54 protein-coding genes and 1 pseudogene (2 of these 55 running past the window's edge) are annotated in these 55,240 nt (G+C 71.3%); 26 read left to right on the top strand and 29 right to left on the bottom strand.

All coding sequences use genetic code 11. The features are described from left to right. The 3 genes in view from ACFQ0P_RS08695 to ACFQ0P_RS08685 are tightly spaced (at most 1 nt apart) and all read right to left on the bottom strand, a layout consistent with a single transcriptional unit that may run on beyond the window. Positions 1-560: the 5' portion of a carbohydrate ABC transporter permease gene (locus tag ACFQ0P_RS08695; protein ID WP_204978326.1), read on the bottom strand. The gene continues 331 nt to the left of window position 1, outside the view; only the first 560 of its 891 coding nucleotides appear in the window; it begins with the start codon at positions 558-560; its stop codon lies beyond the left edge, outside the window. Position 561: 1 nt separating this feature from the next. Next, on the bottom strand, positions 562-1,557 hold the full coding sequence (locus tag ACFQ0P_RS08690) for a carbohydrate ABC transporter permease (protein ID WP_204978324.1): 996 nt from the start codon (positions 1,555-1,557) through the stop codon (positions 562-564). 1 nt (position 1,558) lies between these two features. Further along, complete coding sequence (locus tag ACFQ0P_RS08685) at positions 1,559-2,866, bottom strand: ABC transporter substrate-binding protein (RefSeq protein ID WP_204978321.1); 1,308 nt, start codon at positions 2,864-2,866, stop codon at positions 1,559-1,561. Between the two features lie 131 nt (positions 2,867-2,997). Here ACFQ0P_RS08685 and ACFQ0P_RS08680 point away from each other — a divergent pair, with 131 nt between their 5' ends. The 4 genes and pseudogenes from ACFQ0P_RS08680 to ACFQ0P_RS08665 all read left to right on the top strand — a co-directional run. Further along, positions 2,998-4,167: an ROK family protein gene (locus ACFQ0P_RS08680; protein WP_204978319.1), complete on the top strand. Its 1,170-nt coding sequence runs from the start codon at positions 2,998-3,000 to the stop codon at positions 4,165-4,167. 417 nt (positions 4,168-4,584) lie between these two features. Beyond that, complete coding sequence (locus tag ACFQ0P_RS08675; protein WP_204978315.1) at positions 4,585-5,988, top strand: aspartate aminotransferase family protein; 1,404 nt, start codon at positions 4,585-4,587, stop codon at positions 5,986-5,988. A gap of 58 nt (positions 5,989-6,046) precedes the next feature. Beyond that, complete coding sequence (locus ACFQ0P_RS08670; RefSeq protein WP_204978313.1) at positions 6,047-6,682, top strand: NADPH-dependent F420 reductase; 636 nt, start codon at positions 6,047-6,049, stop codon at positions 6,680-6,682. 59 nt (positions 6,683-6,741) lie between these two features. Beyond that, positions 6,742-7,053: pseudogene (locus ACFQ0P_RS08665) on the top strand (DUF7882 family protein); the annotation flags it as partial. A 128-nt stretch (positions 7,054-7,181) separates the two neighbouring features. Here ACFQ0P_RS08665 and ACFQ0P_RS08660 read toward each other — a convergent pair. Further along, positions 7,182-7,493 carry a DUF7882 family protein gene (locus tag ACFQ0P_RS08660; RefSeq protein ID WP_204978311.1) on the bottom strand — a complete coding sequence of 104 codons (312 nt, stop codon included), beginning with the start codon at positions 7,491-7,493 and terminating at the stop codon, positions 7,182-7,184. A gap of 21 nt (positions 7,494-7,514) precedes the next feature. Next, positions 7,515-8,078 carry a TetR family transcriptional regulator gene (locus ACFQ0P_RS08655; RefSeq protein WP_204978309.1) on the bottom strand — a complete coding sequence of 188 codons (564 nt, stop codon included), beginning with the start codon at positions 8,076-8,078 and terminating at the stop codon, positions 7,515-7,517. A 48-nt stretch (positions 8,079-8,126) separates the two neighbouring features. On the opposite strand from ACFQ0P_RS08655, the gene ACFQ0P_RS08650 reads away from it, so the two are divergent. Continuing rightward, a complete protein-coding gene (locus ACFQ0P_RS08650; protein WP_204978307.1) occupies positions 8,127-9,185 on the top strand; it encodes an SDR family NAD(P)-dependent oxidoreductase in 1,059 nt (352 codons plus the stop codon). 19 nt (positions 9,186-9,204) lie between these two features. On the opposite strand, the gene ACFQ0P_RS08645 is transcribed toward ACFQ0P_RS08650, so the two are convergent. From ACFQ0P_RS08645 to ACFQ0P_RS08630, 4 genes are all read right to left on the bottom strand, one after another. Further along, positions 9,205-11,199, bottom strand: coding sequence for an oxidoreductase (locus ACFQ0P_RS08645; RefSeq protein WP_204978305.1), 1,995 nt, complete (start codon positions 11,197-11,199; stop codon positions 9,205-9,207). 135 nt (positions 11,200-11,334) lie between these two features. Then, entirely contained in the window at positions 11,335-12,495 is a 1,161-nt protein-coding gene (locus ACFQ0P_RS08640; protein ID WP_204978303.1) for a cystathionine gamma-synthase, read from the bottom strand. Continuing rightward, positions 12,492-13,487: a pyridoxal-phosphate dependent enzyme gene (locus ACFQ0P_RS08635; protein WP_204978301.1), complete on the bottom strand. Its 996-nt coding sequence runs from the start codon at positions 13,485-13,487 to the stop codon at positions 12,492-12,494. Before ACFQ0P_RS08635 ends, ACFQ0P_RS08640 begins: the two co-directional genes overlap by 4 nt. A 213-nt stretch (positions 13,488-13,700) precedes the next feature. Further along, entirely contained in the window at positions 13,701-14,381 is a 681-nt protein-coding gene (locus tag ACFQ0P_RS08630) for an ion transporter (RefSeq protein WP_204978298.1), read from the bottom strand. 96 nt (positions 14,382-14,477) lie between these two features. On the opposite strand from ACFQ0P_RS08630, the gene ACFQ0P_RS08625 reads away from it, so the two are divergent. Together ACFQ0P_RS08625 and ACFQ0P_RS08620 are read left to right on the top strand one after the other, a co-directional pair. Continuing rightward, complete coding sequence (locus ACFQ0P_RS08625) at positions 14,478-14,759, top strand: DUF6412 domain-containing protein (RefSeq protein ID WP_204978296.1); 282 nt, start codon at positions 14,478-14,480, stop codon at positions 14,757-14,759. Between the two features lie 95 nt (positions 14,760-14,854). Then, positions 14,855-15,604, top strand: a complete 750-nt coding sequence (locus ACFQ0P_RS08620; protein ID WP_204978294.1) for a YidC/Oxa1 family membrane protein insertase — start codon at positions 14,855-14,857, stop codon at positions 15,602-15,604. Between the two features lie 64 nt (positions 15,605-15,668). Here the strand turns inward: ACFQ0P_RS08620 and ACFQ0P_RS08615 are convergent, their stop codons facing one another. Beyond that, a complete protein-coding gene (locus ACFQ0P_RS08615) occupies positions 15,669-16,211 on the bottom strand; it encodes a potassium channel family protein (RefSeq protein WP_204978292.1) in 543 nt (180 codons plus the stop codon). 141 nt (positions 16,212-16,352) lie between these two features. Between ACFQ0P_RS08615 and ACFQ0P_RS08610 the strand changes: the two genes are divergently transcribed. Genes ACFQ0P_RS08610 through panB form a run of 3 tightly spaced genes read left to right on the top strand, consistent with a single transcriptional unit; the run spans position 16,353 to position 18,861 of the window. Next, positions 16,353-17,105, top strand: a complete 753-nt coding sequence (locus ACFQ0P_RS08610) for a DUF2520 domain-containing protein (protein WP_204978290.1) — start codon at positions 16,353-16,355, stop codon at positions 17,103-17,105. Beyond that, positions 17,102-17,953, top strand: a complete 852-nt coding sequence (gene panC, locus ACFQ0P_RS08605; RefSeq protein WP_204978288.1) for a pantoate--beta-alanine ligase — start codon at positions 17,102-17,104, stop codon at positions 17,951-17,953. The genes ACFQ0P_RS08610 and panC overlap by 4 nt, the downstream gene beginning before the upstream one ends. Continuing rightward, positions 17,950-18,861: a 3-methyl-2-oxobutanoate hydroxymethyltransferase gene (panB, locus tag ACFQ0P_RS08600; RefSeq protein WP_204978285.1), complete on the top strand. Its 912-nt coding sequence runs from the start codon at positions 17,950-17,952 to the stop codon at positions 18,859-18,861. The genes panC and panB overlap by 4 nt, the downstream gene beginning before the upstream one ends. A gap of 22 nt (positions 18,862-18,883) precedes the next feature. Here panB and ACFQ0P_RS08595 read toward each other — a convergent pair whose 3' ends face one another. Beyond that, a complete protein-coding gene (locus ACFQ0P_RS08595; protein ID WP_204978283.1) occupies positions 18,884-19,423 on the bottom strand; it encodes a YaeQ family protein in 540 nt (179 codons plus the stop codon). A 220-nt stretch (positions 19,424-19,643) separates the two neighbouring features. On the opposite strand from ACFQ0P_RS08595, the gene ACFQ0P_RS08590 reads away from it, so the two are divergent. Next, positions 19,644-20,765, top strand: coding sequence for a glycerate kinase (locus ACFQ0P_RS08590; RefSeq protein WP_204978281.1), 1,122 nt, complete (start codon positions 19,644-19,646; stop codon positions 20,763-20,765). A 69-nt stretch (positions 20,766-20,834) separates the two neighbouring features. On the opposite strand, the gene ACFQ0P_RS08585 is transcribed toward ACFQ0P_RS08590, so the two are convergent. Beyond that, complete coding sequence (locus ACFQ0P_RS08585) at positions 20,835-21,113, bottom strand: GlsB/YeaQ/YmgE family stress response membrane protein (RefSeq protein ID WP_204978279.1); 279 nt, start codon at positions 21,111-21,113, stop codon at positions 20,835-20,837. A 176-nt stretch (positions 21,114-21,289) separates the two neighbouring features. Between ACFQ0P_RS08585 and ACFQ0P_RS08580 the strand changes: the two genes are divergently transcribed. Further along, complete coding sequence (locus tag ACFQ0P_RS08580) at positions 21,290-22,444, top strand: MalY/PatB family protein (RefSeq protein ID WP_204978278.1); 1,155 nt, start codon at positions 21,290-21,292, stop codon at positions 22,442-22,444. Here the strand turns inward: ACFQ0P_RS08580 and ACFQ0P_RS08575 are convergent. The 3 genes from ACFQ0P_RS08575 to ACFQ0P_RS08565 form a co-directional block, all read right to left on the bottom strand. Further along, entirely contained in the window at positions 22,436-22,561 is a 126-nt protein-coding gene (locus ACFQ0P_RS08575; RefSeq protein WP_378771908.1) for a hypothetical protein, read from the bottom strand. The genes ACFQ0P_RS08580 and ACFQ0P_RS08575 overlap by 9 nt on opposite strands. 116 nt (positions 22,562-22,677) lie before the next feature. After that, a complete protein-coding gene (locus ACFQ0P_RS08570) occupies positions 22,678-23,205 on the bottom strand; it encodes a MarR family winged helix-turn-helix transcriptional regulator (protein WP_204978277.1) in 528 nt (175 codons plus the stop codon). Positions 23,206-23,290: 85 nt separating this feature from the next. Next, the gene (locus tag ACFQ0P_RS08565) at positions 23,291-24,709 is read right to left on the bottom strand and encodes a pyridoxal phosphate-dependent decarboxylase family protein (RefSeq protein ID WP_378771906.1); all 1,419 of its coding nucleotides are present in this window, start codon (positions 24,707-24,709) and stop codon (positions 23,291-23,293) included. An 81-nt stretch (positions 24,710-24,790) separates the two neighbouring features. Between ACFQ0P_RS08565 and ACFQ0P_RS08560 the strand changes: the two genes are divergently transcribed. After that, entirely contained in the window at positions 24,791-26,101 is a 1,311-nt protein-coding gene (locus tag ACFQ0P_RS08560) for a cyanophycinase (protein WP_204978276.1), read from the top strand. A gap of 73 nt (positions 26,102-26,174) precedes the next feature. On the opposite strand, the gene ACFQ0P_RS08555 is transcribed toward ACFQ0P_RS08560, so the two are convergent. The 8 genes from ACFQ0P_RS08555 to ACFQ0P_RS08520 form a co-directional block, all read right to left on the bottom strand. Further along, the gene (locus tag ACFQ0P_RS08555; RefSeq protein WP_204978275.1) at positions 26,175-27,032 is read right to left on the bottom strand and encodes a MurR/RpiR family transcriptional regulator; all 858 of its coding nucleotides are present in this window, start codon (positions 27,030-27,032) and stop codon (positions 26,175-26,177) included. 32 nt (positions 27,033-27,064) lie between these two features. Continuing rightward, positions 27,065-28,258 carry a M20 family metallopeptidase gene (locus ACFQ0P_RS08550; protein WP_204978274.1) on the bottom strand — a complete coding sequence of 398 codons (1,194 nt, stop codon included), beginning with the start codon at positions 28,256-28,258 and terminating at the stop codon, positions 27,065-27,067. Next, positions 28,258-29,067, bottom strand: coding sequence for an amino acid ABC transporter ATP-binding protein (locus tag ACFQ0P_RS08545; protein ID WP_204981319.1), 810 nt, complete (start codon positions 29,065-29,067; stop codon positions 28,258-28,260). Before ACFQ0P_RS08545 ends, ACFQ0P_RS08550 begins: the two co-directional genes overlap by 1 nt. Positions 29,068-29,072: 5 nt before the next feature. After that, positions 29,073-30,011 (bottom strand): amino acid ABC transporter permease, encoded by a 939-nt coding sequence (locus tag ACFQ0P_RS08540; protein WP_204978273.1) that lies wholly within the window; start codon positions 30,009-30,011, stop codon positions 29,073-29,075. Positions 30,012-30,103: 92 nt separating this feature from the next. Continuing rightward, positions 30,104-31,075: an ABC transporter substrate-binding protein gene (locus ACFQ0P_RS08535; RefSeq protein WP_204978272.1), complete on the bottom strand. Its 972-nt coding sequence runs from the start codon at positions 31,073-31,075 to the stop codon at positions 30,104-30,106. A 111-nt stretch (positions 31,076-31,186) separates the two neighbouring features. Beyond that, positions 31,187-31,807 carry a TetR/AcrR family transcriptional regulator gene (locus ACFQ0P_RS08530; RefSeq protein ID WP_204978271.1) on the bottom strand — a complete coding sequence of 207 codons (621 nt, stop codon included), beginning with the start codon at positions 31,805-31,807 and terminating at the stop codon, positions 31,187-31,189. Between the two features lie 16 nt (positions 31,808-31,823). Further along, positions 31,824-33,122: an ABC transporter permease gene (locus tag ACFQ0P_RS08525; protein WP_204978270.1), complete on the bottom strand. Its 1,299-nt coding sequence runs from the start codon at positions 33,120-33,122 to the stop codon at positions 31,824-31,826. Beyond that, positions 33,119-33,865 carry an ABC transporter ATP-binding protein gene (locus tag ACFQ0P_RS08520; protein WP_204978269.1) on the bottom strand — a complete coding sequence of 249 codons (747 nt, stop codon included), beginning with the start codon at positions 33,863-33,865 and terminating at the stop codon, positions 33,119-33,121. The genes ACFQ0P_RS08525 and ACFQ0P_RS08520 overlap by 4 nt, the downstream gene beginning before the upstream one ends. 255 nt (positions 33,866-34,120) lie before the next feature. On the opposite strand from ACFQ0P_RS08520, the gene ACFQ0P_RS08515 reads away from it, so the two are divergent. Both ACFQ0P_RS08515 and ACFQ0P_RS08510 read left to right on the top strand, forming a co-directional pair. After that, positions 34,121-35,131 carry a TerC family protein gene (locus ACFQ0P_RS08515; RefSeq protein WP_204978268.1) on the top strand — a complete coding sequence of 337 codons (1,011 nt, stop codon included), beginning with the start codon at positions 34,121-34,123 and terminating at the stop codon, positions 35,129-35,131. Beyond that, the gene (locus ACFQ0P_RS08510; RefSeq protein WP_204978267.1) at positions 35,128-36,417 is read left to right on the top strand and encodes a hemolysin family protein; all 1,290 of its coding nucleotides are present in this window, start codon (positions 35,128-35,130) and stop codon (positions 36,415-36,417) included. Before ACFQ0P_RS08515 ends, ACFQ0P_RS08510 begins: the two co-directional genes overlap by 4 nt. A gap of 81 nt (positions 36,418-36,498) precedes the next feature. Here ACFQ0P_RS08510 and ACFQ0P_RS08505 read toward each other — a convergent pair whose 3' ends face one another. From ACFQ0P_RS08505 to ACFQ0P_RS08490, 4 genes are all read right to left on the bottom strand, one after another. Continuing rightward, entirely contained in the window at positions 36,499-37,767 is a 1,269-nt protein-coding gene (locus ACFQ0P_RS08505; RefSeq protein WP_204978264.1) for an RNA polymerase sigma factor, read from the bottom strand. Then, positions 37,764-38,120, bottom strand: a complete 357-nt coding sequence (locus ACFQ0P_RS08500; protein WP_204978262.1) for a YciI family protein — start codon at positions 38,118-38,120, stop codon at positions 37,764-37,766. The genes ACFQ0P_RS08505 and ACFQ0P_RS08500 overlap by 4 nt, the downstream gene beginning before the upstream one ends. 24 nt (positions 38,121-38,144) lie before the next feature. Further along, the gene (locus ACFQ0P_RS08495; protein WP_204978260.1) at positions 38,145-38,597 is read right to left on the bottom strand and encodes an SRPBCC domain-containing protein; all 453 of its coding nucleotides are present in this window, start codon (positions 38,595-38,597) and stop codon (positions 38,145-38,147) included. Between the two features lie 94 nt (positions 38,598-38,691). Beyond that, on the bottom strand, positions 38,692-39,186 hold the full coding sequence (locus ACFQ0P_RS08490; protein WP_204981318.1) for a hypothetical protein: 495 nt from the start codon (positions 39,184-39,186) through the stop codon (positions 38,692-38,694). Positions 39,187-39,446: 260 nt separating this feature from the next. Here ACFQ0P_RS08490 and ACFQ0P_RS08485 point away from each other — a divergent pair, with 260 nt between their 5' ends. From ACFQ0P_RS08485 to ACFQ0P_RS08470, 4 genes are read left to right on the top strand one after another with little or no spacing between them, the layout of a single operon-like run. Then, positions 39,447-41,156: an MFS transporter gene (locus tag ACFQ0P_RS08485; protein ID WP_204978258.1), complete on the top strand. Its 1,710-nt coding sequence runs from the start codon at positions 39,447-39,449 to the stop codon at positions 41,154-41,156. Beyond that, on the top strand, positions 41,153-42,682 hold the full coding sequence (locus tag ACFQ0P_RS08480) for a leucyl aminopeptidase (protein WP_204978256.1): 1,530 nt from the start codon (positions 41,153-41,155) through the stop codon (positions 42,680-42,682). Before ACFQ0P_RS08485 ends, ACFQ0P_RS08480 begins: the two co-directional genes overlap by 4 nt. Next, entirely contained in the window at positions 42,679-43,209 is a 531-nt protein-coding gene (locus ACFQ0P_RS08475) for a hypothetical protein (RefSeq protein ID WP_204978254.1), read from the top strand. Before ACFQ0P_RS08480 ends, ACFQ0P_RS08475 begins: the two co-directional genes overlap by 4 nt. A gap of 13 nt (positions 43,210-43,222) precedes the next feature. Beyond that, complete coding sequence (locus tag ACFQ0P_RS08470) at positions 43,223-44,785, top strand: SLC13 family permease (RefSeq protein ID WP_204978252.1); 1,563 nt, start codon at positions 43,223-43,225, stop codon at positions 44,783-44,785. A gap of 27 nt (positions 44,786-44,812) precedes the next feature. Here ACFQ0P_RS08470 and ACFQ0P_RS08465 read toward each other — a convergent pair whose 3' ends face one another. Next, positions 44,813-45,457 (bottom strand): LON peptidase substrate-binding domain-containing protein, encoded by a 645-nt coding sequence (locus ACFQ0P_RS08465; protein WP_204978250.1) that lies wholly within the window; start codon positions 45,455-45,457, stop codon positions 44,813-44,815. Between the two features lie 138 nt (positions 45,458-45,595). On the opposite strand from ACFQ0P_RS08465, the gene ACFQ0P_RS08460 reads away from it, so the two are divergent. From ACFQ0P_RS08460 to ACFQ0P_RS08430, 7 genes are all read left to right on the top strand, one after another. After that, positions 45,596-45,721, top strand: coding sequence for a hypothetical protein (locus ACFQ0P_RS08460; protein ID WP_378771895.1), 126 nt, complete (start codon positions 45,596-45,598; stop codon positions 45,719-45,721). After that, positions 45,718-47,037: a lysine N(6)-hydroxylase/L-ornithine N(5)-oxygenase family protein gene (locus ACFQ0P_RS08455; RefSeq protein WP_204978248.1), complete on the top strand. Its 1,320-nt coding sequence runs from the start codon at positions 45,718-45,720 to the stop codon at positions 47,035-47,037. Before ACFQ0P_RS08460 ends, ACFQ0P_RS08455 begins: the two co-directional genes overlap by 4 nt. Then, positions 47,034-47,621 (top strand): GNAT family N-acetyltransferase, encoded by a 588-nt coding sequence (locus ACFQ0P_RS08450; protein WP_204978247.1) that lies wholly within the window; start codon positions 47,034-47,036, stop codon positions 47,619-47,621. Before ACFQ0P_RS08455 ends, ACFQ0P_RS08450 begins: the two co-directional genes overlap by 4 nt. Beyond that, positions 47,618-49,405 (top strand): IucA/IucC family protein, encoded by a 1,788-nt coding sequence (locus tag ACFQ0P_RS08445; RefSeq protein WP_204978246.1) that lies wholly within the window; start codon positions 47,618-47,620, stop codon positions 49,403-49,405. Before ACFQ0P_RS08450 ends, ACFQ0P_RS08445 begins: the two co-directional genes overlap by 4 nt. Positions 49,406-49,408: 3 nt before the next feature. After that, positions 49,409-51,511 (top strand): penicillin acylase family protein, encoded by a 2,103-nt coding sequence (locus tag ACFQ0P_RS08440; protein ID WP_204978245.1) that lies wholly within the window; start codon positions 49,409-49,411, stop codon positions 51,509-51,511. Then, the gene (locus ACFQ0P_RS08435; RefSeq protein ID WP_204978244.1) at positions 51,508-52,131 is read left to right on the top strand and encodes a GNAT family N-acetyltransferase; all 624 of its coding nucleotides are present in this window, start codon (positions 51,508-51,510) and stop codon (positions 52,129-52,131) included. The genes ACFQ0P_RS08440 and ACFQ0P_RS08435 overlap by 4 nt, the downstream gene beginning before the upstream one ends. A gap of 246 nt (positions 52,132-52,377) precedes the next feature. Beyond that, the gene (locus tag ACFQ0P_RS08430) at positions 52,378-54,720 is read left to right on the top strand and encodes an arylsulfatase (protein WP_204978243.1); all 2,343 of its coding nucleotides are present in this window, start codon (positions 52,378-52,380) and stop codon (positions 54,718-54,720) included. A 24-nt stretch (positions 54,721-54,744) separates the two neighbouring features. Here ACFQ0P_RS08430 and ACFQ0P_RS08425 read toward each other — a convergent pair whose 3' ends face one another. Further along, positions 54,745-55,240: the 3' portion of an alpha/beta hydrolase gene (locus ACFQ0P_RS08425; RefSeq protein ID WP_204978242.1), read on the bottom strand. 419 nt of this gene lie beyond the right edge of the window; 496 of the gene's 915 nt are visible here — the last part of the coding sequence; its start codon lies beyond the right edge, outside the window — the gene reads right to left on this strand; it ends in the stop codon at positions 54,745-54,747.

Raw genomic sequence — 55,240 nt, 5'->3', positions numbered from 1 at the left:
TCCTCGAGCTCGGGAGGGATCGCCCGCAGGAACGGCACGAGGATGATGATCGTCGTCGGCAGTGCGAAGGCGATGCCCGGGATGATCACGCCGAGGTATGTGCCGTGCAGGCCCATCGTGCGCAGCATGAGCGTGAGCGGGAGCGCGGCGACCGTCAGCGGGAACATCAGGCCCGCCGCGAACAGCGTGTAGAGGCCCTCCCGACCGCGGAAGCTGTACCGGGCGATGACGAACGCGGCCATGATCCCCGCGATGACCACCCCCGCCGTCGTGGCGACCGCGAGGACGGTGCTGGCGAAGACGTTGCCCCAGAACCGCGGCGCGGAGAGCACGGCCAGCCAGTTCTGCATCGTCCACGGGTCCGGCCATCCGGCCGGGTTCGCGTTGAGGTCGGCGGTCGTGCGGAACCCGCCGATGAAGACGTACAGCACGGGCCCGACCGCGACCGCGGCGACGACGAGCGCGATGAGGTAGACGAACGGCTGGCCCCAGTCGAAGCGGCGGCCCGCGGGCTCGGCCTCGCGCGGTGCGCCGGTGACGATCGTTGTGGTGGCGGTCATGTCAGCGGACTCCACTGGTGAGGGCGCCGCGCAGGTCGCGGCGCAGCGCGAGGCGCTGATACACGAGGGCGACCACGAGCGAGATGAAGAAGAGGATGACCGCGATCGCGCTGCCGTAGCCGGGCTGGCCGGCGAACTGACCCTGCTGGACCATGTAGGTCGCCATGGTCTCGGTGGCCATGCCGCGCACCGTCGGTGCGACCGTCACCCACACCATGTCGAACACCTGCAGGGAGCCGATGATCGACAGGAAGGCCCAGATGCGGATCGTCGGCGCCAGCAGCGGGATCGTGATGTACCGCTGGATCTGCCACCACGAGGCTCCGTCGAGCTGCGCCGCCTCGGCGAGCTCGTCGGGCACGCCCTGGAGGCCCGCGAGGAAGAGGAGGATCGCGAACCCGATGTACTTCCAGGTCAGGATGAAGAAGATCGTCCACAGCGCGATAGACGGATCGGCGAGCCAGTTGCGCGTGAGCGCCCCGAGACCCACGGCCTCCAGCGTCGCGTTGACCGCGCCGTTCGGCTGCAGGAGGAGCTTCCACGACAGGCCCGCGATCACCTCTGCGAGCACGTAGGGCACGAAGATGAGCAGCCGCAGCGCACCGCGGCCACGAAGAGCGCGGTTGAGCAGGAGCGCGACGCCGATCGCGATCGGGCCCTGCACCAGGAGCGACATCACGAGGATGAAGAAGTTGTTGCCGATCGCGCGGAGGAACTCCGGCGTCGTCAGCGCGCGGACGTAGTTGTCGAAGCCGACGAAGCGCTCGGGATCGGCCAGGTCGTCCCACTGGAAGGCGGGCGGCAGGTTGTAGAAGCTGTAGACCGCCGCCAGGATCACCGGGACGATCACGAAGCCGAGGAAGAGGACGAGCGCCGGGGCCACCAGGAGGAGGATCTCGAGGCGCTTGCGTCCCTCACGCCGCTGCGGGCGGCGCGGTGCGGGGGTGGGGCCCGGGCCCGCGGAGACCGCGGACCCGGGCGAGAGAAGAGCGGTCATGTCAGAGCGTCGCCGCGGCGTCTTCCATCCGCGTGACGACGTCCTCCGGCGTTCCGGCACCTCCGAAGAGGTTGACGATGCCCTCGTTCATGGCGTTGCCGACCGTCGTGCCGTAGGCGGTGTCGAGCCACAGCTGCACGAACGACGACGCCGCGAGGCCCTCGGCGACCATCAGGAGGTTCGGGTCCTCCAGCGCGGACTGCGCCTCCGCGACCGTCGGGATGCCCGAGCCGCTCGCGGCGAACTTCGCCTGGACCTCCGGGCTCATGATGTAGGCGAGGAGGTCGGCGCACTCCGGCGGTGCTTCCGCGGAGCATCCGAATCCGTCGCCACCGCCCAGCGCCGCGGTCGGGTCACCCTCGGATCCTTCGATCGCGGGGAAGGGGAACCAGCCGAGGAACTCGGGGATCTCCTCGTCGGGCGTCAGGCCGCCGATGACCCCGGCGTTCCAGTGGCCCATGAGCTCCATCGCCGCCTGGCCGTTGGCGACCAGGCCCGCCGAGCTTCCGGCGCCGGTCTGCGCCGGGGTGCCGAGGAAGCCCTCCTGGAACGGCTCGATCCCGATGAAGTCCTGCAGCTGCTCGCCGGCCTCGACGAAGCACGGGTCGGAGAAGTCGTACTCCGCCTCGGCGGCCTGCAGGGCCTCGGGCGAGCACGAGTGCAGCGCGAACTGGTACCACCAGTGCGCGGCAGGCCACTTGTCGCCGGCGCCGACCGCGATCGGGGTGATGCCGGCGTCGCGCAGGTCGCCGACGACGTCGATCAGCTCGTCGAGCGTGGTCGGGACCTCGACGCCCGCCTGCTCGAAGAGCTCGGTGTTGTACCAGAAGCCCTCGATGCCGAACGTGAAGGGGATGCCGTAGGTCGTGCCCTCGACCTGCCACGGGTTCACCGTCGCACCCACGGACTCGACGGTGTCGGGGATCACGTCGTCGAGCGGCATGAGATAGCCGTTCTCGACCTGGTCGCGCAGCTCGCCGCCCGGCCACACCTGGAAGAGGTCGGGCGGGTCGCCCGCCGCCAGGGCGTTGGGGATGAGGGTGCGCTGCAGCTCCTCGTTCTGGTAGCCGGTCTGCTCGACCGTGACTCCGGGGTTTGCGGCCTCGAACTCGGCGGCGACCTCTTCCCATACCGCGGGCAGAGGGCCGGAGGTGGCGTTGTGCCACCACGTGATCGTCACGTTCTCGCCGTCGCCGTCACCGCCGTCGCCTCCGTCGGTGGACGAGCCGGCGCAGCCCGAGAGCGCTCCGACCGCGATCACGGTCCCCGCGAGCCCCGCGGCGAACCGTGTCCTGCTGCGTGTGTTCATCTTCGAACCTCTCGAAAGTTTCGACACCAACGTCGAAAGTGATGTGGACGATGCCAGGTTACGTTGCGGTTGATTTGGCGTCAATAGCAACAAATTGAGACCGCGCGATCCCGCCGCCCTACAGTGAGGGGGTGACCGATCCCTCGCCCGGCGAAGGAGTGCGCCAGCGGAACCTCGCCCGTCTCCTGCGTCTCGTCCACCTCGACGGACCCCTCTCGCGCGCGTCGCTGACCGAGGCGACCGGACTGAACCGCTCGACGATCGCCGACCTCGTCGCCGAGCTCGGCCGCGTCGGTCTCGTCGAGGAACGCGCGCCCGATCCCTCGCGCCGCGTCGGCCGGCCGTCGCCCGTCGTCGCGGTCTCCCCCCATGTCGTCGCGATCGCCGTGAACCCCGAGGTCGACGCGCTGACCCTCGCGGCGGTGGGCCTCGACCGGCGCATCGTCCTGCGCGAGCGGATCGACCTCGATCACCTCCTCACCCCCGAGGAGACCGCGAATCTCGTCGCCGGCCGCATCGCGCAGTGGCGCGCCGGACCGCTCGCCGACGCCCGCATCCTCGCCGTCGGGCTCGCCGTGCCGGGTCTCGTCCGCGCCGCCGACGGCCTGGTCCGCAACGCCCCGCACCTGCTCTGGAACGACGCACCGGTGCGCGACCTCGTCGCCGCGGCGACCGGACTCCCCACCGTCGTCGGCAATGACGCGACCCTCGGCGCCCACGCCGAGCACCTCTACGGCGCCGCGCGCGGGATCGATCACGTCGTATACCTCAACGGCGGGGCGAGCGGCATCGGCGGCGGGCTCATCGTCCACGGGATGCCGGTGGCCGGCGCGGGCGGATACGCGGGGGAGTTCGGGCAGAACCGCCCCGGCATCGCCGCCGCCGCCGACCGGCGCGCCGACGGCGGCGTGCTCGAGGACGAAGTGAGCCGCACCCTGCTCCTGGAGGCCGTGGGTCTCGCCGCCGCCGACGAGCCGACCCTCGCCGAAGCCCTCGCCGCGTCGGACGACCCCGCAGTGGCCGCCGAGGTCGCCCGGCAGCGCGGCATCCTCTCCACCGCCCTTGCCAACGCCGTGAACGTGCTCAACCCCTCGGTGGTGGTCCTCGGCGGGTTCCTCGCGACGCTCGCGGCGATGGACCTCGATGCCCTTGCGGACGCGGTGGCGGCGCAGGCGATGCCGGCGAACATGGAGGGACTCGACATCCGCGTCGCCTCTCTCGCCGAGGACCGCCTGCTCATCGGCGCGGCCGAGGCGGCCTTCGAACCGCTGCTGGCCGACCCCGCCCGCGCGGCGGGGTGAGCGCTACACCGATCCCCGCCGGCGGTCAACGGGGGTGAAGCGCGCCGCGGTGCGCCGCAGGCTGGCCGCAGGAGGTCCATCCATGAGCGATCCGAATCCTTTCCCTTCCACCCCGTCCGAGCCGGGGCCGCCGTCGCCGGCCGAGCCGCTCGCACCCACTCCGGAGGAGCCGACGTTCCCGGCCCCGGTCGAGCCCGGTTTCCCCGAGCCTCCGGCGCCCTCCCCCGACCCCCAGGCACCCGCACCGTCGTCGCCGACGCCGGACGCCTGACCGCGGCGTACTGCGTGGCAGGCCCGCCGCGGGTCAGCCACCGGCGGACGGTCCGCCGTGCGCGGCGGCGGGAACCGGACGAACCGTCATGGCCGCGGTGCGGGGGCGCGGGTATCGTCGGGGAAAAGCCCGACGGAAGGCCCACAATGTCGACCACGACCGAACGCCACGCCCGCACCGAGGCCGAGCTGCAGAAGATGGCCAAGGACCACCTCTGGATGCACTTCGCACGCCAGTCGGTCATGACCGACGGACCCGGAGTCCCGATCATCGTCAAGGGCGAGGGTCACCACATCTGGGACTCCCAGGGCAAGAAGTACATCGACGGTCTCGCGGGGCTGTTCGTCGTCGCTGCCGGACACGGGCGGAGGCGGCTCGCGGAGGTCGCCGCGAAGCAGGCCGAACAGCTCGCCTTCTTCCCGATCTGGTCGTACGCGCACCCTGCGGCCATCGAGCTCGCCGACCGCATCGCGTCCTACGCGCCCGGCGACCTCAACAAGGTCTTCTTCTCGACCGGCGGCGGCGAGGCCGTCGAGACGGCGTTCAAGCTGGCGAAGTACTACTGGAAGCTGCAGGGGAAGCCGACCAAGCACAAGGTCATCTCGCGGTCGGTCGCTTACCACGGCACGCCGTCCGGGGCCCTCGCGATCACCGGCATCCCGGCGATGAAGGAGATGTTCGAGCCCCTCACGCCCGGCGGGTTCCGGGTGCCGAACACGAACTTCTACCGCGCCTCCGACATGGGCGCACCCGCGGACGACCTCGAGGCCTTCGGCGTGTGGGCGGCCGACCGCATCGAGGAGATGATCCAGTTCGAGGGTCCCGACACGGTCGCGGCGGTCTTCCTCGAGCCGGTGCAGAACTCGGGTGGATGCTTCCCCCCGCCGCCCGGGTACTTCCAGCGGGTTCGCCAGATCTGCGACAAGTACGACGTGCTCCTCGTCAGCGACGAGGTGATCTGCGCCTTCGGCCGGATCGGGCACATGTTCGCGTGCGACGCGTACGGCTACCAGCCCGACATGATCACGTTCGCGAAGGCCGTCACCAGCGGCTACTCGCCCTTGGGCGGCACGGTCGTGAGCGACCGCATCTACGAGCCGTTCGCGCACGGCGACCGGGCCTTCTACCACGGCTACACCTTCGGCGGGCACCCCGTGTCGAGCGCCGTCGCGCTGGAGAACCTCGACATCTTCGAGGAGGAGGGGCTCCCCGAGCGGGTGCGGGAGTACTCGCCGCTGTTCCGCTCGACGCTCGAGCAGCTCACCGACCTGCCGATCGTCGGGGACGTGCGCGGCGACGGCTACTTCTTCGGTATCGAGCTCGTCAAGGACAAGGCGACCAAGGAGACCTTCGACGACGACGAGTCCGAGCGCCTGCTGCGCGGATTCCTGTCGAAGGCGCTGTTCGACGCGGGACTGTACTGTCGCGCCGACGACCGCGGCGACCCCGTGATCCAGCTCGCGCCGCCGCTGACGATCGGGCCCGCCGAGTTCACCGAGATCGAGCAGATCCTCCGCTCCGTGCTGACGGAGGCATGGACCCGGCTCTGAGACGCCTCGTGACGCCCGGCGGGAATGCCCGCCGGGCGTCACCGCGTTGTCCTCGGGCATGACAACAGTCGGAATCATCGGAGCAGGACACATCGGATCGACCCTGGCGCGCGGCCTTGCCGACCGCGGCTACGACGTCGTGATCAGCAACTCGCGCGGACCCGAGACGCTCGCGGACCTCGTTGCGGACCTCGGCCCGAAGGTCACCGCCGCGACGGTGGCGGATGCCGCGGCATCCGGCGACGTCGTCATCGTCACGGTGCCGCTCAAGGCCTACCAGGACGTCCCCGTCGAGCCGCTCGCAGGCAAGATCGTGCTCGACACGAACAACTACTACTGGGAGCGCGACGGCCGCATCGCTGCGCTCGACGAGAAGCGCACGACGACCACCGGGATGCTCCAGGAGCACCTGCCCACCTCGAAGGTCGCCAAGGCGTTCAACCACATCACGGCCGCCGACATCCTCACCACCGGCTCGCCCGCCGGCACGCCCGGCCGCCGCGCCCTCGCGACGGCGAGCGACCACCCCGAGGCATCCGCGTTCGTCGCCGGGATCTACGACGAGCTCGGGTTCGACACCGTCGACATCGGCCCGGTCGCCGAGAGCTGGCGCGTGGAGCGCGACCAGCCGGCGTACGGCACGCGTCAGACGAAGGACGAGCTCGAGCAGAACCTCGCGCGCGCGACGCGCTGACCGAGGGACCCCTCGGAGATGACGCGCCTCACCGGGACCGGGGGCATAGACTCGGCCCCGTGGGGACCATCTACTACGGGGGCTCGGCGACACCCATCCACATCGAGGACCGCGCGCTGGCACACCTGAAGGTCGTCATCGCGACGAAGCTGCGCCGCGACGAGAGCTTCACGCTGTCCTGGCGGCACCCGGATGACGAACCGCGCGGCCGCACGACGATCTGGCTCCACCCGTCGATTCCGCTGCGATTCGTGTTCGACGACCCCGAGCCGGTCGAACTCAGTCGCGCATGGATCGAGGATCTGGCGAACTCGGCGAACTCGTCCGGCGGGATCACTCTGGTCGCCGAGCAGGTCGACACCGAGCCGGAGGTCGGCTCAGCGGACGGCGCAGACGTCGCACTCGGGTCGGTCGAGGTGGAGAGCCTCGAGGTCGACCGGCTGACGATCGCCGGTGAGGACGTCACCCCCGGGGACGTTCCGGCGCGCTGAGGCGCGGCCTACTCCTGCTCGGGCTCCTCGGCGGGCTCGGGGAGGATCGTCAGACCGGTGGGCCCGCTCGCGGCCTGCATCATCTCCTCGACCCACAGCCGGTTGATACGCGGACCTCTGCTGCCGAAGAAGTGGAACTGCAGCGGCACCGAGGGGTGGATCCAGAAGCTGCGGCGCCCGGTGCCGTCGCCGACCTCGACATCGAACATGAAGGGCTCGGAGCGACGGAGCTTGTTCATTACCACGATCCGCAGGTGTGCGAGCGTCCGATCGTCGATCTCGACGGAGTTCGACGCGGTGTCGTAGATGAACCTGCCCATGCGAGGAGCATACGGCGCGGGTCAGCGCGGCGCGAAGGCGGCGCGGAACAGAGCGCGCGCGCGATCGGCCACGGCGGGGCGGGCGGGCGGATCCGCGCGGGCGATCTCGGTCGCGAGCATGCCGACCGCCATGAGGACGTCGGCGGCCTCGATGTGCGCGCCGAGGCGGCCCGCGGCGTGTTCGCGCTGCACGAGGCGCGTGACCACGGCGCCGAACCGCTCGCCCAGCGGCAGTACGCGGGGGTCGTGGATGTCGGCCGTGATCAGTTCGATGAACGCCGTCGAGACGACGGCCTGCTCGACGACGCGATCCAGCAGATCGTCGATCGTCCGCCCCGGCGGGGCGGTGTACTCCTCGAGGTCGCCGACGTTCTCCTCGAAGACCGCGACGGCGAGCGCCGTGCGGTCGGGGAAGTGCCGGTAGAGACTGCCCTGACCGACCCGCGCACGCTTGGCGACGGCGCTGAACGGCGCCCGGAGTCCCTCTTCGGCATAGACCTCGCGCGCGGCGGCGATGAGTGCCCGGCGATTGTCTGCGGCGGCGGCCGGACCCCGGTTCGCACGGGGGGTCGCGGGGCTCGGCACGGGTGTAGCCTATTACCGGACACTGATGTCCGGTAGGAAGGATATGACATGGGCAACCCGAAGCCGCTCACCGGAGATTCCTCGATCGCGGACTGGCTGGCCGATCCCGTCGGCAACGCGATCCTCACCGACATGCTCGCGCAGGGCGGGCAGACGCCGGACGTCTTCAAGCCCGTCCGACGACTCGCCATCAAGCGTCTCGTCAAGATGAGCCGCGGCGCGTTCACCCAGGAGATGCTCGACGACCTCGTCCGCCGGGTCGCCGCCGGCGAGGTTCCCGCCGGTGCGCAGGCCGCGGCATCCCCCGAGGCGACGCCCACGGCCGAGGAGACGGTCGCCCTGCGCGAATGGACCGAGCGCATCGACCAGGGCCGATTCTCAGGACGCACGGTGATCGTCACCGGCGCCGGGTCCGGCATCGGTCGCGCCACGGCCTCTCGCATCGCCCGGGAGGGCGGGCGCATCATCGCCGTGGACGTGAGCGCGGAGCGCCTGGACGAGTTCGTCGCCGAGCACGCGGGCGCCGACGTGGTGCCGCTCGTCGCCGACATCACCGACGACGAGAGCGTGGCCCGCATCGTCGAGGCGGCGGGCGACACGATCGACGGCCTCGCGAACATCGCCGGCATCATGGACGACATGACACCCGTCGGGGACGTGACGGATGTCGTGTGGCAGCGCGTCTTCCGCGTGAACGTCGAAGGCACCATGCGCCTCATGCGCGCGGTCGTCCCCGTCATGCTCGCCCAGGGCGGCGGAGCGATCGTCAACACGGCGTCGGAGGCGGCACTGCGCGGCTCGGCGGCCGGTGTCGCCTACACGGCGTCGAAGCACGCGGTCGTCGGGCTGACGAAGTCGAGCGCCTTCATGTACGGGCCGAGCGGCATCCGCGTGAACGCCGTCGCACCCGGACCCACGATCACGAACATCGAGGCGAGCTTCGGTTCGCCGCTGGGCGCCGACCGCATCCAGACCGCCATGGCCGTGATGCCCGACCCCGTCGAGGCCGATGCGCTCGCGGCATCCATCACCTTCCTGCTGTCGGACGACGGCGTCAACGTCAACGGCGTCGTGCTCGCCAGCGACGGGGGCTGGTCGGCCGCCTGAGCCCGCGCGGCGCCGGGCTTCAGCCGCGCAGGACGGCGAGCCCGGCGACGTCGTACGCGAGCTCGACGGCCTCGAAGATCGCGGAGTCGATCGAGCGGGGCGCGAACGCGTCGCCGATCGCGACGACACGGGGCGCGACACCCCTCAGCCCCGGCAGCCCGACCGAGGCGCGCGGCTCGATCGCCACGACGGCGTCGAGTCCTTCGAGGACGGCCTGCTCGCCGGTGAGGGCGTCCGCGAGCGACAGCTCACCGGGCCGAACCTCGTCGACCCGGTGGGCGGTGCGGCGCCGGAAGCCGTCGTGGGCGCGGAGTCGCTCGACTAGGAGCGGGCGGTCGTAGCCGGCGCCGACGTGCGGGAAGACGGTCTCGAACGGCGTCACGAGTTCGAGCTCATCGACGTGTGCGAGCAGGGTGAGCACGACCCCCGAGGCGTAGGCGGTGCCGTCCGCGTCGACCACGGCGACGCGGCGGCCGAGGCGCGCCGGGTCGGCGAGCGCCGCGAACGCATCGACGGTGCCGGTATCCGGGAACCCGTCCCGGTAGGCGCCGCCGAGGGCGAGCGAGGTCGTCGAGGGCGCGACGGCACCGGTCGCCACGACGATGCCGTCGGCCCCGGTGTCGCGCAGGACGGCGGCCGTGGCATCCGTCCCCACCCGCACGTCGACCCCCGAGGCGCCGAGGTCGCGCACGAGGTCGTCGACGAGCAGCCCTACGCTCTCCCGGCCCGGGACGGCGCGGGCCAGCCGGAGCTGCCCGCCGAGCTCGGGGCCGCGCTCGAACAGCGTGACGAGGTGGCCGTCCGTGGCGAGCTCGACGGCCGCCCTCATGCCCGCGGGCCCGCCGCCCACGACGACCCAGCGCTGCGGCGCCGACGCCCGCGGTCGGTCCCCGCGCTCCCGCTCGCGCCCGGCGAGCGGGTTGACGGTGCACGACATCGGAAGTCCGCGGCTGCCGCGGCCGAGGCATCCCTGATTCAGGCGGATGCAGTGACGGATGCCGGGCTCGCCCGCGACCGGAGCCCCGACGAGCTTGCGTCCGAGGTCGGGGTCGGCGATCTGGGCGCGCGTGAGGGCGACCATGTCGGCGATCCCGGACGCGACGACCTCCTCGGCCTCCTCGACCGAGCGCGCGGCACCGACCCCGAAGACGGCGACATCGGGGTTGGCAGCCTTGACCGCGGCGACGTCGTCTCGCAGCCACGCGTACGGCATGGGCGAGGACGGGAACACGTAGTGGACGTTGTGGTAGCCGCCGGCGGCGAGATCGAGGAAGTCGATCCGCGCCTCCGCCCGCAGCCGGGCGATGACCTCGCGCATCGCGGCGCCGTCGAGGCCGTCGGGATGGAACTCGTTCGCGACGATGCGGATGCCGACGGGGTAGTCGTCGCCGACGCGCTCGCGGACCGCCGTCAGCACCTCCCGCGGGAAGCGCGTGCGACCCTCGAGGTCGCCGCCGTAGGCGTCGGTGCGCGCGTTGTAGAGCGGTGAGAGGAACTGGTGCAGCAGGTAGCCGTGCGCCATGTGGATCTCGACCCCGTCGAATCCGCCGTCGCGCGCGTGCGCCGCGGAGATCGCCCAGCCCTCGACGGCCGACCGGATGTCGTCCGCGTCCATCTCGCGCGTCGCGTGGGAGGTCGACGGCGAGAGTATGCGCGAAGGGGCATACACCGCTCCGGGTCCGCCCGGGCGGTCGGGTTGAGCCTGTGCGCCGTGGTGGTTGAGCTGCACGAAGACGCGGGCACCGGCATCGCGGATCGCGTCCGTCATGCGCCTGCTCGCGGGGACCGACTCGGGACGGAAGGCGTCCTGGAACCCCCGGATCGAGCCGGACGGGTGCACGAAGTGGTTGCCCGCGACGAAGAGCCCGCAGCCGCCGTGAGCACGCCGCACGTAGTAGGCGGTCTCGCGATCGGACTCGACGCGGTCGGAGTACTGCTTGGAGTGCGCCGTCTGCAGGAGGCGGTTCGGCACGGTCACCGAACCGATCTGAAGCGGCGTCGAGAGCAGACTCATGTCCCGAGCCTACGTCGCGACGTCGGTACGCAGCGGTCTGCGTCAAACGGCGGGGAGATTTCGCACTCCGCGGCCGCTCGCGACGGCCTGTCAGCCGGAATCTCCCCGCCGTTTGACGGACACCGGTGTCCGGGGTCAGAGCGAGGCGAGGGCGCGATCGAGGTCGGCCAGGAGGTCGTCGACGGACTCGATGCCGACCGAGAGCCGCACCAGCTCCTCCGGCACCGCCAGCGCCGTGCCGCGCACCGAGGCGTGCGTCATCTCGTCGGGGTAGTTCATCAGCGACTCCACGCCGCCGAGCGATTCGGCGAGCTGGAACAGGCGTGTCCCCTCCGCGAAGCGACGCGCGGATGCCGCGTCCGCCAGCTCCGCCGAGACGATCCCGCCGAATGCCCGCATCTGCCGCGACGCGAGCTCATGCCCCGGGTGGTCGACGAGTCCCGGATAGTGCACGCGCGCCACCTTCGGGTGACCGGCCAGGAACTCCGCCACCGCCTGCGCGTTCTCGCTGTGCCGCTGCATCCGCAGTGCCAGCGTCTTGATGCCCCGGGTCGTGAGCCACGCATCCAGCGGACCCGAGACGGCGCCCACAGCGAACTGGTGGAACTTCGCCCGCTCGTAGAGGGCGTCGTCGTCGAGCACGAGGGCGCCGCCCACGACGTCCGAGTGCCCGCCGAGGTACTTCGTCGTCGAGTGGACCACGACGTCGGCGCCGAGCGCGAGCGGCTGCTGCAGCGCGGGGGAAGCGAACGTGTTGTCGACGACGACGAGCGCCCCGGCGTCATGACCGAGGCGCGCGAGCCCCGCGACGTCGGTGATGTGCAGCAGGGGGTTGCTCGGGGTCTCGACCCATACGATCCGCGCGGGCCTGTCCTTCAGCGCCGCCTCGACGGCGCCGAGGTCGCGCATGTCGACCACCCGCACGCCGATCCCCCACGGCCCGAGCACGCGGGAGATCAGACGGTAGGTCCCGCCGTAGACGTCGTCGCCGAGGAGCACCTCGTCGCCGGGCTTCAGGACCGAGCGCAGGAGCGCGTCCTCGGCGGCGAGTCCCGACGCGAACGACAGGCCGTGCGCGCCGCCCTCGAGCGCGGCGAGCTGGGTCTCGAGCGCGGTGCGCGTCGGGTTGCCGCTCCGGCCGTACTCGTACCCCTCTCGGAGCCCGCCGATGCCGTCCTGGGCATACGTCGTGGAGAAGTGCACCGGCGGGATGACCGCTCCGGTCGTCGGGTCGAAGGCCTGCCCGGCATGCACGGCCCGGGTCTCGAATCCTCGGAGGTCGGCGGGGTCGCTCATGCGTCGTGTCCTTCGGTTCGGATGTCGCGGGTGCCGGAGACGTCGAAGCCGTGCTCGCGCATCCAGTCGTCGTCGTAGATCTTGCTGAGATAGCCGCGACCGTGGTCGGGCAGGAGTACCACGACGACGGCGTCGGCGGGCAGGCCGCGCGCCACGCGCAGCGCACCGACGACGGCCATGCCGCTGGACCCGCCGACGAAGAGTCCCTCCTCGCGGGCGAGGCGCCGCGTCATCGCGAATGACTCCGCGTCGCTCACGCGCTCGTACGCGTGCACGACGGTCGGGTCGTACGTCTCCGGCCAGAAGTCCTCGCCGACGCCCTCGACGAGGTACCCATGGACCGGGCCGCCCGAGTAGAGGGACCCCTCGGGGTCGACGCCGATGATCCGGACGGCCTCGTCCGAGGCATCCCGCAGATACCGGCCCGTGCCGGTGATCGTGCCGCCGGTGCCGATGCCGGCCACGAAGTGCGTCACCCGGCCGTCGGTGTCGCGCCAGATCTCGGGGCCGGTGGTCTCGTAGTGGCCGCGCGGACCGTTCTGGTTGGCGAACTGGTTCGGCTTGAACGCGCCCGGGATCTCGCGGGCGAGCCGGTCCGAGACACCGTAGTACGAGCGGGGATCGTCGGGCGGGACGTTCGTCGGTGTCATCACGACCTCGGCGCCGTACGCCTTGAGCACGTCGACCTTCTCGCCGGCGAACTTGTCGGGCACGACGAAGATCATGCGGTAGCCGCGCTGCAGCGCGACGAGCGCGAGACCGACGCCGGTGTTGCCGCTGGTCGGCTCGACGATCGTGCCGCCGGGCTTCAGCATCCCGTCGCGCTCCGCGGCGTCGATGATGTTGCGGGCGATGCGGTCCTTGGCGGAGCTGCCGGGATTGAAATACTCGACCTTCGCCAGCACTGTGGCGGCGATGCCCTCGGTGACGCGGGTGAGCTGGACGAGCGGGGTGTCGCCGACGAGGTCGGCAACGCTTCTGGCGTAACGCACGGATGTGTCCTCGGTGTGGCCGCGCGGATGGCGCGGAGGGAGCTGTCGGGGTCGCGGAGGCGTGCCGGGGGCACTCAGCGACAACAGCGACAGGTCAGCACGCGGTCGAGTCTAGCCCGAGGCCCGCCGCAGCGTCACCGCCCGGCGGTGCGGCGGGTGTGCGCCGGGCCGCGCGGTGCCGGGGACCGTGCACGATTGCGCTCGCCCTCGGGCCTATCCGGCCTCCGCCGTGGCGGCCTCGGCCTTGCGCGGCGCGAGGAAGAGGTTGGCGAGGTAGCCGGTGAAGGTACCGAAGATGCCGACACCCGTGATGATCACGGCGCTGCCCGCCAGCCGTCCGGCATCCGTGACGGGGTACTGGTCGCCGTAGCCCACGGTCGAGATCGTGACGATGACGTACCAGAGCGCGTCCGACGCCGACGTGATGTTCGCCCCCGGCGCGTACTGCTCGATCCGCAGGATCAGGAGGCTCCCGAACTCGAGGACCAGGATCCCCATGAGCAGCAGCACGAGAAGCGCACTGCCCGCGCGGTCGCGGACGATCGTGGCCCACACCGTCTTGATGCCGACCTGTCGCAGCAGCCGGGTCACGCGCACGAGACGGAACACGCGCAGCACCTTCACCTGAGGGAACGGCAGACTGGCGAGCAGATCGGCCCACCCGAAGTGCCGGAAGAAGTAGGCGCTCTTGGACGGCGCCGTGAAGATGCGGTAGAGGAAGTCCCCCAGGAAGATCGCGCTGAACAGCGCGTTCATCACGGTCAGGATCTGCTGCAGACCGGGATCTCGCACGAAGGCGTAGACGAGGACGAGGTTGAGGATCGAGATGACCGACAGCAGGCCGATGAAGATCTCGTATCCGGTGTTCTTGAGTTCGGTGCGAGGAGCGGACATGCCTGGATTGTGGCACTCGGTCCATCGCCGTCGCGGGGTGATCTTCGCGGCCCGCGGTGTTAGCGTGAGCACGAAATCGATCGAGGGGCGGTGGACATGAGCGACACGTTCAGCGTCGTGCTGCGCCTCCTCCTCGAAACCATGGCGGGCGCGGCGTTCCGCGAGCCGAGCGCCCTGGTGGTCGCGGCGGCGGTGTTCGCCGCAGTCGCAGTCCTCGCCCTCTCGCTCGCGGGGAGTGGTGCGTCGGCGCCGGCGACCGGAACGTCACCGCACCCGATGCGCGGCATCGACGTCTCGACGCTGCTCACGCAGAGCGATCCGGATGCCGCGGGCCACGCGCGTCCGCGAGCACCGGGTGCGGCTGCCCCGGCCGCCTGACCCGACTCCGCCTCCGCCCGTCCGCGGGCCTCATCCGGCGTACCCGGCGTCTGGTGGCCGCACGCAGCCACCAGACACCCGACCGATCGGACCCCATGGACATTTCCGCCTTCCCTCCTCTCACGGCGATCCTCGACGCCGCTTCCACCGGACTCCGCCTGCTGGCGGAGCTTCTCGAACCTGTCGCGGGGGATGTCTCGGCAGCGGCATCCGTCGTTCTCGTGACCCTGCTCGTCCGCGCCGCACTGATCCCGGCGGGAGTCGCACAGGCCAAGGCGGAGCAGAGCCGCAGCCGTCTCGCTCCGCTCCTGCGCGATCTGCAGCGCCGGCACGCCCGCGATCGCGAACGGCTCCAGCGCGAGACGATGAAGCTCTACGCCGACGCGGGGGTGTCGCCCTTCGCGGGCTGTCTCCCTCTGCTCGCCCAGGCGCCCGTGCTCGGCGTGGTCTACACGCTGTTCGCGGTCGCGTCTATCGCGGGTCATCCGAACGCGCTGCTGGCGCAGCAACTCCTCGGCGTGCCGCTGGGCACCGGCCTCGTCGGGGCGGTCGCCGCGGGCGCAGTCACCGTCCCGATGCTCGCTGTGTTCGCAGCGCTGATCGCCGTCATCGTCGCCGCCGCCGAAGCCACGCGGCGCACCTTCCGGACTCCGGTCGGGGACCGGGGGGATGCCGCTCCCCTCGCGGCGGCGACCGGACGGCTGGCGGGGGTGCTGCAGTTCTCGACCGCGGTCGTGGCCCTCTTCGTCCCCCTGGCCGCCGCGATCTACCTCGCGACCACGGTCGTATGGACCCTGTGCCAGCGCCTCCTCCTGCGCCGTCGCTACCCTCTCGCGACCGGGTGACCCCCGCCACCTCTTGCCGAGCGGGCAGACGGCGCAAGCGCCGGGGCGGCGGGGGGCGGGCGCGTCAGTCCTCGACGGCCTTCTCGCCGCGGCCGTGCTTGACCGCCATCGTGAGGAGGCGCACGCCGGCGCCCAGCAGGATGAGGTTGACGACCATCTGGATGGTCACCATCACCCGCGCGTGCTGGCTCACCGCGGTGATGTCGCCGAACCCGACGGTGGCGAAGACGGTCACGGTGAAGTAGAGGGCGTCCATCCGGGTGAGCGACTGCGTGAAGTTGCCCGTCTCGTCGTACCCCATGAGGAAGTACGCGGTCGCGAAGACCAGCAGGTAGAGCGGCGCGATCACCGCGAGGGCCTCGATCGCGCGGAGGCCGGGCTCGTCCGACCGGATGATCGCGATCACCTGCCAGAACGAGACCCCCACGAGGAGCGCGATCGCGACGAGGATCGCGGCGCTCGCCGGCAGCGCGTCGAGCCAGGTGAGCGGGATCACGAAATACAGCGTGACGAGCACGACCGCGGCGATGAGGGCGCGCAGGAGTCCCCACGCCACCACCCGGCGTCGCTGCGCGCGGGTGAGACGCTCGATCGGGGGCTCCGACATCCACTCTCCTTCCCTTCACCCCACGTTGGCTCGCGGAGGCCGCCGAGGGCATCACCCACGTCGGATGACCCGCGCATTTCTCGCCGGTCCTGCGCGGTGGGATACTCGTCGGGTGCCGCAGACCACCCGCGGACCACGATCATGAGCACCCCGGATTCCCGTCGCAGCGTCGCGCGCCTCGCCGTCGTCGGACCCGGCCGTGTCGGTCGGGCCGCCGCCCTCGCCTTCTCCGCCGCCGGTTACGACGTCACAGGCCCTCTCGGCCGCGGCGACACCGCCGACCGGGCAGACGTGATCCTGCTGTGCGTCCCCGATCGCGAGATCGCGGCGGCGGTCGCCGCGCTCCGCACCCGCGGAGCACTCATCGGGCACACCTCCGGCGCGACCCCCCTCCACGGTTCGGGAGCGGACTTCGCGCTGCATCCCCTCCGTTCGTTCGCGGGCAGCGAGAGGGCGGATGCCTTCGCCGGCGTGGGCTGCGCCGTCGCCGGCTCCTCGGCGGAGGCGCTGCGCGTGGCCGAGGAGCTCGCGGTCGCCGTCGGCGGCCGGCCGTTCGAGGTGCACGACGACCAGCGCGCCGGGTATCACGCGGCCGCCTCCATCGCGTCGAACTTCCTCGTGACGCTCGAGGCCGCCGCCGAGCGGGTGGCCGCGGCATCCGGTCTGGAACCCGGATTCCGCGAGCACCTCGCTCCTCTCGTGCGGGGCACGGTCGAGAACTGGGCCGCTCACGGACCCCGCGCCGCCCTCACCGGCCCCATCGCCCGCGGCGACGACGAGACCGTCGCTCGCCAGCGCGCGGCCGTCGCCGCCGGTGCCCCCGAGCTGCTCCCCCTGTTCGACGAGCTCTCCGCGCGCACCCGCGACCTCGCCCTCGAAGGGCCCCGCGCATGAGAGTCGCCCGCACCGTGGCCGAGGTCCGCGCCGCCGTCCGTGCAGCGCGCGACGACGGAGCGTCGATCGGCCTCGTGCCCACGATGGGCGCGCTGCACGACGGCCACCTGTCGCTCATCCGGGCCGCGCGCGCGGCGAACGACTTCGTGGTGATGTCGCTCTTCGTCAATCCGACGCAGTTCGCGCCGAGCGAGGACCTCGCCGCCTACCCGCGGGACGAGGAGCGCGATGCGCACCTCGCCGCCGAGGCGGGCGTCGACCTTCTCTTCGCACCGGGGGTCGCCGAGGTGTACCCGCCGGGATTCGCCACGACCATCCACATCGCGGGTCTCACCGACGTGCTCGACGGCGCGGCCCGCGGGGCGGGGCACTTCGACGGCGTCGCCACCGTCGTGACCAAGCTGTTCCACATCGTCGCGCCCGACGACGCCTACTTCGGGCAGAAGGACGCGCAGCAGGTGCTCGTCATCCACCGTCTCGTCCGCGATCTCGACATGCCGGTGCGCATCGTCGCGTGCCCGACGGTGCGCGAGCCCGATGGCCTGGCGATGAGCTCGCGCAACGTCTACCTCGATCCGGCCTCGCGCGAACGCGCGACCGCCCTGAACCGTGCGCTGGAGGCGGCGGCGCAGACCGTGGCGCAAGGACGGGTGGATGCCGCCTCCGTGCTGGCCGCGGCATCCACCGTCCTCTCGGCCGCCGGGATCGAGCCCGAGTACCTCGAGCTGCGCTCCCCCGACGACCTCCGCGAGGTCGACCGCGTCGAGACGACCGCGCTGCTGGCGGTCGCGGCCCGGGTCGGACCTGCGAGACTGATCGACAACCGCATCCTGGAGGCTGCACCATGAGCACCCGACCGCTGACGCCCGCCGCCCCCGCGTCCCGGCCGCGCGTGACCTTCGGGGCTCTCGCGGCCATGAAGGCGGCCGGCGAGCCGATCGTGATGGTCACCGCCTACGACTATCCCAGCGCGCAGGTCGCCGAAGCCGCGGGCGTCGACGTCGTGCTGGTCGGCGATTCCGCCGCGATGACGGTGCTCGGTCACGAGAGCACCGTGCCGGTGACCGTCGACGAGATGCTCATGCTGACCGCCGCCGTCCAGCGCGGCCTCGCGACGCCGCTGCTCGTGGCCGATCTGCCGTTCGGGTCGTACGAGGCCTCCGACGAGCAGGCGGTCGCGACGGCGCAGCGGTTCGTGAAGACCACCGGCTGCGACGCGGTCAAGATCGAGCGCGGTGGCTCGTCCGTCGACCGCGCCCGCGCGATCGTGGCCGCCGGCATCCCCGTCATGGGCCACGTCGGCCTCACGCCGCAGACCGCGGCCACCATCGGCGGCTACCGCGCACAGGGCCGGACCGCCGAGGAGGCGGTGGCGCTGTGCGAGAGCGCGATCGCGCTGCAGGATGCCGGATGCTTCGCGATCGTGTTCGAGGCGATCCCGTCGGCGGTGACCGAGGCGATCATGCCGCGCATGGAGGTCCCCGTGATCGGCATCGGCGCCGGACCGGCCGCCGACGGGCAGGTGCTCGTCTTCCACGACCTGCTCGGAATCTACGACGGGCACGCGGCCCGGTTCGTCAAGCGCTACGCCGACGTGCGCTCGGCGATGGTGGCCGGTGTCACCGCGTACGCCGACGAGGTGCGCACCCGCGCCTACCCGCAACCCGAGCACGGCTACGGGATGCCGGCCGAGGAGGCCGCGCGCCTGCGGGCGATCCTCGACGGCAGCGCCCCGCCCCGCGCCCGGCGCGCCTGAGGGCGTCGGCGCGAACCCGGCGTCAGTCGATGCGGTGCTCGTGCAGCGATGTGGTGAGCATGGTGCCGTTGAGGTCGAGGTAGAGCTCGCGCTCGGTCACCGAGAGCGTCGCGGTGTTGCGGCGGTCGATCACGTCGACGGCTGCCGCGATGAACCCTTCGTCGAACGAGTACACCCGCAGCGACTCGGCGTCGTGGATGCGCTTGCCCGCCCACGGCGCCATGACCTTGGCGGGGTCGCGGTGCGTGTAGACGACGGTCCGGTCGGCGAGTCTGCTTCCGTAGTGCAGCCGCTCGGCATCCGGAGCCCCGACCTCAATCCAGGCGGTGATCCGGCCCGTGAGGTCGCGCACGAGCACGGCGGGCTCGTCGGTGGCCGGGATCCCCTCGCTGAACGCGATGCCCTCCTCGTACTCGAGGCAGTAGGCCAGCACGCGCGTGAGCATGAACGCGTCGGTCTCGGACGGATGCCGGGCCACCCGCAGCACGAGCTCCTCGTACACGCCGCGATCGACGTCTGCCAGCTGCACCGTGAAGGTGTGGATCGTCGCCCCGAGCGCCATCCCTCCAGCGTAGGTGTGCCCGGGAGGCACGTTCACCGCATGCGGCGCGCGCGCCTCCCGGACAGCGAGGCGCATCCCCCCGGATATCACCTCGCTTTTCCCAAGGCGTCGGCATCCGGTAGCCGACCCCCCACCCAGACAGGATCGATCCGAACGGCGACTATGACGCGGCGAGCCAGAACTCGCGAGCGCGCGACGGCGCGGACCTAGACTCGCCGACATGCCGCCCGTCGTCCTCGCTCCGGACTCCTTCAAGGGCTCCCTTCACGCCGCGGGGGCAGCCGCCGCGCTGCGTGACGGCTGGGCGTCGGTCGACCCCGGCCGCGATCTCGTCCTGCTGCCCATGGCCGACGGCGGCGAGGGGACCCTCGACGCGTTCGCGGCGGCGGTGCCCGGGGCCCGGCGCGTGCCGGTGCGGGTCACGGGCCCCGACGGCGCAGAGGTCGCGGCATCCTGGCTCCTCCTGCCCCCGTCGGACGGCGCCCCCGCGGGCACCGCGGTGGTGGAACTGGCCTCGACGTCGGGGATCGAGCTGCTCGGCTCGCCGCCCCGTCTGCGTCCCCTCGACGCGGACACCCGCGGTTTCGGCGAAGCGATCGCGGCCGCTCTGGCCGCCAGCGTGTCGAGGCTCGTGCTCGGCATCGGAAGCAGCGCCTCGACCGACGGCGGCGCGGGACTGCTGACGGCGCTGGGGGCACGATTCACGGATGCCGCGGGCCGGCCGATCGCGCCGGGAGGACGGGGCCTCGCCGCGGTCGCCGCGGCCGATCTCTCGGGGCTGGCGGCGCTTCCCGCTGGTGGCGTCACCGTACTCACCGACGTGACCAATCCCCTCCGCGGCCCACGCGGCGCCGCCGCCGTGTTCGGGCCGCAGAAGGGGGCCGCGCCGGCGGATGTCGCCGTCCTCGACGCCGGCCTCGGGAGGCTGGCGGAGCTGCTCGACGCCGACGCCGACGCGCCGGGATCGGGCGCGGCGGGCGGGGCCGGCTTCGGCCTCCTCGCGTGGGGGGCGCGGCTCGTGCCCGGGGCGGACGCCGTGGCGGAACTGATCGGCCTTCCCGAAGCGGTGGCGGAGGCATCCGTCGTCGTCACCGGCGAGGGATCCTTCGACGGGCAGTCGGTGGACGGCAAGGCGCCCGGGCTCGTGCGCGCCCTCGCGCAGGCCTCCGGCGTCCCCGTCGCGCTCGTGGCCGGAAGGATCGGGCCGGAAGCGGACGTCGACGGATTCGCCGCTGCGGTCTCGCTCACCGACCTCGCGGGATCGAGCGCGGCCGCGCTCGCCGAACCCGAGCGCTGGCTGTTCGCGGCCGGCGCGGAGCTGGCCCGCCGCTTCCCGAGATGACGCCGCGCCGGCCGCGCGCGACTGCGCCCGCCGCTCCGGGAGGGACGGCGGGCGCAGAGGGGGTGCGGGTCAGCGCGTGACGCTGCGACGGCGGGAGACCATCACGTAGATGCCCAGCACGATGATCGCGCCGATGATCGAGCCGATGATGCCGGAGGGCTGGAGGAAGCCGCCGTTCGGGTCGGCCCCGAAGAGCAGGTAGCCGAGGAAGCCCCCGACGAACGAGCCCACGATGCCGAGCACGATGGTGAGCAGGATTCCCATGCTCTGCTTGCCGGGGATGACGGCGCGGGCGATGAAGCCGGCGATGAGGCCGACGAGAATGAGGCCCAGGATGGTCCAGAGCATGATGTCCTCCACTTTTCCGCCCTTGGTGAGGGGCGATCCGACGCTAGTGGGGCGATCGGATCTCCCGCGTGCTCTGGCCACCGCGGCCGGATGGGCGTATCATCCCGCGCTCATCGCCCCGCGGAATGGTTCACTGGGGGCAGAGGTCCCGCCCGGGACCCGCATCGAGGAGCCGCATGCCGATCCCCACCGCCGCCGAGCCGATGAGCGTCCTGCGCCGCCGCACGAGCGTGAAGTGGCGGAGCTATCCCGATGACGTGCTTCCGATGTTCGTCGCCGAGATGGACTTCCCCCTCGCGCCGTCCATCGCCGCCGCGCTCCACGAGGCCGTCGACCTCGGCGACACCGGCTACATCCCCGGGCGCGACCTGTCGGCGGCGCGAGCGTTCAGCGCGTTCGCCGAGGACGAGTGGGGCTGGGCGCCCGACCCGCGGCGCATGCGCACCACCACCGACGTCAGCGTCGTCATCGTCGAATCGCTCCGCCGCCTGATTCGCCCGGGCGACGGCGTCATCGTGACCTCGCCCGTCTACCCGCCGTTCTACGACATGATCCCCGAGGCCGGGGGCACGGTCGTCGACGTCCCGCTCCACGACGACGGCACGTCCATCTCGCTCGACATCGATGCGATCGACGCGGCTCTGGCGGCCGGAGCCCGGGGAGTACTCCTGTGCAGCCCCCACAATCCGCTCGGCCTGGTGCACGACCGCGAGACGCTCGAGCGCCTCGCCGCCGTCGTCGAGCGCCACGGCGGCTTCGTCGTCGCGGACGAGATCCACGCGCCGCTCGCCTACGCCGGGGTGACCTTCACGCCGTACCTGTCGGTCTCGGATGCCGCGCGGGCCCACGGCATCGCCGCCGAGTCGGGCAGCAAGGCGTTCAATCTCGCGGGCCTCAAGACCGCCTTCTTCGTCGCGGAATCGGATGCCATGACCGACCTCATCCGCGGGCTCCCCGCCGAGGTGGAGTACCGCACCGGGCACTTCGGCCTGATCGCGACCCGGGAGGGCTTCGCCCACGGCCGCGACTGGCTCCACGCGACCATCGCGGCGATCGAGCAGAACGTGGACCACCTCGAGGCAGAGCTCGCCGCGCACCTCCCCTCGGTGCGACTTCGTCGGCCGTCCGCGAGCTTCCTCGCGTGGCTGGACCTGTCGGCGCTCGGCTGGGGCGAAGACCCCGGGGCGATCGCCCTGCGCGACGCGCGCGTGGCGCTCGCGAACGGGCCGGCGTTCGGTCCGCCCGGTTTCGGCCATGCCCGCATGAACATCGGATGCGCCCCCGAGACGATCACCGAGGCGGTGCGCCGGCTCGCCGCGGTTTCACGGTGACCACGTCGCGGCGAGCGAACGGACCGAGCACGACGAGAGGACGAAGATCATGGACGAATCGACGGATGCGCCCGAGCGGTTCTCGCCCTCGGCGTGCAGGATCGCGGAGATGTGCACGATTTCGGATGAGAAGGGGCCGAGGCATCCGCAATCGTGCACATCTCCGAAATCGTGCACGCCCTCCGGGGCGGCACGGTGCCCGCCCGCGGCAGAGGACTGGGCCCGCCCGCGGGTCAGGACGGGGCGTCGCCCGCCGCTCGCCGGCGGCGCGCCTGCTCCGCCCCGTCGAGGAGCTGACGCAGTCCGCGCTCGAGGCCGACGACGTCCTCGGGCGAGAGCGGAGCCAGCATCTCGCGCTCGCGCATGATGAGGTGCTCCATTGTCGAGTCGACGCGCGCGCGGCCGGCCGGGGTCAGTGTGATGAGCGTGCCGCGGGCGCCGTCCGGTGCGCCCTCGCGGTTCACCAGCCCGCGCCCCAGCAGCCGCGCGACCCGGCGCTTGAGCGTCGTGATGTCGCACGTGACGAGGGACAGCAGCCGCGTCGGGCCGACGCCGTGCGGATCGATCCGTCGCAGAGCCGCGAGGACCTCGAACTCGCCGTCGCCGAGGCCGGCCTCCTTGAACACGGCGCTGCGCACCTCGGCGAGCGCGAGGGCCGCCCGTCGGAGCCGGGACATCACATCGAGCGGCGTGAGATCGACGCTCTCCAGACGATCCGACCACGAGTCGATCAGCAGATCGACGTCATCGTCGTCGGCCATGGCTCGTCCCTTTCGTGCGGATGCCGCCAGGCTACCCTCCGCGGAAGGCGTCGGGGTCGAGCCGGTCCCGACGGGCGACCCGCGCTCAGCGCAGCGAGTCCAGCACGTCCCACAGGAGGTCGTCGTCGGTGAGAGGTGAGATGAGCGCGAGCCGCAGGATCGTCTCGCCCGCGTGTGAGCTCGGCACGACGAAGGCCCGCTGCTCCGCCAGCAGGCGATCGGACCAGTCCCGGTAGTCGTCCGGGCTCCACCCGACACGGCGGAACCCCACCACCGAGAGGTCGGGCTCGCGGACGAGCTCGAGGTCGGGCCGGCGACGGATCTCGGCGGCGACGCGTCGCGCGCGGCCGAGTGAGTCCTCGATCGCCACGCGGTAGCGCTCGGTGCCGTGAACGGCGAGCGAGAACCACAGCGGGAGCCCGCGCGCACGCCGCGTGAGCTGCACGGCCAGGTCCGACGGATTCCAGTCGGTCGAGTCCGTGAGGGTGTCGAGGTACTCGGCCTTCTGGGTGTGCGCGGCGAAGGCGACGGCGGGGTCGCGGTAGATGAGGGCGCACGAGTCGAAGGGCGCGAACAGCCATTTGTGCGGGTCGACGATGACGCTGTCCGCCCGCTCGACGCCGGCGAAGAGGTGTCGCACGCTCGGCGCGAGCATCCCGGCCAGCCCGTAGGCGCCGTCGACGTGCAGCCAGATTCCGCGCGCGTGGGCGACCTCGGCGATCGAGGCGATGTCGTCGACGATCCCGAGGTTCGTCGTCCCGGCGGTGGCGACCACGGCGAACACCGACTCCCCCGCGGCGGCCAGCACGGCGGCGACGGCGTCGCCGCGCAGACGTCCGTCGGCATCGGCCGGTGCGGCGAGGACGTCGACGTCCATGACGGCGGCAGCGGACGCGATGGACGAGTGCGCCTCGCTGCTGCACACGATCGACCAGCGCTCCGGCATAGCGGCTCCGGCGCCGCGACGCCTCCGGCGCGCGGCGTCACGGGCGGCCACGAGAGCCGACAGGTTGCCGATCGTCCCGCCCTGGACGAAGACTCCGCCGGCCGTAGGAGGCAGTCCGAATTCTCCCGCCAGCCAATCCAGCACTTCGTTCTCGGCGTGGACGGCGCCCGCTCCTTCCATCCACGATCCTCCGTAGACGGCGGACGCCGAGACGACGACGTCGAACGCGAGCGCGGCCTTGGTGGGAGCGGACGGGATGAAGGAGAGGTAGCCGGGGTGGTCGGTCGACAGGCACGCGGGGGCCAGCACGTGCTCGAACACGCCGAGCGCGCGGCGGGCTCCGATGCCCTCGGCGACGATCGTCTCGCCGGCGAGCCGGCGGAGGACCTCCGGCGGCTGCGGCTGATCGAGCGGGACGGGCGAGAGGAGAGCGCGGCGGCGGGCGTAATCGAGGACGTCGTCGAGGAGGGCGGCTGCGGCATCCCCCGCCGCATGCATCGTCGAGGCTTCGGTGGCTCGCGGCGCGGACGTGGCCGCGACGACCGGAATTCCCATCATCGGGGTTCCTTCCGTTTGTAATGTGCGTTAGATTCTCACACACAGTACCCCCATCTGTATCTGCTGTTTCAAAGGAGAACCATGCGTCCACGTACCCGGGTGGCGACCGTCGCGATCGTCGCGGTGGTCACGGCCACCGCCATCGCCCCTCACGCGGCGGCGGCCGCACCGCTGTCGAAGAAGCCCAAGATCGCACCCCACGCCGTGCTGATCGGCGGCAACCTCCAGGAGAACGCCGACATCCTGCGCGCGATCGTCGAGAAGGCCGATCCCGACGGCGCCGGCCCCGGTCGCGCTCGGATCGCCATCGTCTCCGCCGCCGCCTCGACGGCCCGCACCCCCGGCGATGCCGCCGACCCCGCGAAGAACAACGCGGCGGCGAACGGGCTCTACTACTCCGCGCTCTTCGAGAGCTACGGAGCCGAGACGTACGCGGTTCCCCTCGACACGCGCGTCGACTTCGCCGGCGACCCCTACACCCCGGCCGCCGCCTTCGACACCGAGGTCAGCGCGCAGATCGCGGCATCCACCGGCGTCTTCTTCGGCGGCGGCGACCAGATGCGCTACGTGCGCACGCTCTTCGAATGCGCGGATGCCGAGCTCGAGGCGTTCACGGACTGCACCGACACGCCCGCGATGAGCGCGATCCGCAGCGTCGCGGCGCGCGGCGTCGTCGCCGGCGTGAGCGCCGGCCTCACCATCCAGCAGGGTGCCGACATGATCACGGGCGGGGAGTCGTACGAGTCGTGGCGCGACGGCGCCACGCCCGGCTACCTCGATGACGCCCGCGCGCTCGGCTACGTGCCCTACGGCGGCTTCGGACTCGTCGACGAGGTGCTCCTCGACAGCCACTTCACGACCTGGGGCCGCCCCGGGCGCGCCGTGAAGCTCGCGCTCGAGACCGGCCACCCTTTCGTGCTCGGCGTCGACGAGACGACCGCCGTCGTGCTGAACCGCGCGACCGGCAAGGGCACCGTGGTGGGCGAGCACGGCGCGTCGATCCTCGACGTCCGCTCGGCGACGGCGAGCCCCGACGGGGTCACGGGAGTGCGCTGGAGCTACGCGACGGCAGGCGACACCGTCGTGATCGGCACGCACGAGGTCTCGGTGAAGAAGGCGAAGGGCTCGGAGCGCATCAAGCCGCGCGGCGAGAACCCGGCGCCTCGAGCCGACGTCTGGGACTCGCTCGACGGAGCAGGCGGCGTGTATTCGCTGCGCGATCTGGCCCGCGAGGTCGTCGGGTCGGCCTCTCGCACGGGAACCGGCTCGACCTACGAGACGGACCCGCAGTTCGTGACGACCCTGACCCGCGAGAAGACGACGGCGGCGTGGACCACCCCGGCGGGCGGCGTGTCGTTCTCGAACCTCGTGCTCGACATCTCGCAGGACTGAGCACCACCCCTCGAAGCGCCCGGTCGCCCCCCCCGGACCGGGCGCTTCGGCGTGCCGGGGCGGGGGGCGCCGGTCAGTACAGGGCGAGGTCGTCGGCGGCGCGGTCCGCGCGGGCCATGCGGTCGATCGCGGCGTCTCCGAGGCGCTCGAGGCATCCGGCGACCACCGCCTCCACGAGAGCGAGCACCGGGGTGAGCGCGTCGAACGGGGAGGGTGCGGCGGTCTCGCTCGTGAGCACGACCTCGGCGTCCGACGAGATCGGCGACAGCCACACGTCCGTGAACAGCACGATCGGCGTGTGCCGCGACCGGGCGAACCGGGCGAGCCGTTGCGTGTGCTCTTCGTAGCGGCGGTAGTCGAACACCACCAGCACGTCTTTGCGCCCCAGGTCCTCGGTCAGCGCGGCGCGCGCCGACGGCTCGTCGGGCATCATCCGCACACGGGGCCGGATCTGCTCCAGGTGCAGCGCGAGCGCCCGCCCGAGAAGAGAGCTGTACCGACCGCCGGCGATCACGACGGTGCCGGATGCCTGGGAGATGAGTTCGACGCTGCGGTCGAGGTCGTGCGTGCTGACCTGGGCGAAGGTGCGCTCGAGGGTCGACACCGAGACCGCGGCCGCGCGATCTCGCAGCGTGCCGCCGTCGCCGTCCTGGGCGCCGCGCGCCTGGTAGATCCGGAGCGGCGACGCGGAGCGCTCATCGAGATCGCGCCGCAGGGCCTCCTGGAAGTCCGGGAATCCGCGATACCCGAGGCGCTGGACGAACCGGAGCACGGTGGGCCCGCTCACGCCCGCTCGTTCGGCGAGCCTCGCCACCGTCTCGAAGCCCGCGGAAGGATAGGCCGCCAGCAGCACACGGGCGACCTTGCGCTCGGCGGGCGAGCAGTCGCCCATCCCGCGGCGGATCGACTCCGCCATCGCTGCCTCGGACATCGCGGCCACCTCCGGAGTCGACAGTACCGTCCTCACCCCGCGGCGATGCGGAGGACGAGGCCCGCCAGCAGAGCGACGCGCTCGGGCACCGAGCGGAGGTCGAGCCACTCGCTCTCGGCGTGGTCGTCGCCCCCGATCGGACCCAGGCCGTCGAGGACGGGGACCCCGGCGGCCGCGACGAAGTTCGCGTCGGACACGCCTCCTGTCGCGGCGGCCGAGACCGCGAGGCCGAGCTCGGCCCCGACCGCCACGGCCGTGGACAGGAGCGCGGTCGAGGATGCCGGTTCCAGCGGCGGGCACACGGCGAGGCGCTCCACCGTGGAGGTCACGTCGTCGACGGCCGGCGCGGCCGCGCGGGCCTCGATCGCCGACAGCGCCCAGTCGAGGTCGGCGGGCGTGGCCGCCCGCACCTCGCCGAACAGCTCCGCGAACGCCGGGACGACGTTGGCCCGCTCCCCGGCGCGGACCGTGCCCACGTTGACCGTCAGGCCCGGCCTCGCGCCGGTGAGAGAGTGCGCGAACAGCACCAGGTGGGCGGCCTCGACGGCGGCGCTGCGCCCGCGGTCCGGCTCGACACCGGCGTGGGCGGCGCGGCCGCGGACGTGGATGCGGACGTCGGCGACGCCCTTGCGGGCGTGGACCAGATCTCCGTTCTCGCGCGCGCACTCCAGGCACAGGGCCGCGTCGGCGCCGGCGGCAAGGCCGGCGAGAATGCGCCCGGATGCCGGGGACCCGACCTCCTCGTCGGGCGTGAGGGCGATCACCAGCTCGCGGAATCCGGTGAAACCGGACTCGAGGATCAGCTGCGCCGCGTGCACCCCGGCGAGGAATCCGCCCTTGTCGTCGCTCACGCCGGGGCCGTAGGCCCGGCCGTCCTCTTCGCGGTAGGGGCGGAGCGCGGCCGTTCCGTCGGCGAACACGGTGTCCATGTGCCCGAAGAGGAGGATGCGGCGCGCCCCGGTTCCCCGCAGACGCGCGACGACGACATCGCCGAACCGCTGGCCGTCGACGACGGGCGTGGGGAGGCGCGCGACGTCGAAGCCGAGCTCTGCGAGGCGCCGAGCACACCAGTCGCCCATCCTGTCGACGCCGTCGGGCGAGGTCGACCCGGAGTCGATGGCCACGAGCTCGGCGAGCTCGGCCCGGAACTGCGGGAGCAGGGTCTCGGCGCGCGCGCGGAGCGAGGCCGCCGTCGGCGTTGCAACGGCGGCCGGACTCGCCGGCACTAGAGCACCTTGGCCAGGAACGCCTGCGTGCGGGCCTCGCGCGGGGAGACCAGGACGTCGGAGGGTCTGCCCTGCTCGACCACCACGCCGCCGTCCATGAACACCGCGATGTCGCCGACCTCGCGCGCGAAGCCGATCTCGTGGGTCACGACGATCATGGTCATCCCGGATGCCGCGAGGTCGCGCATCACGTCGAGCACGTCGCCGACGAGCTCGGGGTCGAGCGCCGACGTGGGCTCGTCGAAGAGCATGACCTCGGGGTCCATCGCGAGCGCGCGCGCGATGGCGATCCGCTGCTGCTGGCCGCCGGAGAGCGCGCTCGGGTAGGCGCCGGCCTTGTCGGCGAGCCCGACGCGCTCGAGGAGCTGGAGCGCGCGCTCCTTGGCGGCGGCGCGGGCCACGCCCCGCACCTGGATGGGAGCCTCGATGACGTTCTCGAGCGCCGTCATGTGGGGGAACAGGTTGAAGCGCTGGAACACCATGCCCACCCCGCGCCGCTGCCGGGCGACGGCGCGGACGGGCAGCTCGTACAGCTTGCCGCCGCGCTCCTCGTACCCGACGGTCTCACCGGCGACGCGGATGAGCCCCGCGTCGATCTTCTCGAGGTGGTTGATGCAGCGCAGGAAGGTGGACTTGCCCGATCCGGAGGGTCCGAGTAGGCACGCGACCTGGCCGCGTTCCACCTGCAGGGTGATCCCCTTGAGGACTTCGAGCGACCCGAAGCGCTTGTGGACGTCGCGCGCGTCGATGATCGCGGACGTTCCCACGGCGGCCGCGGCATCCGCTTCGACGGGCTGTGCAGGAATCATGATGGTCACTTCTTTCCGCCTCTCCAGGTGCGCAGCAGCCGCAGCGCCCCGCTCTCCCTCGCACCCGCGACACCGCGGCCGAACCGGCGCTCGAGCCACGCCTGCGGCACGGAGAGGATGCTGGTGAGCACGAGGTACCAGATGGCGGCGACGATGAGCAGCGGGATGATCTTGAAGTTCTGCGCGTAGGCGGCCTGGAGGTTGGACATCAGGTCGCGGCCGGCGATGACCGACACGAGCGCCGTGGTCTTCAGCATCGTGATGACCTCGTTGCCCATCGGCGGGACGATGACGCGCATCGCCTGCGGGAGCACGATCCGCCGCATGGTGCGGCCCGGGGTCATCCCGAGGGAGTGGGCCGCCTCGGTCTGGCCGTGGTCGACCGACACGATCCCGGCCCGCACGATCTCGGACGCGTACGCCATCTCGTTGAGCCCGAGGGCGAGGAGCGCCGCGACGGTGGCGGGGATGAGGGCGCTCGTCTCGATCGACCAGAACTCGACGCTCGTGAACGGGATGCCGAGCACGATCTTCGGGAGGAAGGCGCCGATGAAGCCCCAGAAGATGAGCTGCAGCAGCACAGGCGTGCCGCGGAAGATCCACACGAAGAGCCCGCTGACGACCCGGAGTACGGGGTTCGGCGACAGCCGCATGATCGCCACGACGACGCCGCCGGCGAGGCCGATCGTCATCGCCGCGACCGTGAGGTAGATGGTCGTGGCGAGGCCCTGCAGGGTCAGCGGGGCGAACAGGTACTCCCCGACGGTGGGCCAGTCGATGTTGGGGTTCTGCGCGAACCCGAGGATCAGCGCGGCGGACAGGACGCCGACGATGATGCCGGACACCCACCGCCACGGGTGGCGCAGGGGGACGGCGGTGATGGGCGCCGGGCGGTTCCCGGTCGCACTCGGAGGCGCGACGAGCGGCTGCGACGATGCGGCCATGGTGCTCCTTGGGTCAGCGGGACGGGGCCCGCGCGGATGGGGTCCGGGGCGGCGCGACGGTGTGGCGCGCGCCGCCCCGGGGCGGGGTCGGCTCAGGAGGCCGCGCCGTTGATGGTGGCCTCGTCGATGCCGATGCCCTCGACGCCGAACTCCGCGAGGATCGCCTCGTAGGTTCCGTCGTCCATGAGCGACTGGAGCGCCGCCTGGATGGCCTCGGCGAACTCTTCGTTCTCCTTGAGCACGCCGATGCCGTTGAGCGTGGCGTCGTAGCCGTTGGGCGCTGTCGGGTCCTCGACGACCATGAACGTGTCGCCGTCGTTGGTGGTCTTGGCGACGTAGCCGGCGCTCGGCTTGGTCAGCAGCGACGCAGCGGCCTTGCCCGCTGTGATGGCCAGCTGCGCATCGGAGTCCGAGGGGAACTCCGACAGCGCGACGGGCTCGAGACCCTCGGCCTCGCACTCGGCCTGCCAGACGTCGTTCACGAGCTCGACCTGGCTGGTGGCGGACTGGACGGCCACGTTCTTGCCGCAGAGGTCGAGGTACGTCTCGATGTCGTCGGGGTTGCCCGCGCGGGTGAGGATGCCGGTGCCCGAGGCCGAGTAGTCCACGAACGTCAGCACGTCCATGCGCTCGACGCTCGAGGTCATCGCCGAGATGGTGAGGTCGAAGTTGCCGGCCTGTAGCGCGGGGATGATGCCGTCGAAGCCCTGCTGGGCGAACTCGACGTCGATGCCCAGCTTGGCGCCGATGGCCTCGCCGAGCAGGATGTCGACGCCGGTGAGCTCCTCGGAGCCCTCCTCGACGAACATCTCGAACGGGGCGTACGGGGCATCGGTGGCGGCGGTGACAGCTCCGGCGTCGGCGATGTCGTCCGGCAGGAGGGCGCGGGCGTCTTCGTCGACCGCGACCTCGACGCCGAGGATCGTGACCGCTTCGGCGGAGTCGCCGTCGGTGCTCGGCTCGGTGCCGGCGGCCGACGCGCAGCCCGCGATGAGCACCCCGGTCACGGCGAGGGCAGCGGCGGCGAGAGCGGAGCGCCGCAGGCGGGGGGTGAGGTGTTCCATGGGGGACCTTTCTCGTGCGCACTCGTCGATGAGTGCGGGTCCCATCCTGTAACACCCGTTACTGAATGTCTAGTGATTTACCGATTCGTAATCTGCGTTCCATCATCTGCGTCACGTGATCTTACCGAGAGCTCCTCCCAGCGCCTCGCCGATTCGCGCCGGATCGACCATCGGCGCGTCGCCGTTCTCGGCCTGCCGCGCCCACGTCTGGCCGATGTAGCGCATGACGCCGGCGAGCAGGTGCGTGATGATCTCGGCCTGCTCGGCGAGGACCTCGCGGGGCTCGTCCGGGTACTGCGTGGCGAGGCGCAGCTCGATGATCTCGCGCAGGTCCTGCTCGATGACGGAGAGCCGCTCCATCTGCTTCGCCATGAGCACCGGGTCGGCGCCGACAGCGCGGATGCGGCGCGCGAGCAGGCCGGGGTCCGCGGCCATGGCGCCGGCATCCACCCTGATGAGCGCGGTCGCCTCCTGCAGCAGCGGGCCGGTCGAGACGAGGAAAGCGCGCGCGGCGCGCTCGTCGATGCGGGGGGCACCCGCGCCGAGGACGGCGAGATCCTTCGTCTTGAAGTGGTTGAAGAACGTGCGCTGGCTGACACCGGCGCGGGCGCAGATCATGTCCACCGTGACCGCGTCGTATCCGTGCTCGAGCACGAGGTCGACCGCGGCCGCCTCGATCGCGGCGGCCTTCGCGACCGCGTCGCGGCGCCGGGGCCGAGCGGGGGTGGACATGATCTGCGCTCCTGACTCACTCGTACCGTAGCGACTCGATCGGGTCCTGTCGCGCGGCGCGGCGCGCGGGCAGGACGCCCGAGAGGAACGCGATCACCATGATCACCACGATGACCCCGATCACCCCGGACGGCTCGAACAGCAGGATCTGCAGCCCGGGCAGATCGGCGAGCACGGTCTGCGACAGTCCGCCGGCCAGAGCGGAGCCGACCGCGATCGCCACGAGCGCGCCCAGCGCCGAGCCGAGGAAGCCGATCACGACGGCCTCGAGGCTGAACAGCCCGAAGACGCGACCGTTGGACATCCCCATGGCCTTCATGAGCCCGATCTCGCGGGTGCGCTCCTGCACGCTCATCAGCAGGGTGTTCACGATGCCGAAGGACGCCGCGATGAGCGCCACGATCGCGAAGGCGGTGAGGACGCCGATGATGCCGTTGATCACCGTCTGCACGATGCCGAGCTGGTCTTCGACGGTCTGCCCGGCGAGGTCGGCTGCGACGAGCTCGGACTTCACGTCGGCGATGTCGGCCTCGGTGACCGCCCCGTCGGCACCGGAGCCGTCGAGATACGCCACGGCGAGCGGCCAGGCCCTCGGCTGCCCGGGCACGGTCTGCGCGTCGGCGACCTCGGTCGTGAGGGCGGCGTTGGCGCCCGCCCCGGCCGCGAACAGACTCGCGCGCGCGACACCGACGACCGTCGCCTCGACCTCGACCTCGGTCTGCGCCGCGTCGACGTAGCCGAGCACGATGGTCTCGCCGACCGCGTCCTCGGCATCCGCGTAGCCCAGCGCGTCGACGTAGTCCTCCGGCAGGACGACCTGCCGCTCGCCCGTCTCCTGGTCGAGCTGCGCGCCCGCCGCGAGGTCGCTGCGGCCGATCGACGAGGTGGGGTTGATGGTGAGCTCGAACCGCGAGTCCGGATCGGTGGATGCCGCCACCCAGTCGACGGAGACCTGGCTGACCGCCTCGACCTGGCGCACGCCGTCGATCGCCTCGATCGCATCGAGGTCCTCCTGGTTGAGCAGAGTGCCCGAGGCGAGCGGATTGCCGACGCCGGACTGCTGGCGACCCTCCGGGTCGTATTCGTTCGGCCCGTCCGTGGTGTCGGCGCTCGCCGCCGGACTCACCAGCAGGATGTCGCCGGTGCTCAGCGTCGCCACCTGACGCTCGACGTAGTCGTTCACCCCGGCGCCGAGCGCCGTCGTGAGGGTGAGGGTGAACGCTCCGACGAAGAGGCTCAGGACCGTGAGCGTGGTGCGAAGCTTGCTGCGGAAGGCGTTCCTGGTCGCGCTGCGGAAGACGTCGGAGATCCTCATCGCGCCACCTCCGCGCCGACGCCGCTGCCCGCGCTCACGATCTCGCCGTCGGCGATCGTCACCGCGCGCCCGCAGCGGGCGGCCAGCTCGTGGTCGTGGGTGACCACGACGAGCGTGATCCCCCGGTCGCGCTGCAGACCGAACAGGATGTCCTCGACCTGGGCGCCGGTCGCCGAGTCGAGGTTGCCGGTGGGCTCGTCGGCGAAGATGACGGACGGCTCTGCGACGAGGGCGCGTGCGATCACGACGCGCTGCTTCTGTCCTCCGGAGAGGTCGACCGCGCGGTTCTTCGCCTTGTCGGCGATGCCGAGCGCATCGAGCGCCGCCATCGTCCGCTCGCGGCGCTCCCGTCGCGAGACTCCCGCGATCACGAGCGGGAGACTCACGTTCTCGAAGACCGTCTGGCCCGCGGTGAGGAAGAACTGCTGGAACACGAAGCCGAACGTCGCGTTGCGGAGCGCGTTGATCTCTCGCGGGCGGAGGCGCGCAGCATCCCGCCCCTCCACCATGACGGCGCCCGACGTCGGACGATCGAGCAGCGCGAGCAGGTGCATGAGGGTCGACTTGCCCGAGCCCGACTTGCCGACGATGGCGACCGACTCGCCACGGTGGATGTCGAGGTCGACGCCCCGGAGGGCATGGAAGGCGGAATCACCGCGACCGTACGTGCGGGTGACGGCGACGGCGGAGAGCAACGGCGTCGCGGCGGAAGCGGCTTCCGCCGGAGGACGAGCGAGGGACATGGAGCATCCTTTCAGCAGATGTAGTCACTGCACTTTAACTTACAGTGACTGCATATTGCTGAGAGGGCGGCCGGAGCGCGCTTTGGGCGTTCTCCCAGGGATGCCTGTGCGGGGACCGGTTAGGGTCGGAAGTCCAAGGGGAGTACTCCGACGCGGTCGGCTCGTCATTACGGATGCGCAGCGCATCCCGGGTCACCGGTCCTTCGGGATGGAGAAGACCTTGGCGTCACGTCACGCCAGGTCTGGAGGCCCCTTTTGAACATCACGCCCCTCGTGTGGGCGATCACGATCGCTGTCACGATCGCGTTCTTCGTCTACGAGTTCTTCGCCCACGTGCGCAAGCCGCACGAACCCACCATCGGCGAGTCCGCACGCTGGTCCGCCTTCTACATCGGACTGGCGCTTCTGTTCGGTGTCGGCATCGGCGTCTTCTCGGGATGGAGGTTCGGTGGCGAGTACTTCGCCGGCTACCTGACCGAGAAGGCGCTCTCGGTCGACAACCTCTTCGTCTTCCTCATCGTGATGACGAGCTTCGCGGTGCCGAAGATCTACCAGCAGAAGGTGCTGATGATCGGCATCGTGATCGCGCTCATCATGCGCGGCGCCTTCATCGCCGTCGGTGCGGCGCTGATCTCGAACTTCTCGTGGATCTTCTACGTCTTCGGCGCGCTGCTGCTCTTCCTCGCCTATCGGCAGGCGTTCGCGCACGGCGAGTCGAATCCGGCGGACGGCCGGTTCATGCGCCTGGTCCGCCGCATCCTTCCGGTGAGCGACGAGTACAACGGCGACAGGCTGACCGTCGTGAAGGACGGCCGCCGCTTCGTCACTCCCATGCTGCTCGTCATCATCGCCATCGGCTTCGTCGACCTGATCTTCGCGGTCGACTCGATCCCGGCGATCTACGGGCTCACCGAGGAGGCGTACATCGTCTTCACGGCGAACGCCTTCGCGCTCATGGGGCTCCGCCAGCTCTACTTCCTGATCGGCGGGCTGCTCGAGCGCCTGGTCTACCTCGCGCAGGGCCTCGCCGTCATCCTCGCGTTCATCGGCGTGAAGCTCGTGCTCCACGCAATGCACGTCAACGAGCTGCCGTTCATCAACGGAGGCGAGCCGATGCTGTGGGCGCCGGAGATCCCGATCTGGTTCTCGCTCCTCTTCATCGCGAGCACCATCGCCGTCGCCACCGTCGCGAGCCTGCGCAAGACCCGGCGCGAGCGGAAGGACGCCGTCGCCGAGTCTGCGCGACCCGGAGGCGAACACCGGTGAGCGACCTGCTCTGGAACATCGCCCTCGTGGTGGTGTTCGTGCTCATCGGCGGCGTCTTCGCCGCCACCGAGATGGCCCTGGTGACCCTCCGGGAGAGCCAGATCAACACGATCGCCGCCCGCGGCCGTCGCGGCGAGCGGGTGGCGGGCCTCGCTCGAAACCCGAACACGTTCCTCTCGGCCGTCCAGATCGGCGTCACCGTGGCGGGGTTCGCCTCCGCCGCGTACGGGGCGACCTCCATCGCACCTTCGGTGACGCCGCTGCTCGAGGCGTGGGGCATGGCGCCCGCGATCGCGGGAACAGTGGCGACGATTCTCCTCACGCTGATCATCGCCTACCTTTCGCTCGTCCTGGGCGAGCTCGTGCCCAAGCGACTCGCGATCCAGCGGAACGCCCAGTTCGCGTACGCGGTCGCGCCCGTTCTCGACGGCTTCGCGACCATCATGCGCCCGGTCATCTGGCTGCTCTCCGTTTCCACGAACGCCCTGGTCCGACTGCTCGGCGGCGATCCCGACAAGACCGCGGACGAGTTGACCGAGGAAGAGCTGCGCGACATCGTCGCCACCCATCAGGGTCTGCCGGCGGAGGAGCGGCGGATCCTGGACGACGTGCTCTCGCTGCGCGGCCGGCAGCTGAGCGAGGTGATGCGTCCGCGGCCGGAAGTCGTGGCCATCGACGCAGACTCCTCCGTCGGCGACGCCGCCGCGCACGCGCGGGAGCTGCCGTTCTCGCGCTACCCGGTCGTCGACAAGTCGATCGACGACATCGTCGGATTCGTCCACGTCCGCGATCTGCTCGAGATAGAGCGCGAGCATCGGGATGCTCCGATCACGACGCTCGTCCGCCCCATCCCGTACGTTCCGTCGACGGCCCGCCTTCTGCCCACGCTGACGCGGATGCGGGCGGAGGGGCACCACATCGGGGTCGTCGTCGACGAGTACGGCGGAACGGACGGCATCGTCACCCTGGAGGATCTCGTCGAGGAGGTCGTGGGCGAGATCTTCGACGAGTACGACACCGCCACAGCCCCCGTCGAGCCCGGGGGCGAGCTCGACGGTCGCCTGAACCTCCAGGAGTTCGAGGAGCTCACCGGCCTCGCGCTTCCTCGAGGGTCGTCCGACACCGTCGCCGGAGCGGTGACCGAACGGCTGGGCCGGCTCGCCGTGGTCGGCGACACGGTCGAGGTGGACGGAGGCACGATCCACGTCACGGCGATCGATCGCCGACGGATCGCGGGGGTGCGGGTGGTGCTCCACGAAGCCCCCGACGGCTCGCCGGGTGCATAACTCCTGCACGTCGACGCCCCTGATCGGATACTGACGCGCCGATGCGGGGACGCGGCGGCTTCGCCGCCGGGTCTGCAGGAGTTATGCGCCCGGGCGGGGTCCGTGGCCGCCGTCGCGCGGAGGGTCTTGCCCCTCGGCTGATCGGCGCAAACGCGTGCGGACGAGGTAGGCCCGCACGGCGGGGTCGTCCGTGAGCCCGATCGCCACATCGAACGCGGCGAGCGCGGATTCCGTCTCGGCTCGCGCGGTGTGGAGCTCCGCCCGGCACACCCAGTACGGCTGATAGCTGCGGACGGAGGCCTCGGGAACGGCGTGGAGCAGGGATGCCGCGGCCGCGGCATCCCCCGCCTGGATCAACGCGCCCGCCGCCCCGACTGCGGCGCCCACGGAGGGCGCGACCTGCAGGAGACCTCGGTAGAGGGTCACCAGGGCGTCCGGGTAGACGGGGATGCCGTCGCCTCTGCCCGAGTGCACCGCGCTGATCGCGGCCTCGAGCTGGAAGCGGCCGGGTGCGCCCGCGGTCGCGGCCCGGCGGAGACACGCGTCGGCCCGCCGTCGCTGCTCGCTCGACCACAGCGCGGTGTCCTGCTCGCCCAACGGCACGAACTCGCCGTCGACGACGCGCGCCGGCCGGCGGCTCTCGGTGTGGAGCAGGAGAGAGAGCAGCCCCCACGTCTCGGGTTCGTCCGGCACCACTTCGGTGAGGACTTCGGCGAGTCGGAGTGCCTCCGCGCGCAACGCCGAATCGCGTGCACCGCCCGCGAGATCCCCACTGCCGTACGCGCCGTAGACCGCCTGGAGAAGCGGGCCCATCCGCGGACGCACGTCCTCCGGCTCGGGCCGCCGGTACCGGATGCCGGCGTCCTTGATCTTCCGCTTGGCGCGGCTGAGCCGCTGCCCCATCGTCGCGGGCGGCACGAGGTAGACGCCCGCGATGCGAGCGGCATCCACGCCCAGCACGAGCTGGAGCATGAGCGGCGCATGGAGGCGCGGGTCGATCGCGGGGTGCGCGCACACGAGGAGCAGCGCGAGCCGATCGTCGAGGTCTTCCCCCGCGGCGTCGGGAGCCGCTTCGAGGTCGGCGAACTCGACCGGATCGACCGGCACGCTGCGGGCACGCCGCACCATCGCCGAGCGGGCGTTGTTGCGCGCCGCGACGCGCAGCCATGCCTCGGGCGAGCGAGGGATGCCGCCGGCCCGCCACGCCGGCACGGCGGACGCGAACGCCGCCGACACGGCGTCCTCGGCGAGCTCCACGTCGCCGGTCATGCGGAAGAGCCAGCCGACGAGACGCCCGAACAGCGCCCGATGGGCACCGGCGAGCGCCTCGTCGGCCGTCTCCGCCGTCATGTCATCGGGGGGATCACGGGCCGCACCTCGACGCTGCCGCGCACCGCCGCGGGGCACCGGGACGCCCACTCCAGGGCGGCGTCGAGGTCGGGCACATCGATGACGAAGACACCCCCGAGGGATTCCTTGACGTCGGCGAACGGTCCGTCCTGCACCTCTGCCGAGCCCCCGCGGAGGCGGACGGTGGTCGCGGTGAACGGTGGCTGCAGGCCGGCGCCGGTGATCATCACCCCGCTCTCGCGCAGCGCGGCGACGTACCCCGCCCAGGCGGCCCAGTACTCCGCCGAGGCCTGCTCATCCGTGCGATCCGAGAAGTCCTCCTCGGACTCGACGGCCAGGATCGCGTACTCCATGTCGGTCCTCCGTTGCGTCGATACTCAGTGTGCCCTGACCGGCACCAGGGGACGCCCGGTTTCGGTCAGCGTCTTGAGGCCGGAGAGGATGAGGACCCAGCCCCGCTCGATGTCGCGGGCGGCGTCGGTGTCGGGCAGTCCCTCGTGGATCAGGGTCAGGTGCGTGAGGCCGGGAACGCTCATGGCGGTGTCTCCGAGCTCGTAGCGGACGACGCTCTCCGGAAGCTCCGCGACCTGCTCGTTCCATCGACCGTTGAACGTCATCTCCAGCACTCGGCCGCTGTCGACCTCGCGGAGGTTGCCGCTGATGACGGATTCGCCGCCGACGGTGTAGTCGTACGGGGCTCCCGGCGCGAGGTCGTCGTAGTGCGCCTCGAAGCCGTAGTAGTACTCGGGCGTCACGGCGGGGTCGGTGATCGCCTTCCAGACCTCCTCGGGGGTGGCTTCGACGACGACCTGGATCTTCTGGGTGGACATGGACTTCTCCTCTCGCGGAACGCCGGGTGGCGTCACGAGGAAGACCCGGAAGGTGCCCTGATTTCGACAAACGGTCGAAATCCTTTCCGTCGGCTCAGCGGCCGTCGCGCTTCGCCTGCCGCCGAGCACCCTGCGCCTGGCTCGACGCATCGCGCTTCTTTCCCCCCGACGACTTCACGTGCTCGCGCTGCCGTCCGGGCGACCCGGTCGCATCCCCGAATCCGTCGGCCTGGGGGCCAGCCCATCTCCCGGCGCGGGCGCGCGCGAGTCTCTCGTCCTTGAGCGCTTCGGCCTCCTCATGGGCAACGCGCGCCAGCTCTGCGCTCACGATCGCCAGTGCCTCCTCGAAGACGTACGCGCGACCGCGGGCCTTGTCGGAACCCGCAGCCGCCGCCCCGCGCCCTCCCGCCGTGGCGACCTTCTCGGCGGCTCCCCGGCGGTAGTTGGTGGTGTGCTTGTTGCGCGCTCGCCGCACTCGCTTGTGCAAAGCGAGCAGATCGTCTTCGTCCAGTTCGGCGAGCCGCTCGGGCTCGAGTTCGCGAATCAGGTCGCGCTCCTTGTCCTTGAGGACCCACAGGTACTGTTCCATGGCGGTCATCATCCTCCCGCCCGGACGCTTGCGCCACAGCCGGCCCTCGGCCCCGTCCGCGGATGTATGGTGCAGGTATGCCGCCTCTCGCCGCGCAGCATCCGGTGCCCGCCAGGGTCAGCGCGTGCGCGGAGACGGGGCCCGCCGCCCACGCCCTCGTCACGCCGAACGGGCGCGCGCGGCGGGCACCTCACGGCCGTCGTCCAGAGTCGCCCGGCTGATCCTCGCCCCTGCACGCCTGCTGTCAGAGAGGACAGCGCATGTCCGACCCATCCGCACCCCCTGTGACGTCGGCGCGCGCTTCGTGGCTGCCCCTCGCCGTCGTCGTCCTCACGCAGATCCAGGCATCCTTCGCCGTCAATGCGCTCACCGTGTCGATGGCGGGGATCACCACGGACCTCGATACCCCCGCGACATCGGTGGGCACCGCGATCACCGCGGGCACGTTCGCGATGGCGGCGTTCATCCTGCTCGGGGCGAAGGTGGGCGCCCGGTTCGGCACCCGCGGGGTCTTCCAGATCGCCGTCGCCGTCCACGCCGCAGCAATGGCGGGGGTGGCGCTGAGTCTGAGCCCGGCGATGCTCTTCATCGCGCAGGCTTCCTCCGGCGCTGTCATCGCCCTGATCGCGCCCGCGCTGACGGTCTTCATCGCCACCAACTACCACGGCGATCGCCAGGCCAAGGCGATCGGTTTGCTGGCAGCCGCGATCCCGCTCGCAGGAATTCTCGCGCTGTTGATCGCGGGCTGGTTCGCCGAGACGATCGGGTGGCGGTGGTCGTTCGCGCTGATGGTCGCCCTCGGCGCCATCAACCTGTTGCTGAGCTTCCGCGTCCCCAAGGTGCCCGCCCAGAGGAATCTCCGCATCGACTGGACCGGCGCGTTCATCGCCGCGACGGCGATCATCCTGCTCAGCTTCGGATTCTCGGGCCTGAACTCCTGGGGGATCTGGGTGGCGACCGATCAGGCACCGTTCAGCGTCTTGGGCGTCTCGCCCGCTCCGCTGCTGATCATCGTCGGCATCATCGCCGGGCAGCTGTTCTTCGTGTGGGTGCGGGCCCGGCAGCGGGAGCACAAACCGCGCATCTTCGACCTGCGGGTGCTGGCCACCAGCACCGAGTTGTCGATCACCGCGTGCATGGCGATCATGCTCTTCGTCGGGACCGCCGCGAACTTCCTCATCCCGCTGTACATGCAGGTCGTGCAGGGGCTTTCGGGCATTCAAACCTCGTTCTCGATCATCCCGTACACGATCTCGATCTTCCTGGCCTCCACGTTCGTCGCCTACCTGTACAACCGGTTCTCGCCGCGCGTCCTGGGAGCCGCGGGCTTCGTCGTCGTCGCCTTGGCGCTCAGCCTCATCGCATTCACCGTGCGGGGGGACTGGGGGCAGTTCTTCATCGTGGTCGGCCTGATCCTGCTGGGCCTCGGCCAGGGCTCGATCGTCGCCCTGGTGTTCAACACCCTGCTCTCTTCCGCCCCGAAGCAGCTGGCGGGCGACGTCGGCGCCTGGCGCGGGCTCGTGCACAACCTCTCGGGCTCCGTCGGCATCGCGGTGGCCAGCGCGTTCGCGGTCGCGATCCTCGCCTCCACCCTCGCCACGTCGGCGGAGGATCATCCCGAGATCTCCCCGCAGCTGATCAGCGAAGTCAACATCGACAACGCCGACTTCCTCACCAACCCCCAGCTGGAGGCAGTGCTGGAGGGTACGTCAGCTACACCAGAGGAAGTGGATGCCGCGATCGCGATCAACGAGGATGCTCGCCTCTTCGCCCTCAAGGTCTCACTTCTCGGCTTGGCGCTGCTCGCCCTCCTCGCGATCATCCCCGCGACGCGCATGCCCGGACGGATCGCCGGCGAGCTGCCCGATCAGCTCGAACCCGACGACAACGACGCCATCGACGAGTCCGCTCGTCTCAATCCGTTTGCGGACCCCGCCACCGCCGACAGTTCTGAGAGGACCACACCATGAACCGCGTCGCGTCGAAGCTCATTCCTGCCGATTTCCCTGCGCTCCCGGGACTGGCGGCGTTGGATGCCGTCGACATCTCCGTCTCGGCCGTCGACGATGGCATCACCTCACAAGCGATCGGCTACCCCGCGTACACCACGGAGGACGCAGCTCCGGCGATCGGACTGTCACGCGAGGCGTACGACCGCGCCGGCTTCGCCGCGGAGGTGGGCCAGACGCTCGTCGTGCCCCGGAGCGACGCTCCTGACGTCGTCGCCGTCGGCTTCGGGGGTGTCGGCGAGGAAACGGCGACGAGCGTTCGCGATGCCGCAGCGGCGTTCGCGCGGGCGTGCGCGCGCCACTCCACTCTCGCCCTCGTCCTCCCTTCGGCCGGCACCCTGGACGCGGCCACGGCGATCGCCGCCGCGGCAGAAGGCATCCTTCTCGCGCGCTATCGCTATACCGCGCTGCAAGCTTCCCCGAAGGGTGCCGTTCTCACCTCCGTCGTGCTGATTCACCCCGAGGCATCCACCGACCCGGCGATCCACACGCGCCTCGAGCGTGCGATCGCCTCGGCTCGAGCGGCGGCGATCGCGCGCGACCTGGCCAACACCCCGCCCGGGCACCTCACGGCGACCGACATGGGTGCCGTCGCCGTCGACCTCGGAGCGAGGTTCGGGTTCGACGTCGAGCTGTTCGACGAAGCCGCGCTCATCGAGCTCGGGTGCGGCGGACTTCTCGGCGTCAACAGGGGAAGCGCCGAGCCGCCCCTGATGATCAAGCTCGGCTATCGTCCGGACCGATCGCCGACCGGGCATCTCGGCATGATCGGCAAGGGGATCATGTACGACTCGGGAGGCATCAGCCTCAAGCCCTCCGATCCCATGCATCTGCTCATGAAGATGGACATGGGCGGCGCCGCCGCGGTGCTCGGCGCGTTCTGCGGACTGCGGTCCGTCGACGCTGGCGCACACATCACCGGCTGGCTCATGTGCACTGACAACATGCCGTCGGGGACGGCGTACAAGCTCGGTGACGTGCTCACGGCGCGCGGCGGGACCACCATCGAGGTGAAGAACACCGACGCCGAGGGCCGCCTCGTGATGGCGGATGCGTTCGTGCTCGCCGGTGAGGAAGGAGTGGATGCCGTCATCGACGTCGCGACGCTCACCGGCGCCGCCCTGATGGCTCTCGGCACCGCCCGCGCTCCCCTGTTCGCGAATGACGATGCGCTCGCGCAAGCCGTGCTCGACGCCGCCGAAACGGTGGACGAGCCGCTGTGGCGAATGCCCCTCGAGCGCAAGTACCGCACACAGCTCGACTCGGACATCGCGGACATCTCGAACCTCGGCGGACGGTATGCGGGCGCGACGACGGCGGCGCTCTTCCTCGAGCACTTCGCCGGTACGACGCCGTGGGCGCACATCGACATCGCGGGCACCATGCAGAGCGAGTCAGATGACGCCTGGAGGCCGAAGGGCGCCACCGGCTTCGGTGCGCGCCTGCTCCTCGAGACCGCCTCCCGCTACAGCGGGCCGCAGCGATGATCCGCGTCCACCTCGATGACACGCGGGAGCTCTTCACCGCGCCGGAGCCCGACCCTTTCGCCGGGCGATTCGAGCGCGAATCCGGGGCAGAGCAGATCGTCGAACAGGCCGGCGGCCGGGGCATGGCGGCACCGCTCGCGGTGCACGTCGAACTGGACCGGCCCCCGACGCATCCCGAGTCGCAGGTGCGCGATGCGCTGGATGCGTACTGGCGCGACGAGACCTCACGAGCGAAGGCCGCGCGGCGCCGGATCTGGAACCGCGGGCTGAAGGAGCTTGCCGTCGGCGCCCTGTTCCTCGCCGGTTGCCTGGCCCTCTCCGCGTCACTCGCCGCCGTGACGTGGCCGGCGGACTGGGTGGGTGACTTCGTGACGGAAGGGCTCGTCATCATCGGCTGGATCGCGCTCTGGCATCCCGTCGACATGCTGCTGTTCGAGCCGTGGGCGCTCACCGCCCGCCTCCGTGCGCTTCGGCGGCTGGTGGGCAGCGAGGTCCGCGTCACGAGCGCCGGCACGACCCCGGCATAGCGGTCGGACGCCCATGGATCCGATCACCGCCACGCTCGCCATCCTGGTGCTGGCCGTCATCGCGTTCATCAGCAATCGACTCCCTCTGGGCATCATCGCCATCGGCGTGTCGCTCGCGCTCTACTTCACCGGCGTGCTCACGCTTCCCGAGGCGCTGGCGGGCTTCGGCGACCCGACGGTCATCTTCATCGCGTCGCTCTTCGTGGTCAGCGAGGCCCTCGACTCCACCGGAGTCACGACGTGGGCCGGCCAGCGGGTCATCGCCCGAGCGGGCGCGGCCCGCGCATCGCTTCTCACCCTCATCTGCCTGCTCGTCGCCGTGCTCACCGCGCTCATCAGCGTCAACGGCGCGGTGGCGGCACTCCTTCCGCTCGTGGTGGTCGTCGCCGCCCGGGCAGGCATCGCGAGCTCCCAGCTGCTGATCCCTCTCGCGTTCGCCGCTCACGCCGGATCCATGCTGGCACTCACGGGAACGCCCGTGAACATCATCGTGTCCGACCTCGCCGCGGACAGCGGGGGCAGGGCGTTCGGGTTCTTCGAGTTCGCTCTGGTGGGGATTCCGCTGCTGGCCGGGACCGTGGTGATCGTGCTGGCGTTCGGGCGTCGGCTCCTCCCCTCCCGCTCGGCCGCCGCCATGCCCCCCGACCTCCGGGTGCTCATTCGGGAGCTTCGTCGTCAGTACGGCGTCACGGACGCGACGGGCGCGCTCCTCCTCCCCGGTCGGGGGGTGACAGAAGTGGTGGTCCCTCCTCGTTCCCCGCTCATCGGGATGCACGTCTTCCCGGGAATGAGCACGCCGAGCGGCGATCTCGTCGTCCTCGGCGCCCGCCGTGGCGAAGATCACCTCGACGGCCCCGACGTCCGGCTGCGATCGGGTGACACGCTGCTTCTGCAGGGGACGTGGGAGGATCTCGTGCGTCACACCCGTGGCCGAGACGTCCTCGTGGTCGATGAGCCGGACGCGCTCCGACGCGGTGTGCCCCTCGGGCGGGGATCGGCGCGCGCGATCGGCATCCTGGCGGCGATGATCGTCCTGCTCGTCACCGGACTCGTGCCGCCGGCCGTTGCTGCGCTGCTCGCCGCCGGAGCACTGGTCGTCTCACGGACGGTGACGCCGACCCAGGCGTACCGATCGATCTCGTGGCAGACGGTCGTGCTGGTCGCGGGCATGATCCCGCTCTCGGTCGCATTCCGCACCACGGGCACCGCCGACCTCGTCGCCGATTGGATGCTCGCACTGATCGGGTCCGCCGGCCCGCACGCCGCCCTGCTGGTCGTGTGCATCGTCACGGTGATCCTCGGCCAGGTGATCAGCAACACCGCCACGGTGCTGATCATCGCGCCCGTCGCCATCGCGATCGCCGAGACGATCGACGCTTCGGTGCAGCCGTTCATGATGGCGCTCACCGTCGCGGGAGCTGCGTCCTTCCTCACGCCGATCGCGACGCCGGCCAACCTGATGGTGATGGAGCCCGGGGCGTACCGGTTCGGCGACTACTGGAAGATGGGACTGCCGCTCGCGATCCTCTTCATCGTGGTCGCCACGTGGTACGTCCCGCTGATCTGGCCGTTCTGAGCTCGGGCCTCGCGTCCACCCCCCGGCTCACGGCTCCGGATCGTCGTCCTGCTCGCGCGCGTCGGCGGCGCGGGCGATGAGCACCGGCTCCTCGTCGAGGCACAGGTCGATGAGGGCGCGGAGCAGTCCTCCGAGGCTCGTCGAGTTGAGGAGTCGGAAGCGGTCGTACTCCCCGAGCGGCGCGATCGCCGCGAGCTGCCACGACGACTCCACGGGGTCTTCGGACAGCTCGGACTGCGGATCCCACCGGCCCTCGCCGAGCGTGGACGCGAGCGTCGCGACGCGCCGCACGACCCGCTGCGCCTCGCGATGGACCGGCTCGAGCGCCTCGTCCCACGTGAGCGCGGGCATCGTCGACACGTCGGCGACGGGATGCGGATCGTCCTCCCGCCACGCGTCGACCGTGATCCGCTCCCCGCCCACGGCGACGACGTACAGATCCTCGGCGCCGGCCTCGACCTGAATGATGCGCGCCATCGTTCCGACGGACGACCGCTCGTCCCCGCCGCCGGCTTCGAGCCCGCGCTCGATGAGTACGACCCCGAACTCGGGATCAGACTCGTCGAGGAGGCGTCCGAGCATCATGAGATAGCGCGGCTCGAACACCCTCAGAACCAGCGGCGTGTACGGGAAGAGCACACTGCCGAGGGGGAACATCGCCACGGCGTCCATGCGCACCAGTCAACCAGCCGCACGCGCGTGCGGGGCCGATCAGATCGCACGATCGTGCCGCTCCGTGACACCCCGCTTTGACATCCACGCGTCGATCCGCTTAGTTAGGCAAGGCAACCCTAACCAAGGAGTCGATTCGTGCTCGACGTGCTCACGCGCTCTCCCGCTCGCCTTAAGCTCACCCTCCTCAACCCCGCGACCACCCTCGCCGGAATCGCGCCGGGTCTCGACGGGTCGCTCGCCGGCGCAGAGGCCCGGGCATGAGCGCGCGCGTCCACGACCTCGTCGGGATCGGCATCGGACCGTTCAACCTCGGGCTGGCGTGCCTCGCGGAGCCGACCGGGCTCGACGCGGTCTTCCTGGACCGCGCCGACGGGTTCCGGTGGCACCACGGCATGATGATCGAGGGTGCGACGATCCAGGTGCCGTTCCTGGCGGACCTCGTGACCCTCGCCGACCCGACGTCGCCGTACTCGTTCCTCAACTGGCTGAAGCAGACCGGCCGGCTCTACCGGTTCTACATCCGCGAGAGCTTCTCCGCGCTGCGGAAAGAGTACGACGCGTACTGCCGGTGGGCGGCCGAGCAGCTGCCGAGCCTGAGGTGGAGCACCGAGGTGACCGCGATCGAGCAGGATCCGGTCGACGACGTCTACACCGTGCGGACGATGCGCACCGACACCGGCGAGGAGCGCGAGCTGCGCGCGCGCCACCTCGTGCTCGGCGTCGGCACCCAGCCGGTGGTGCCGCCGGCGCTGCGCGGGCTGGACGGGCCCGTCATCCACAGCTCCGAGTATCTCGATCACCGGGACGTGCTGCGCGACTCCGCGTCGATCACGGTGGTCGGCAGCGGGCAGTCCGCCGCCGAGATCTACCGCGACCTCCTCGAGGGCGCGCCCGGCGGCTACCGGCTGGACTGGATCACGCGCTCCCCGCGGTTCTTCCCGATGGAGTACACCAAGCTCACGCTCGAGATGACCTCCCCGGAGTACACCGATCACTTCCACGGCCTGCCGCTCGATGTCCGCCAGCGTCTCGGGCGCGAGCAGCGCAGCCTGTACAAGGGCATCTCGGCCGACCTGATCGACGACATCTACGACACCCTGTATCGCCTGAGCGCCGACGGGCCCGTGCCCACGACCCTGCTCACCGACACCGAGGTGACGGCCGCCGAGTGGGATGGATGCCGCTACCGGCTGCACCTGCGGCACGCACAGCTCGACCGCGCCCACGTGCGCGAGACCGCGTCGCTCGTCCTGGCCACCGGTTACGCCGCCCAGACGCCGCCGTTCCTCTCGCCCATCGCGGATCGCCTCGATCACGACGCGCTCGGCCGCCTCGCGGTGGCCCGCGACTACAGCGTCGACGGCGGGCGCGGGCGCGTCTTCGTGCAGAACGGCGAGGAGCACACGCACGGCCTGACGGCGCCCGATCTCGGGTTCGGCGCGTGGCGCAACTCGTCCATCCTGGCCTCGATCTGCGGGCGAGAGGTGTACCCGATCGAGCGGCGCATCGCCTTCCAGGAGTTCGGGGTGCCCGCCGGTGCGCGCGACACCGCACCGGCGATGGGGGCTGCGAGATGACACGGCCGTCGATCCTCCTCAGGGCCGCCGATACGCAGCGCGACGCGGCGATCCTCCAGCAGTGGCTCGCCGATCCGCACGCCGCGTTCTGGGGCATGGCCGACCTCGACGTAGGAGGGGTGCGGGCCTACCTCGAGCGCATCGACGCCGACCCCGCCCAGCAGGCGTGGCTGGGCTCGGTGGGAGACGCACCGGCCTTCTTCGCCGAGACCTACGACCCGGCGCGGGTGCTGCTGCGCGGCATCCATGATTCCCTGCCCGGCGATCTCGGGATGCACGTGCTCATCGCCCCGCCCGGGGGACGGCCGCGGCACGGCTTCACCGACGCGGTGTTCGCGGCGGTGATGGCGTGGTGCTTCCATCGGCTGGGCGCCGACCGCGTCGTGGTCGAGCCCGACGAACGCAACGACCGCATCCGCCGCAAGAACATCCGGGCCGGCTTCACCGAGCTCCGCCGCGTCGAGGTCGAGGACGGCGGCGTCACGAAGACGGCCGTCCTGTCGGTGTGCACGCGCGAGGACCACGACCGCTCCGAACTCGTCGCCGCCCTGCGCGGATTCTCACGGACAGGGATGACCGCATGATCGACACCGCCGCCCACCTCTCCCCCGCCTACCTCGCCGCCGCCCAGCGTCATCTCGTCGCCAAGGCGATCGCGGAATTCAGCCACGAGCGGCTGCTCACGCCGTCGCCCGCCGACGACGGCTGGTGCGTGAGCGTTGCGGGCACAGAGGTCGAGTATCGGTTCGCCGCGACGCGCACCGAGCTCGAGCACTGGGTCATCGACGAGCGGAGCCTGCGCCGGGTCACCTCGGACGGACCCTCCGAGCTCGATGCCCAGACGTTCATCACCGAGCTCCAGCCGGTGCTCGGGCTCTCCGACGAGCTGCTGCCGGTGTACCTCGAGGAGATCGCCTCGACTCTCGCGAGCGCGGCGTTCAAGATCGCCCGGTCGGAGGCATCCGCTCACGAGCTGCTCGCGGCCGACTACCAGACGATCGAGTCGGCGATGACCGAGGGCCACCCGGGGTTCGTCGCGAACAACGGCCGGATCGGGTTCGGCGTCTCCGACCACGCCGCGTACTCTCCCGAGGCGGGGCGTGAGTTCCGGCTGGTGTGGGTCGCCGCGCGCCGATCGGCGTCGCACCTGGCGCTCGGGACCGGGCTCGACGAGGCGACCCTCGTGTCGGGCGAGCTGTCCGGCGCAGAGCAGGAGCGCTTCGCGAGCCGTCTCGCGGACCTCGGCGAGGACCCGGGCGACTACCACCTGCTGCCCGTGCATCCGTGGCAGTGGGAGAACCGGATCGCGATCACCTTCGCTCCCGACCTCGCCCGGCGCGACCTCGTGGTGATCGACGAGAGCGAGGACGAGTACCGCGCGCAGCAGTCCGTGCGCACGATGTTCAACGCGACCCATCCCGGGAAGCACTACGTCAAGACGGCCCTCGCGGTGCAGAACATGGGCTTCCTGCGGGGCCTGTCCCCCGCCTACATGCGCGTGACGCCCGCGATCAACGACTGGGTCGCCGCCCTGGTGGCGGGCGACGCGACGCTGCGCGACGCCGGCTTCCGCGTGCTGCGCGAGCGCGCGTCGATCGGCTACACCGGCGACGCCTACCACCGCACCTCGGCACCGTCGGCCTACCGCAAGATGCTCGCCGCGCTCTGGCGCGAGAGCCCGGTGCCGCTCGCCGCGCCGGGTGAGCGGCTCGCGACCCTCGCGTCGCTCCTGCACCGCGACCGCGACGGACGCTCGTACGCGACGGCACTGGTGCGAGCCTCCGGGCTTCCCGCCGATGCGTGGGTGCGCGCGCTCCTCCGCGTGTACCTGCGGCCGCTCGTGCACTGCCTGCTCGCGCACGATCTCGCCTTCATGCCGCACGGCGAGAACCTCATCCTCATCCTCGAGGGCCACCGTCCGACGGGCGTGTTCATGAAGGACATCGGCGAGGAGGTCGCCCTTCTCGCCGACCGGTCCGTGCCCGGCGATGTGCGCCGCATCGTCACCCCCGTCGACGACGAGGAGAAGGCGCTCGCGATCTTCACCGACGTGTTCGACGGGGTGCTGCGCCACCTCGCCGCGATCCTGCACGTGGACGGCACCCTCGGCGAAGGAGAGTTCTGGCGCATCGCGGCCGACATCGTGGACGAGCATGCGGCGGAGCATCCGCACCTCGACTCGCGAGTCGACCTGCGCTCCGACTCGTTCGCGCACTCGTGCCTCAACCGGCTGCAGCTGCGCAACACGCGGCAGATGGTCGACCTGGCGAACCAGTCGGCGTCCCTCCTCTACGCGGGAAGGCTCGCGAACCCCGTGGCACGATCGCGCGTCCTCGCCGCGACGGCGGCCGCGCCGATGGCAGTCTGAAGCATGGCCAAGATCTCCCGCGACGATTTCGGCATCCCGCACATCCGCGCTGCGGATGCCGGGGACCTCGCCGAGGCGCAGGGCGAGGTGACGGCCCGCGACCGGGGCTGGCAGATCGAGGTGGACCGCCTGCGGGCGTCGGGGCGTCTGTCGGAGCTGATCGGACCGGCGGGGCTCGAGTGGGACGTGTTCGCGCGCCGCGCGCGTCTCGACGACACCGCCCGCCGCGCGCTTCGGGGAGCGGATGCCGAGACCCGCGCCTTCGTGAGTCGCTACGCCGCGGGGGTGCGACGCGGGATGGCATCGGAGGGACACCGCGCCGCGGAGTTCGGCGCCCTCGACGAGGCGTTCGGCGACGCCTTCGAGCCGGAGCCGTGGCGCGATCACGATCCCCTCGGCGTGCTGCACGTCGCGCACGCGCTGTTCTCGACGTTCCCCCTCGTCCTGTGGCGCGAGCATGTCGCCTCGACCCTCGGCGAGGCGTGGATCGACGTGTTCGCGGGCTACGGCGACGGCGGGGACGAGACGGCTCCCACCGCGGGCAGCAACGCCTGGGCACTGCACGGCAGCCGCACCGAGAGCGGGATGCCGCTCCTCGCGGGGGACCCGCACCGCATCTTCGAGCTTCCCGGCGTCTACCAGCAGGTGCGCCTGGCGTGCGACGAATTCGACGTCGTCGGCTTGGCGTTCCCCGGCGTGCCGGGGGTGCCGCACTTCGGCCATGCGGGCGATGCGGCGTGGGGGGTCACCAACGCCATGGCCCATTCCGTCGACGTCTTCCGCGAGCGGCTGCGGCCCGCGCCGGGCGGGTACGAGTCGCTCGGGCCGGACGGGTGGCGCTCGGTCGACGTCGAGCGGTCGCTCATCCGGGTGCGCGGCGGCGAGCCCGTCGAGGTGGAAGCGCTCGAGACCGGGCGCGGACCGATCGTGACCGAGCTGCGCCCGGACGGCGACGAACTCGTGGGCTGGAGCATCCGCCTCCCGGCCCGCGCGGAAGCCGACCTCGGCGCCGGCGCCCTCCTTCCCCTGCTGCGCGCGCGCAGTGCCGCCGATGTCGTGGCGGCGTTCGAACGCTGGGTCGACCCGGTCAACCGCGTGCTCGCCGCCGACCGGACGGGCACCGTGCTGTCGGGCACGTTCGGCGTCGTCCCGGACCGCCCGCGAGCACAGCGGCGACGGGCGCTGCGGGCCGAGCGCGCCGAACCCGCCCCCGACCGGACGCCGTCGCGCGCTGCCGTCGTGGAAGAGGTCGCCGTCGATGCCAACGAGCGGCCCGCGGATCCTGCCATCGATCTCGGGTGGGCGTATCCGCCTCCGCATCGGGCGTCTCGCATCCGCGCGCTCCTCGATGAGCTCCGGCCGGATTCGGCCGCGGAGTTCCCGGCGGTCTGGGGCGATACCGCGAGCGGGACGGCCGAGGCGCTCCTGCGCTTCCTCCCGCGCGGGCCGCTCTCGCCCACCGCCGCCGCGGCCCGCGACGCGCTCCTGGACTGGGACAGGAGAATGGATGCCGCGTCCCCCGCGGCCGGCATCTTCGCCGCGTGGCGCGCCGCCCTCGTGCGGGCGGTGTCCGCGCACACCGCGCTGGCTCCGCTGCACGCGCCGCACGGGTTCGGCGCGGTCTTCGATCCCTGGATGAGGGTCGCCGGGCAGGTCGCCGCGGCGCTGCCCCGCCTGCTGACCCACCCCTCGCTCGCGGCGGACGTCGACGCGATGTCCGAAGCGGCGCTCGACGAGGCCGCGGCATCCGGTGAGTGGGGAGCCGCCCACCGCCTGCTTCCGCTCCACGTCCTCGGCGCGGTGCCGGGGATCGAGGCGCCCGGCGGCGGCCTCGACGTGATGCTGTCGGGGGACGGCGACACGGTCCGGTGCACCGGCTCGACCCCGGGAGTCACCGACCGGGCGTGGCGCGGGTCCGTGGCGCGCTGGGCGTGGGACCTCGCCGACCGCGACGCCAGTCTGTGGAGCGTGCCGTTCGGCGCGTCCGGCGACCCGGCGTCACCCCACTTCGCCGATCAGCTCGACGCGTGGGTCGAGGTGCGCCCGCAGCGCGTCGTCACGGACTGGGCGCGGCTGCGTCCTGATCGCCCGACGGGAGGCTCATGACCGTCCCCTCCGCCTCCCGTCTCGCGAGCGGCTCCGCGGGCGCCGTGATCCACACCACGGACGACCCCGCCCTCGGCCGCGTGGAGATCGCCGTGCTCGATCCGATCGCCGACCTCGACGTGATCGAGCGCTGGGTGACCGCTCCGTCCGCGCGGTTCTGGGGGCTGGGCGACCTCTCGCGGCAGGAGCTGAGCGACGTGTACGCGTTCGTCGATGGACTGGACACGCACCACGCGTTCCTGATCCGGCGCGAGGGCCTGCCCATCGTGCTGCTCCAGACGTACGAGCCTGAGAACGACCCGCTCGGCGAGGTGTATCCCGTGGAGGCGGGGGATGTCGGCATCCACTTCCTCCTCGGCGATCGCGGTGCCCCCGTCGCGGGCTTCACGACGCGCGTGGCGCACGTCATCGGCGCCTTCCTGTTCGCCTCGCCGGCGGTGGAGCGCATCGTGATCGAACCCGACGCCGACAACGAGCGGGCGGTGAGGCGTGCGCTCATCACCGGGTTCGACCTCGGCGACCACGTGATCCTCCCCGGCGGGAAGGCGGCTCGGCTCGCGTTCCTCACGAGAGACCGCTGGAGCCGGCTGACCGCGACGCGGCCCGTAGCGGTCAGGTGACGCCGAGTTCACCCCTTGTCGCCGAGGCCGCACGTCCGCGACGGGAACGACGTGGCACTTCGGCGAGAACCCGCGAAGCCGGCAGGAGCTGCGGAGTGGGGGCCGGGCCGAGAGGGGTGAGTGAGGGTGTCACCCGCGGGGAGTGATGCGGGCGAGGATGCCGCATGCCTACCGTGACGTGTCTCCAGCGATGCCTTCGGCACCGGAGACCGCGGCCGCGTCGCACAGCCCGAACAGGAGAGCCCGATGACCGAAGAAGCCCGTCCGTCCGTCGTGGGAACGCCCCTCCCGCCGTCTCGCACCCTTCCGTTCCCGCCGAAGCCGTCCGGAAGCTACGCGGGCCGCACACTCGCGGAGTCGACCTACTCTCCGCTGCCGCCGCAGCAGCATCTGAACGACGACGCGCCCAACGTGCTCATCGTGCTCATCGACGACGCCGGGCCGGCGCTGCCGGCGCCGCTCGGCGGCAAGATCCACACGCCGACGCTCGAGCGGATCCGCGCCAACGGCATCGGCTACAACCGGTTCCACACGACCGCGATGTGCTCCCCGACGAGAGCCTCGCTGCTGACGGGCCGCAACCACCACCGCGTCGGCGCCGGTCAGATCGCGGAACTCGCGGCCGACTGGGACGGCTACTCCGGCCACATCCCCAAGAGCAGCGCGACCATCGCCTCCGTGCTGCAGGACTACGGCTACTCCACGGCGGCGTGGGGCAAGTGGCACAACACCCCCGCCGAGGAGACGACCAAGGCCGGACCCTTCGACAGCTGGCCGACCGGCAACGGGTTCGAGTACTTCTACGGCTTCCTCGCCGGGGAGGCGTCGCAGTACGAACCGAATCTCGTGAGGAACACCACGAGCGTGCTGCCGCCGAAGTCTCCCGAGGAGGGCTACCACCTCAGCGAGGACATCGCGGACGATGCGATCGCGTGGCTCCACGACCACAAGGCGCTCGCCCCCGACAAGCCCTTCTTCATGTACTGGGCGCCCGGCGCGATCCACGCCCCGCACCACATCATGAAGGAGTGGGCCGACAAGTACGCGGGGATGTTCGACAGCGGCTGGGACGTCTACCGTGAGGAGGCGCTCGCCGGAGCCAAGGCGGCCGGGTGGGTTCCGGAGGACGCCGAACTGACATCGCGCCCGGCGTCGCTCCAGGGCTGGGACGAGATCCCCGATCACCAGAAGCCGTTCCAGGCGCGCCTGATGGAGCTGTGCGCGGGATTCGGGGAGCACGCCGACGTGCAGGCGGGTCGCGTCATCGACGCGCTGGAGGAGCTCGACTACCTGGACAACACGATCGTGATCTACATCTGGGGCGACAACGGATCGTCGGGCGAGGGACAGAACGGGACGATCAGCGAGCTGCTCGCGCAGAACATGATCCCGACGACCGTCGACCAGCACATCGCCGCGCTCGAAGAGCTCGGCGGTCTCGACGCGCTCGGCACTCCCGCCACCGACAATCAGTACCACGCGGCGTGGGCGTGGGCGGGGTCGTCGCCGTACCAGGGGATGAAGCTCATGGCCTCGCACCTCGGCGGCACCCGCAATCCGATGCTCGTGCAGTGGCCGGCGCGGATCGCGCACGACCCCGTGCCGCGCTCGCAGTTCCACCACGTCATCGATGTCGCGCCCACCCTGTACGAGATCCTGGGCATCTCACACCCCGACAACGTGGACGGCATCCCGCAGGACCCGATCGACGGCACCAGCTTCGCGTACTGCATCGACGACAACACCGCCGAAGGGCGGCACCGCGTGCAGTACTTCGAGATCATGGCCAGCCGGTCGATCTACGAGGACGGCTGGCTCGCCTCGACCACCGGGCCGCGGCTTCCGTGGGTGCCGGGAGTGCCCGAGGGGATCGACACGTGGACGCCCGACAAGGATCGCTGGGAGCTGTACCACCTCGATCAGGACTGGAGCCAGGCCCGGGACCTCGCCGACCAGCATCCCGAGAAGCTGGCCGCCCTCAAGGAGCTGTTCGCGATCGAAGCCGCGAAGAACAAGGTCCTCCCGATCGGAGGAGGTCTCTGGATCGTGCCGTTCCACCCCGAGCTTCGGACCTCGCCGCCGTACACGAAGTGGCGGTTCACCGGCGAGACGACCCGCATCCCCGAGTTCTGCGCCCCCGCACTCGGCAACAAGCCGAACCGGGTCACGATCGACGCGACCCTCGGCGAGAAGGCGAACGGCGTTCTCTACAAGCTCGGCGGATCGGGCGGTGGCCTGACGGCGTACCTCGTCGACGGCATCCTCACGTACGAGTACAACCTCTTCCTCGTGAACCGGACCATCATCGCGGCCACCGCGCCGCTCGCGCCCGGGAAGGTCACGATCGAGATCGACACGGCCTACGTCGATCCGCGTCCCGGCGGCCCCCTGCACGTGGAGCTGAGGGTGAACGGCTCCGAAGTCGCATCGGGGACCGTGCCGGTCAGCGCGCCGCTGCTGTTCTCTGCCAACGACTGCCTGGACGTCGGGCGAGCCTACGGCGGGGCGGTGTCACGGGCGTACGCCGACCGGATGCCCTTCGCCTTGGAGGGCACGATCGAGAAGATGCACGTCGAGTACACGTCCTGAGCCGCAGGTCGCGGGTTCAGCCGGCTACGCGGTGAGGCGCTCGCGCAGCCAATCCCGGCCACGGCTGAGGACCCCTCTGGCCAGCCGCGAGTCCCGTGCCCACGTCTCGAACCCATGGGGAGCGCCCGGCACGGTGTCGAAGGTCACGTCGACCCCGGCGGCGCGGAGCGCCTCGGCGTACGCGCGGTCCTCGGCGTAGAACAGCTCGATGTCCGACGCGTACATCCACGTCGGAGGAAGGCCGCTCAGGTCGGCACGGCGCGCGGGCACGGCGTAGGCGGGAAGCTCGTCCGCCCCCACCCGGTCGCCCAGGTATGACCTCCAGCCGACGAGGTTCGACCGGTTGTTCCACACGAAGTGCGCTTCGGCGTCCCGAGTGCGATCAGCCGCGGTGCGGTCGTCCAGCATCGGGCAGAAGAGCCACTGGGCGGCAAGCGGCACACCCTCGTCGATGAGCCGCTGCACGAGCGCCGCGGCAAGTCCGCCCCCTGCGGACTGGCCTCCGACGGCGATCCGGCCC

Origin of the sequence: Microbacterium insulae (genome assembly GCF_042677065.1) — a bacterium.
In the GTDB taxonomy this organism is placed as follows: domain Bacteria; phylum Actinomycetota; class Actinomycetes; order Actinomycetales; family Microbacteriaceae; genus Microbacterium; species Microbacterium insulae.
The sequence above is the reverse complement of the archived record's forward strand: the minus strand, read 5'-3'. Positions and strand labels throughout refer to the sequence as shown.

Excerpts from the sequence above, each read along its gene's own strand:
- ACFQ0P_RS08530 (WP_204978271.1), bottom strand. The coding sequence starts at position 31,807 with ATGTCCACCCCCGCTCGGCCCCGGCGCCGCGACGCGGTCGCGAAGGCC.
- ACFQ0P_RS08540 (WP_204978273.1), bottom strand. The coding sequence starts at position 30,011 with ATGGCCGCATCGTCGCAGCCGCTCGTCGCGCCTCCGAGTGCGACCGGG.
- ACFQ0P_RS08545 (WP_204981319.1), bottom strand. The coding sequence starts at position 29,067 with ATGATTCCTGCACAGCCCGTCGAAGCGGATGCCGCGGCCGCCGTGGGA.
- ACFQ0P_RS08535 (WP_204978272.1), bottom strand. The coding sequence starts at position 31,075 with ATGGAACACCTCACCCCCCGCCTGCGGCGCTCCGCTCTCGCCGCCGCT.
- ACFQ0P_RS08565 (WP_378771906.1), bottom strand. The coding sequence starts at position 24,709 with ATGATGGGAATTCCGGTCGTCGCGGCCACGTCCGCGCCGCGAGCCACC.
- ACFQ0P_RS08585 (WP_204978279.1), bottom strand. The coding sequence starts at position 21,113 with ATGCTCTGGACCATCCTGGGCCTCATTCTCGTCGGCCTCATCGCCGGC.
- ACFQ0P_RS08625 (WP_204978296.1), top strand. The coding sequence starts at position 14,478 with ATGAGCGACACGTTCAGCGTCGTGCTGCGCCTCCTCCTCGAAACCATG.
- ACFQ0P_RS08685 (WP_204978321.1), bottom strand. The coding sequence starts at position 2,866 with ATGAACACACGCAGCAGGACACGGTTCGCCGCGGGGCTCGCGGGGACC.
- ACFQ0P_RS08640 (WP_204978303.1), bottom strand. The coding sequence starts at position 12,495 with ATGAGCGACCCCGCCGACCTCCGAGGATTCGAGACCCGGGCCGTGCAT.
- ACFQ0P_RS08435 (WP_204978244.1), top strand. The coding sequence starts at position 51,508 with ATGACCGTCCCCTCCGCCTCCCGTCTCGCGAGCGGCTCCGCGGGCGCC.
- panC (WP_204978288.1), top strand. The coding sequence starts at position 17,102 with ATGAGAGTCGCCCGCACCGTGGCCGAGGTCCGCGCCGCCGTCCGTGCA.
- ACFQ0P_RS08485 (WP_204978258.1), top strand. The coding sequence starts at position 39,447 with ATGTCCGACCCATCCGCACCCCCTGTGACGTCGGCGCGCGCTTCGTGG.
- ACFQ0P_RS08450 (WP_204978247.1), top strand. The coding sequence starts at position 47,034 with ATGACACGGCCGTCGATCCTCCTCAGGGCCGCCGATACGCAGCGCGAC.
- ACFQ0P_RS08465 (WP_204978250.1), bottom strand. The coding sequence starts at position 45,457 with ATGGACGCCGTGGCGATGTTCCCCCTCGGCAGTGTGCTCTTCCCGTAC.
- ACFQ0P_RS08520 (WP_204978269.1), bottom strand. The coding sequence starts at position 33,865 with ATGTCCCTCGCTCGTCCTCCGGCGGAAGCCGCTTCCGCCGCGACGCCG.
- ACFQ0P_RS08480 (WP_204978256.1), top strand. The coding sequence starts at position 41,153 with ATGAACCGCGTCGCGTCGAAGCTCATTCCTGCCGATTTCCCTGCGCTC.
- ACFQ0P_RS08690 (WP_204978324.1), bottom strand. The coding sequence starts at position 1,557 with ATGACCGCTCTTCTCTCGCCCGGGTCCGCGGTCTCCGCGGGCCCGGGC.
- ACFQ0P_RS08580 (WP_204978278.1), top strand. The coding sequence starts at position 21,290 with ATGCCGATCCCCACCGCCGCCGAGCCGATGAGCGTCCTGCGCCGCCGC.
- ACFQ0P_RS08560 (WP_204978276.1), top strand. The coding sequence starts at position 24,791 with ATGCGTCCACGTACCCGGGTGGCGACCGTCGCGATCGTCGCGGTGGTC.
- ACFQ0P_RS08570 (WP_204978277.1), bottom strand. The coding sequence starts at position 23,205 with ATGGCCGACGACGATGACGTCGATCTGCTGATCGACTCGTGGTCGGAT.
- ACFQ0P_RS08610 (WP_204978290.1), top strand. The coding sequence starts at position 16,353 with ATGAGCACCCCGGATTCCCGTCGCAGCGTCGCGCGCCTCGCCGTCGTC.
- ACFQ0P_RS08455 (WP_204978248.1), top strand. The coding sequence starts at position 45,718 with ATGAGCGCGCGCGTCCACGACCTCGTCGGGATCGGCATCGGACCGTTC.
- ACFQ0P_RS08590 (WP_204978281.1), top strand. The coding sequence starts at position 19,644 with ATGCCGCCCGTCGTCCTCGCTCCGGACTCCTTCAAGGGCTCCCTTCAC.
- ACFQ0P_RS08660 (WP_204978311.1), bottom strand. The coding sequence starts at position 7,493 with ATGGGCAGGTTCATCTACGACACCGCGTCGAACTCCGTCGAGATCGAC.
- ACFQ0P_RS08675 (WP_204978315.1), top strand. The coding sequence starts at position 4,585 with ATGTCGACCACGACCGAACGCCACGCCCGCACCGAGGCCGAGCTGCAG.
- panB (WP_204978285.1), top strand. The coding sequence starts at position 17,950 with ATGAGCACCCGACCGCTGACGCCCGCCGCCCCCGCGTCCCGGCCGCGC.
- ACFQ0P_RS08475 (WP_204978254.1), top strand. The coding sequence starts at position 42,679 with ATGATCCGCGTCCACCTCGATGACACGCGGGAGCTCTTCACCGCGCCG.
- ACFQ0P_RS08495 (WP_204978260.1), bottom strand. The coding sequence starts at position 38,597 with ATGTCCACCCAGAAGATCCAGGTCGTCGTCGAAGCCACCCCCGAGGAG.
- ACFQ0P_RS08430 (WP_204978243.1), top strand. The coding sequence starts at position 52,378 with ATGACCGAAGAAGCCCGTCCGTCCGTCGTGGGAACGCCCCTCCCGCCG.
- ACFQ0P_RS08620 (WP_204978294.1), top strand. The coding sequence starts at position 14,855 with ATGGACATTTCCGCCTTCCCTCCTCTCACGGCGATCCTCGACGCCGCT.
- ACFQ0P_RS08645 (WP_204978305.1), bottom strand. The coding sequence starts at position 11,199 with ATGAGTCTGCTCTCGACGCCGCTTCAGATCGGTTCGGTGACCGTGCCG.
- ACFQ0P_RS08500 (WP_204978262.1), bottom strand. The coding sequence starts at position 38,120 with ATGGAGTACGCGATCCTGGCCGTCGAGTCCGAGGAGGACTTCTCGGAT.
- ACFQ0P_RS08615 (WP_204978292.1), bottom strand. The coding sequence starts at position 16,211 with ATGTCGGAGCCCCCGATCGAGCGTCTCACCCGCGCGCAGCGACGCCGG.
- ACFQ0P_RS08445 (WP_204978246.1), top strand. The coding sequence starts at position 47,618 with ATGATCGACACCGCCGCCCACCTCTCCCCCGCCTACCTCGCCGCCGCC.
- ACFQ0P_RS08440 (WP_204978245.1), top strand. The coding sequence starts at position 49,409 with ATGGCCAAGATCTCCCGCGACGATTTCGGCATCCCGCACATCCGCGCT.
- ACFQ0P_RS08505 (WP_204978264.1), bottom strand. The coding sequence starts at position 37,767 with ATGACGGCGGAGACGGCCGACGAGGCGCTCGCCGGTGCCCATCGGGCG.
- ACFQ0P_RS08650 (WP_204978307.1), top strand. The coding sequence starts at position 8,127 with ATGGGCAACCCGAAGCCGCTCACCGGAGATTCCTCGATCGCGGACTGG.
- ACFQ0P_RS08595 (WP_204978283.1), bottom strand. The coding sequence starts at position 19,423 with ATGGCGCTCGGGGCGACGATCCACACCTTCACGGTGCAGCTGGCAGAC.
- ACFQ0P_RS08630 (WP_204978298.1), bottom strand. The coding sequence starts at position 14,381 with ATGTCCGCTCCTCGCACCGAACTCAAGAACACCGGATACGAGATCTTC.
- ACFQ0P_RS08670 (WP_204978313.1), top strand. The coding sequence starts at position 6,047 with ATGACAACAGTCGGAATCATCGGAGCAGGACACATCGGATCGACCCTG.
- ACFQ0P_RS08525 (WP_204978270.1), bottom strand. The coding sequence starts at position 33,122 with ATGAGGATCTCCGACGTCTTCCGCAGCGCGACCAGGAACGCCTTCCGC.
- ACFQ0P_RS08555 (WP_204978275.1), bottom strand. The coding sequence starts at position 27,032 with ATGTCCGAGGCAGCGATGGCGGAGTCGATCCGCCGCGGGATGGGCGAC.
- ACFQ0P_RS08490 (WP_204981318.1), bottom strand. The coding sequence starts at position 39,186 with ATGGAACAGTACCTGTGGGTCCTCAAGGACAAGGAGCGCGACCTGATT.
- ACFQ0P_RS08470 (WP_204978252.1), top strand. The coding sequence starts at position 43,223 with ATGGATCCGATCACCGCCACGCTCGCCATCCTGGTGCTGGCCGTCATC.